Here is a 42749-nt window from a genome sequence, read left to right on the forward strand (position 1 = left end):
GAAGCAGGCAGACAAAAAGAAAGTGGACCGTTACAATTTGTAGTGGATATGGTACCACAAAACGCAATGGCTGCTATGAGTAATAATAAGCTGATGCTTCAGGTAATATTCTTTGCGATATTTCTAGGGATTTGTATGCTTTTGATCAAGGAAGAACAATCTGAGCCATTAAAAAAATTCTTTGATAGCCTCAATGAGGTTGTACTTAAAATGGTCGATCTCATCATGCTTACAGCTCCCTATGCCGTATTTGCCTTGTTAGCAAATGTAGTAGTTACTTCAGACGATCCTGATATCTTGCTAGCGTTATTGCGATATGCTGGTGTCGTAGTCTTTGGATTAGCTTTAATGATTTTGTTTTACTGTGTTTTGGTGTCTGTCATTACAAAAAAATCTCCATTATGGTTTTTAAAACAAATCAGCCCGGCCCAGTTATTGGCCTTTTCTACAAGTTCTAGTGCAGCAACACTTCCCGTTACTATGGAAAGAGTAGAAGAACATATTGGTGTAGATAAAGAAGTTTCTAGTTTTGTATTACCAGTAGGAGCTACTATTAATATGGATGGGACTAGTCTATATCAGGCCGTAGCTTCTGTTTTTATTATGCAGGTATTATGGCCGGAAGGATTAACTTTTAGTAATCAGCTCACTATTGTATTAACTGCATTACTGGCTTCAATTGGTTCTGCAGCCGTTCCCGGTGCCGGGATGGTGATGTTAGTAATTGTTTTAGAAGCTATTGGTTTTCCGTCTGATAAACTACCTATTGGATTAGCATTGATATTTGCTGTAGATAGACCATTAGATATGTTGCGTACTACTATTAATGTAACAGGAGATGCTACTGTTTCTATGATTGTTGCCAAATCTGTTGGGAAATTAGGAAATCCCAAAGTAAAGGATTGGGATGATAATTATACTGGCTGATTTTTGTTATAGGTCTAAAACGTCGTCAATGACCCTTCCAGTTTTTTAATAACTCAAAAAGAGCAGGGTATTCTTTCTCTCGTTCCTGATCCCACATCATGGTAAGTTTTGCTTTTTGTTTGATATTTTTTAATTCTATACTTTTTATCGGAAATTCATGATCCCGAAGAGAAGAAATTGGTTCCAGAGAAATACCAATACCAGCTTCTACCAATCTAAAACTTGTGCTGGCAGAATCTGTTTCATGAACTACTTTTGGTTTAAAACCAGCATCTGTGCATATTGATTCTACAATCTGTACATAGTTGGGACCATCAGTTCTAGAGGGAAAAATAAATTCTTCTTTAGAAAAAATAGAGAAATTCTGATAGTTTTCCTGATTCACAGGATGTTTTTTAGGTAATAAGATTACAAAATTATCAATATGAAGTACTTTGTGTTTTAAATTACCGGGAACCAGAGGATTTGTAGCAAAACTTATATCTAATTCACCTTGCTGTAATGCCCAATACTGATCATGATTATTCATCTCTTTTAAAATGGTTTTCAAACCGGGCATCTGTTGATGCATAGTTTTAAGAATTTTGGGTAAAATGGTTTGCATAATAGAATGAGTAAAACCGATTCTTATTTCACCAATTTGTCCATTGTGAATGTATGCTGTGTGTTTTGATATTCTTTCTATTTGTGTAATAAGCTTATCAGCTTCTTTTACAAAGTATTGACCAGCTTTGGTAAGTATTACATTCCGCTTATTTCTCTGAAACAATAATGCGCCTATTTCACGCTCTATTTGCTTTATCTGCCTGCTCAGAGCAGGCTGAACAATATTTAGTTCTTCGGCAGCCCGGGTGAAGTTTAGTTTATCTGCCAGAACCAATATATTTTTTAATTGTTGTATATTCATTTATGCATTTTTGTTATTAATATATCAAAATTAAGTATTTTTTATTATTAATAAAGCTGCTTAACTTTGATGAATTAGAAAAACTAAAGAGTAACAGATATGAAAGATGTAGTTGACAATTATGAGGTGTTAAAAAAGGTATACGATCCGTCTGATTTCAGGAAATTAGGACATCAGGTGATTGATTTATTAGCAGACCATTTGGAGAAGGTTCAATCGGATATAGAGCAACCAGTACTGAAATACAAAACACCTACTGATGAACTTAAATATTGGCAGGAAGACTTTTCTTCTTCTGATTCTGAAATGCTGGATTTTTTTAAGAATATAATAGCGCATTCTACTCATGTACACCATCCCAGATGTATGGGGCATCAACTGGCAGTTCCTTCTTTTATAGCAGCTTTATCCGGATTGGTATCTGATTTACTAAGTAATGGAACTGGAGTTTATGAAATGGGAATGGCATCAAACGCGCTAGAAAAGATTGTAACAGATTTTGTCGCCGGGTATATTGGTTATGATGAACACGCATCAGGGTTTCTGACCTCTGGCGGGACATTAGCAAATCTGACGGCGCTATTGGCTGCCCGAAAAGCAAAAGCGCCGAATGCTGTCTGGGAAAATGGTCATCAGGAAAAGTTAGCAGTCATGGTATCCGAAGAAGCACATTATTGCATTGATCGCGCCGCAAGAATATTAGGTTTTGGGAGTGAAGGTATTATAAAAGTACCCGTAAATAATTCTTTTCAGATAGAAACCACTCTTTTAGAAACATATTTACAAAAAGCAAAAGCAAAAGACATACGTGTGATAGCTGTTATTGGTTGTGCTTCATCTACTGCTACGGGTTCTTATGATGACTTAAATGCATTAGCAGATTTTGCAGATAAGAATGATTTGTGGTTTCACGTAGATGGCGCACACGGAGGAGGAGTTGCATTTTCTAAGCAGTATTCATACTTAGTCAAAGGTATTAATCGTGCCGATTCTGTAGTTATTGATTTTCATAAGATGTTAATGATTCCAGCACTAAACACTGCATTAGTTTTTAAGCATGGAGAGAATTCATATAAAACTTTTCAGCAAAAAGCTCAGTATTTATGGGATTCACAGCATTCTCAAGAGTGGTATAATTCAGGGAAGCGTACTTTTGAATGCACAAAATTGATGATGTCTGTCAAAGTCTATTCTGTTATAAAAATGTATGGAAAAGATATTTTTGAGAAAAATATTGACAGGCTTTATGGTTTGGCTAAAACCTTTGCTGCCATTCTCTTAGAACAAACTGATTTTGATCTGGCGATTACCCCTCAATCAAATATCATTAATTTTAGATTTATTGGTAGTAAAGCAGGTTTGGAAGAAATCAATCTTCTCAATGCTACCATACGCGATACTTTAATTGAATCAGGGGCATTTTATATTGTACAAACAATGATAGGAGGAAGGCGTTATCTCCGGACAACTATTATGAACCCAATGACTACCGAGACAGATTTTATTACACTTTTGGATAGAATAAAGGATATAGTTTCAGAATTAAAAAAGGGATATCGATAAGAATTAACATTTAATAACGCAACATGTAAAGATGATCGTCATCTAGTAGTATATACAAACTATTATATTTATTAAGATGAATCGTATTTATATTTTATTGCTTTCAATCATACTCGTAAGTTGTAGTAATGATGATGATAGTCAAAGTCAAACGAGTGCTCTAAACGGCGAATGGAATTTAGTAAATATCACCGGGGGATTTATAGGAATGGATCAGGATTTTGAGAAAGGAATCATCGTTTGGAATTTTAATGAGTCTACCCAAAAGGTAACTATTACTAATAATAGTACAATAGATGGAGTATATAATGGCTTGCCATCTGGAACTTATCCATATGCAATAAGTGCACCAGCAGATGCAGATGAACTTATTGTAAATGAAAATAGCTTAGGTTTTTTAGAATTAACTTCTAATAGTTTTTCTGTTAGCGAACAGTTCGGAGATGGGTTTACGATAAAATTTGAAAGATAATATACATTAGTATGATCATTTTTTCTTTAGGAGCTACTAGAGAAAAAAAGTTTAAAACAATTTCGCTAATACTCAATAGTGTTAGTATACGGATTTAATGTTAAACCTGGCTTGTCTCAATTTTTTTATAAACTAACTTCATTGAACAAGCCCAATCAGACAGTGATTGAGCTGTAAGAAAATAGGTATGCGCCAAAACGTACATACCTATTTATCTATCTATAAACAACTTTTCTCTCATTACTTTACAAATAAATCTTTCCTTACACTTCATTAATTCACTTATCTGATTAAAGTAAAATGGCTGCGATATTTTTCAGATCTGTCTTTTAGCTCTGCAGTAAACCAGTAATCTGTAGCAGGTAAGGGAACACCTTTATAAGTTCCATCCCATCCTTTTTCATTAGGATCTAATTGTTTTAATAATTTTCCATATCGATCAAAAATATAGATATCCATCGCAGGTATTTCAAAATCGCCAATTACATTCCAGAAATCGTTAAATCCATCATTATTAGGTGTGAAAAAATTAGGAAAACCTAAGACAAATATTATTTCCGTAATAGCACCACAGTCATTACCACCAGAGACCGTTACTTCATGGACACCCAGGGAAACATTATCAAACCTGTTACTTTCCTGAAAAGCACCTCCATCCAAAGAGAATTCAAAAGGTCCTTCTCCAGTTACATTTGCTAGAATTCCATTATTTTGAGAAAAGACACCTTCTGTTAATGATAATATTAAATTTTCGGGTCCACTATCAAATACTACAGTAACTGATGCTTCTTCCGTACAGCCAGAGGTTATATCCGTATATAATACATCATAGGTTCCGGGTTCTCTAGCAGTAATCAGAGGAGCCACTTCTCCTGTTATTGGGACACCTTCGAGCATCCAAACAAAAGTATACTGAGTAGCATCCAGTTCAGTAGTAATGATTGGGTACTCAAATCCTTCTACAGGAGCTCCATTTTGATCAACGCAGATAGTTTTTGGATTGTCTAATGTTATTTGAGGGCAGCTACAATCAGGTGTCATTACTGTTAATGTAGAAGAGCAGGAAGCAAGGTTGGTAGCATTTGCAGTAATTTCAATAGCGGTTCCTTGTGGGATGTTAAAAATTCTATTGCCATCAGAATCAACCTCTCCAGCAGTAGTTGTTATATTACTTTCAGTATCTACATCATAGATTACTTCATAAGTAGTATCAGTACAGTTCGTGCTGATGAGTGTTATTGTGGGCAATACTACCGTATTGACAGTTACAGTTGCCTGATCTGTTCCACAATCATTTTCTGATGTTACAGTATAAGTATATACTCCTGCGGTATCAGTTGCAGGATCAAAAACACCTGCTCCACTTGTTAGTAGTGGATCCCAGCTTCCTCCAGTATCTGGTGTGCCTTCTAATATGGTAAAAAGATCTATGGTCGTATCATTCGCACAAATATCTATAGTTCCAGGCTCTCCCGCATTTAGGATAGGGGTGACAGTTACTGTTACAGTTGTTTCATCTGTACCACAATTATTTTCTGATGTGACCGTATAGGTATATACTCCAGCGGTATCTGTTGCAGGATCAAAAACACCTGTTCCACTTGTTAGTGGCGGACTCCAGATTCCTCCAGTGTCTGGTGTGCCACCGATAATCGTAAAAAGATCTGTAGTTGTTGCATTCGCACAGATATCTACAGTTCCGGGTTCTCCAGCATTTTGGATGGGAGTAATGGTAACAGTTACAGTTGCCTGATCAGTATTACATTCTCCAGGCGTTGAATCGAATGAGTATGTATATACTCCTCCAAGGTCTACTGCAGGATCAAATACTCCGGTACCACTAGTTAAAGCTGGAGTCCAGCTTCCTCCGGTATCCGGTGTACCTCCTAATATTGTAAATAAGTCAATGCTGGTAGCAGATTCACATATATCTATAACACCATCAGTTCCGGCATCAGGAGCTGTTATATAGGTAACAACAACATCAGCAGAATCAGGATCAGGACACAAAGTGCCTATAACGGTGTAGGTATATGTGCCAGGAGGATCAATTGCAGGGTCAAAAACTCCAGTTCCGCTTGTCAATGTAGGACTCCAAGTTCCACCAGTTGATGGCATATCACCCAATAGTGTAAATAGATCGATGGTAGTGGTACTACCAGCACAGATATCCAGAGTTCCATCCGCTCCTGCATTAGGGGAATCAGTACCTGTAACATCTATATCATCGGTTAATGTAACAAGATCTCCATTACAATTAGTGTATATAATTTCGGCAGTATAGTTAGTATCTACTGTAGGACACACATTAATAGTTACAGTATTACCTATGTTATTTCCAGCATCATCAAACCAATTGATTTCATAGTTTGGGTCTCCATTAGGAGTAAACCTCCAGGCTTCATTAGTTGTTTCCCAGGGGCTGTCAGAAGTATTTCTTCCAGGAGGCACATATGCAATATCTCCGGGGTTATTCTGAATACCAATTACCGCATTACCCTGATTCCAGGTTGTACAAAAAGGTTTATCTTTTACATAAACTTCTATGACATTAGTAGTTTCATATAAAACAATTTGAGAGGTTGATTCAAATGCAACACAACTAGGGTCAAAATGAGTTAGATTGGCATAGGATACAACAAATGTTCTACAAGGAGAAGTACCTGTTAATTCCCAGGCAATTTCGGGATTCGAACCAAGAATTGAGGGGTCAATGTCATGACCTACCCCAAAAATGTTGGCTTCTCCAAGTGCAGGAATTACATTATTAGGTATATCTTCATCGAATTGCCATTCGTTTGTAAGGTCTACTGGTTCTATCTCTAATCTTAGTACACCATTGGATCCAACCTGAATTTGGTTATACGTATCTCCAAAAAAACAAAAATCAAATGGTAGGTCTATGACATCAGACCATATGTCATCAACGCCTATTCCTATAGGGTTGGCCAATCCTGTAAAAGGAAATGGAGGTGCATATGTAATTGAAGAAACCTGGTATGAATCGGTCAAACCTGTCTCTAAAAATGTGGCTGTTAAGTCAGCGCATTTATTATCACAGTCTGTTGTTGTATCACCATCAATATTTATATTAGGACAACCTGGAGCTTGAGAAAAACAATGAACCCCGGTAAAAATTAAAAAAAATAAAACGCTGTAATTTTTTAGAAATTTTTTCATCGGATATCTCTTATAAATTTTACAGGAATGACTGTTTTATTAAAGACTGAGGTCATAGGTTTTAAAGATGTCTTAGAGATGTTTTGTTTTAAAATGATTGGATTTTTCATAGGAATTAGTTTGGTGAAGTGTTGTTCTTTGTTTCAGAAAATGCTATTGGATAATAATCAAATTCATTGACTGATGAGATGGTGTTCTTAATCTCGAATAATGGTTAAATAAAGCTAAAATGGTTTAATATGAACTTACTATTTGTTCCTTGTTGATGTCAAACCTAAAAATATCAATGTTGACTATATTGCTATTGTAATAGATGACTTCGGGTTCAGTATTTCTACATTTGTAGTACTTAATAATTATTTTTATACCAGTTTGATTTTATAAGTATAAAAGTGATTCTAAGAATACCTGACTAGATTAACTTATGTAAGATTTTCGTGAAAAAGGTGGTTGAATTGTAGGCATAAAGAGATTTTTTAGAGATTTTTGTTTTAATTAATATTGGGTTGATTAAATTATTGGTATTATTAGGTTTATATGTGGTTTGTTATGATATTTTGGTTTGTTTCATAAAAAGTATTTCTGGTTATTTGATGATTCATTATCTTATTAATGTAAAATGGCTACGGTATTTTTCTGATTTATCTTTTAGTTCTGCCGTAAACCAATAGTCGGTAGCAGGTAGGGGGACACCATTATAGATCCCATCCCATCCCGTTTCATTAGGATCTAATTGTTTTAATAATTTACCATATCTATCAAAAATATAAATATCCATTGCAGGTATTTCGAAATCACCAATTACATTCCAAAAATCATTAAATCCATCATTATTAGGTGTGAAAAAATTAGGAAAGCCAAGGACAAGTATACTTTCTGTAATAGTGCCACAATTATTGCCACCAGCGACAGTTACTTCGTGGATACCCAGGGAAACACTATCAAACCTGTTACTTTCCTGAAAAGCACCTCCATCTAATGAGAATTCAAAAGGTCCTCCTCCGGTTACATTTGCTATAATTCCATTATTTTGAGAAAAAACACCTTCTGTTAGTGTCAATATTAGATTGTCAGGACTTTTATCGAATACTACAGTAACAGAAGCTTCTCTCATACAGCCAGAAATCGTATCATTATATGATACAGTATAGGTTCCGGGTTCTCTGGCAGTAATGAGAGGAGATGTTTCTCCTGTCATTGTAACTCCTTCAAACGTCCAGATGAATGTGTATTGGGAAGCGTCCAGTTCAGTAGTAATAATTGGGTACTCAAATCCTTCTATAGGAGTTCCATTTTGATCAACGCAGATAGCTTGTGGATTATCTAGTATTATTTGAGGACAATCACAATCGGGAGCCTGAACTGCTAAAATGGAGGAGCAGGAGGTAAGGTTGGTAGCATTTGCAGTAATTTCAATAGCAGCTCCTTGTGGGATATTAAAAATCCTATTACCATCAGGATCAACCTCTCCTGCAGTAGTTGTTATATTACTTTCTGTATCTACATCATAGATTACTTCATAAGTAGTATCTGTACAGTTCGTGCTGATTAATGTTATCGTTGGTACTTGTATTGTAGTAACGGTTACAGTCGCTTGATCTGTTCCACAATTATTTTCTGATGTTACTGTATATGTATATATTCCTGCAGCATCTGTTACAGGGTCAAAAACACCTGTTCCACTTGTTAGTAGTGGATCCCAGATTCCTCCAATATCCGGGGTGCCCCCCAAGATAGTAAAAAGGTCTATAGCGACATCATTCACACAGATATCTACAGTTCCGGGTTCCCCTGCATTGAGAACAGGAATTATAGTGACTTGTATAGAATCTTCAAACTCTCTGCCATCATCTCTTACAATAACACTATAAATACCACCTTGACTAACCGTGATAGTAGAAGAAACTTCACCTATGATAGGAACTCCATCCAATAGCCATTCATAAGTTTCCATACCAGAAAAAGGATCATCTACAGATTGCGCAGTAAGTATTTCCTCTTCTCCTTCGCACATAGAAAAATTTAACTCAGATCCTTCTTCATCAACAATAACCACATTGGAATTAGTAGCAAATCCTCTAATAAATACGGCTGAGTCTAATCTATTATCACCTCGATCTGCAATGATTATTTTGATTGTGTACGTTTCTCCTGCAATTACACTGGTTTCTGTAAGAAGAATATCTGTATATCCATCAAACTGTACAACACCAGTATTATTAGCATTTGAGTTACTAATGTAAAATTCTGGAAAAAAATTTGTTCCTGTTATCTCAGTACCGCAAGAAAAAGAATCGTCGTGGATGGATCCGGTATTTACAATAATATTATTCGAACTAGGAACGGCAGCAATGTTCTTTCCACCAAAAGCAGTACCAGAATCATTGTTTATTCCAGGGCCTTTGATTAAAAAAGCAAAACCATCTCTAAAATTATTATCACATTCAAAATCATTCTCATATTCTTCAGATCCAAAAATAAAATCAAACTTTAGCGTATTACCATCAGGAATAAAATCAAATTGAAATATAGTTGCATCAAATGTCTCTACGACATCTCCATTTACATCATTAAGAATAGTTTCCAGGTCATCATCACCAGGCCATTCTCCTTCTAGTATAGATGTAAAGCCAGCTTGATTATTAGGTCCTTCGGATCTTTTAGCACTTCCTGTAGATAGTAAAATACCTTCATCAAATGGGAATGTACTTGTTCCTTTCTGGAAATATCCCCAACTCCTCTTATCCAGATCTCCAACTCCGTCTGGACTTTCAGTTACGATAAGAGATGCAGGGTCAAAGGTTATTCCTCCATTCACTAATAAAACTTGTTGAATTAATTCTGCAGCACCCAGATTAGATGCGGGATTGCCCATAGGATTCACCTCAATTGATTGAGCATTAATACTGTGAAAACATATTAAAAAAAATAAAGATAGTATTTTTAGAGTAGTTTTTTGATTCACAATTGGTTAGGTGATGGTTGATTATAAAAGCTAACGTGTTTCCTTAATTATTTAGTATTCAAAATTTATAATAGATGATTATGTACGCTTGTAGTTATTTTCATATTAAAAGTTATTTATATATTGTATTTTTCTATTTAGATGCTTTTTGTAGATTAAAAATTACTTTTCATCTGTGGTTACAAAGGTGTATTATGAAGTTTAACTGTTAAGATTTTATGATTTATTTATGATATTTTAAATTTTCGTTTTATTTATGCATTTTTTTTGATAAAAAGAGAGTAGGCTTTAAAAGAATTAAGATAAAACGGATTTAATTTTTAGAATGTAATTTCTAGATTTTGGTTAATCATCATCACGCACTTTTTTAAGTACTACAGTACTTCGGTTTTTTCATTTCTTTCTGCATACAATATTTTAGTTAAATAATTATCATTTAAAAATTAACTATAATTTTTAAAAATAGGTTTATTATCAATTTCAGCACATAACTATTAAAATAGATAGATTATACTAGCATTCTTTGATTAAAAGATTGGTGCTAAAAAAATATGATACATTATTTTAGTCATTAAGCAAGTAATGTATACTATATTCTTGAATGGTCATCCCATATTTTTTATTTTGTTCTGGAGTTTTTTATCATTATTAATAAATTTTGTAAAGAAATAATAGCACATAAACAGATTAATGGTTTTAGTTTTTTTATGCAGCCGTACTGTGTGTAAATATAAATATAAAACCTATTCTTTCCATTGAAAAAAAAACAAAAAAAACCCTCTTTTTTGGGGAATTTAGAATATATTTAGTGTTTAACTCTACTAAAATAGGGGGAAAACCCCTGTATGATTTTTAGCTAAAGTACCCTTAATTTGTATGGAGTATATATATACTTTTGAACCACACAAGTTTGATAAAATTTAAAACAATAAATATATGAAACGGCTTTTTCTACCCTTAGCTTTAATTTCATTTTCAATAATATGTCTGAGTATTGTACATATTGATAATATGAATAAATTAGATATTGAATCTAAAAAATTAAAGAAAAATTATAAAACCAATTCTCTTACAGATGCTGAAATAGCAGAAAATCAATCTAATATTTAATAGTTAAAAGATAGTGGTAATATATACTCAATTAGTGATATAATATATTAGTGTATAGTTTCTGATTGTAGCCTTATGTAGCCTGATTATCATGTATTACTGTTTTGTCAATGTTATGAATTATTATCATTGAAGAAAGTTTTGGGGGAACAATAAAATAGTAAATACTTGGTAGGTTTTGTAAAGCCGTTTTGCATATTGCAAAACGGCTTTCTATTTTGAAATAAAAAAATATGTATACGATTCTATAAGTTAAATATATTGATTTTTAGTGTTTTAGGTTTATTGTGTATTTCTATTTCTTTTTATTTATCTACGAATTCTAAATAAACGTCTACGAATTCTAAAATCACTTTTTATTAACGTAAAAACAGGGCTACTTTTATACCGTAGTTTAATTACGGTTTTACTTACAATAACCCTCAAAATAAAGATTATGAAACGCTTGGTATTGCCTGTGGTATTAATTTCGTTTACAGTAATTTGTTTATGTTTTGTACACATTGATAACATAAATAAATTGGATAAAGAATTAAATACAATACAGAGCCAAAAAGAATTTAAGCTTGACTCTAGAAATGTCCAAAACCAGTAAATATAAATTTAACATAACTTAACTAATTTTGATTAAACCTCTAAATGACCTGAAAGATACACCGTTGTTTTTTTACATCACTATGAATTGTTTACATAGCCCCATGCTACGGAAATATTTAATAATGCAGTAAAATGTATAGGTATATTTCAGGAAATTTTAGGGGTTCAATCTACTTATATAGATTGAACATTTATCTAATAATTATTCGATAAAAAGAGATTTCAGTTCAGGAGTTGGAATCACACAACTTTCTCTTTTTCCAAACCATTTATATCTGTTTTTGGCTATTATATCATACACAAAATCTCTTAAGAATTTAGGGAAGAAGAGAAAAACAGAGAATAACGGATAACCACCAGACAGCTGTTTTGCAATATGCAAGGCAGCTGTTGATTTATGATAATAACCTACTTTGGGATCAATTAGAAGTATCGAATCTAGTTTTGAGGTATCAATGTTTAATTCTTTGGCTAGTTTAACACCCACTTCACTTTGCAAGGAAGCATACCTGAATACAGTATTCTTATCTCTTTTTATAATAAAATTAATAGCACCATTACATAGGTTGCAGACGCCATCAAATAATATAATCTTTTTCCCATTTTCTACCATAGTACAAAGATACTAAATAATGAAAAGTTTAGCGATACGATTCTTTTGGCTTTTCGATAGTAGCAGAATGCTATTTTTAGTTTTTCATTTGCCAGTTAGTCGTTATCAAAAATTAAACTATTTTTGGGCATAAACTCATTTCGATATAAAACTTAGTATACATGAAACAAAAGTTTTTAATTTTAGGTGTATTGCTATTCATTTCTAACTACGCAATGTCTCAAAAAATAGATGATCAAGAACCTTTGTATGCGCGTGCAGGTTTTAAAGGAGGTGCCAATTATACTAATATTACAGGAGATACAGATGGAGCAGAAGGAAGGGTAAGAGTGCATCTAGGTGTTGTGGTAGAATATCCGATTTCCAGAAATTTTTTATTACAAGCAGAGTTGTTATATACAGCGCAAGGATATAAAATCGAAGTAGAAGGTGAGGAACAGAAAATAAACCTAAATTATTTTACATTACCCCTGCTGGCAAAATTTCATATAACGAATCCTTTAAGTATAGAATCTGGACCGCAGGTAGGTTTATTAAACGGAGCTACAAATGATGCTGTAGAAAATACAGATGTTTTTTTTGATTCTTTTAATAGCTTAGAATTTAGTTGGGCTTTTGGAGCTGGTTATAAATTAAAAAGTGGTTTATTTTTTCAAGTACGTTATAATATCGGTTTGACCAATATCAATGATACCGCAGTGATAAATATTATTAATAATAATGCGGTGGCTCAGCTATCAATAGGATATCTTTTTAAAACCGAAAACAATCGACGAATTATACAAGAGTTCACAGAATAAAACTACGTTCTTTGGAGTAATTTATCATTAATATACTTTTAGATTTTTTGGTGTTAAAATGCTATTAATTACATTTGAACTTAATTAAAAAAATAAAAAACAGGTGAAGCTTCTGATACTTAATGGTCCAAATTTAAATCTACTGGGTAAACGAGAACCTGGTATTTATGGAAATCAAACTTTTGAAGAATTCTTTAATGAATTGAAAATGAGATTTAGCGATATTACCCTTGATTATTTTCAATCGAATATAGAAGGAGTATTGATCACTAAAATTCAGGAAGCTGATGATTTATACGATGGGGTTGTTCTTAATGCCGGTGCATATACGCATACATCAATAGGTATTGGCGACGCTATAAAATCAGTCTCGGTTCCTGTAGTAGAAGTACATATCTCTAATACCTTTGGAAGAGAAGCATTTAGACACCAATCATATATATCACCAAATGCAAAAGGTGTTATTCTGGGCTTTGGTATGGAGAGCTATGTATTAGGAATTCAAAGTTTTTTGTAAGATATATATGTTATAATTATAGTCAAAATTCTAGCATTTAGTGTTTTATGTTGGATTTGTTGACTATTCTATCCTTGTTGTTTATACCATTTTTGCTTTAAAATTACCCAAATAAAATACAGTTGCTTTTTCTTTAGGCAAAAAAGAAAAGTTCAGTATAGCCTAAGTGACAGTTAATTTTTATTTTGAAACATAAGGGGAAAAGAACAAATTTTAGTGGTTGATTTTAAGGTAGAAATGGTATTAGAACGATATATCTAAGAAATTTAAAAAAAATTGATACTCTTTAACAAGGCATCCTGAATTTTTTTTTTACTAGAATCTAAAAGTTTAAATTTTCTCAAACCATCTATTGTTTGAATTTACCGTAAGGAATATCAAAAATCTATTTTTATAGATGCATATTCAGAAATCATCATACGATTTTTCTTCAAAAAAAAAGGATAGTTAAAAAAGTGTGATGTTATTTTGACTCAAAATAATGAATACTTACTTCTACTATATCAAATCTGACAAAAATTTAATGCTTAGTATAAAATGATATTTGTCATTTGCTTTTATAGGTTTGGAGTTCCAAAATTTACATTCAGTAGAATTACGCTCAAATAATCAATATAACTGGTATATAAAGTATGCTGATTGCTCTCTTTTAACATCAGTGTTTATTTCTCTTTCCTTACAAAATAATGGTATTCCAGAATCATAGATGATAAAAGTAAGACCTGATAAAAGTCATCTTTTAAAAAGAAAACATATACTAATTTTGACTGTAGAAATTAGAAAAACATACTATTTCTCAAAGAGTTGTAATCCTTAAAATTAATAAAATGAAAACTGTATTAATTCTTGCGAATTTTTCTAGATACCCAATGCGTACAATTGCTAATACCTCTAAAACGAATAGAGCAGAACCCTATAAAATTGTGCAATAAATTTGTATAAATATTTTTTGGATACGTTCTGAAATTATTTTGAAAACTGACATTTCCTGGCTTACCATTCCTAAGCTTTTTAGTTCCCGCTTTTAATTCTAAAACTTTTATTATCAAGACCATGAATACTATTGAAAAAATATTAATTCCATTTGATTTATCTACTACCTCTGAGTATGCTTTACGATTTGCATTGAGTCTATTCTCAATAGATTATAAACCAGATATAGTTATAATACATTCGTATAACTCTTCAAATAGAGATAAAATTGTTATACAATTAGAGTCTAAGATTGAAAAAATTAAATCAGAATTTCAGTACGCAAAAGCATCTACTATTGAATTGGTTATAAAACCTGATTTTTTGATAGATACAATATTAGTAGAGCAACAAGAGCGAGAAGCAGATTTAATCATAATGGGCACCAAAGGGTGTGATATTGATGATGAAAGTATATTCTCAAATACCTCAGAACTAGTATTAGAAGCAGATTGTCCCGTTTTGGTAATTCCAGAGACTATCTTAAAAGATGGTATACATAAAATAGCTTTAGTTCTTGGAAAAGAAGAAATAGATGATCCATCTGTATTAATGACATTATTAATATTAGCAAGACATTTTAAAGCAAAAGTATATGTTCTAACCATTGTAAACAAAGATGATAGTTATGGTTATACAGCTGCAGATCAAAAGAATGAAAACACAGTAGAGTATTATTTAGAAAATTTTTATTCACAGCATGTATTTAGAGAAAGTGATGATGTAGAACAAGGAATTTTTGATTTTGTAGCAAATAATAAAATAGATATGGTTACTATTTTACCCTATAATCACGCAAAAAGACACGAGCCTTCAGAGGGTAGGTTAACAAAACTTCTGGCATTACATACCCAAGTGCCTTTACTAACTCTGGACTAATTTTAACAAATTAATGTATTAATTAAAACCTCCGAGAATGATATCTCTTATCGTTATTTTAAGCATTACAATAGGACTTTTTATTTGGGGAAAATTTACACCAGATATTGTTGCGCTATTGTCTATGCTCAGCCTTTTTTTAACAGGGGTTTTAGATCTTAATGAAACACTTAGTGGTTTTAGCAATCCGACTGTTATTATGATTGCCTCTCTTTTTATTATTGGAGAAGGTTTATCCCAAACAGGTTGGACAGCTCTTGCCGGTCAAAAATTTGTAAAATGGGCAGGAAAAAGTATCCCTAAGCTGTTGATTTTGGTAGTATTTGGATCCGGGATATTATCTGGTTTTGTAAGTAATACAGGAACTGTAGCAACTTTATTACCAGTAACCGTATCAGCAGCCTGGAATATTGGTACATTACCGTCAAAACTATTGATTCCAGTAGCATTCGGTTCTAATACGGGCGGTTTATTAACACTAACAGGTACACCCCCTAATATTATAGCCAGTAATGCACTTGTAGAGAATGGTTATCAAGCTTTTTCATTTTTTGAGTTTGCGATGATAGGGCTTCCATTATTGCTCATTACAATAGTGTACTTTAGATATGTAGGAACTAAGATTTTACCCAAAAATACGGCAGAAAACATACCTATAAACCTTGATTCAGAAATGCATCAATGGATAGAAAATTATAGTATTGATAAAGGTATATACCGCCTTCGCATAAGATCAATGTCTCCATTAATCAATACAACGATTGGAGTGTGGAATTTTGAAGATACGTATAATGTATCTATTATCAGGTTACGAAGAAGGCATCCTAACCTTTTTAAAGGAACCAAACATTTTGTAGAATTCCCAACACAAGATACAGAACTACGTTACCACGATATAATTACTGTAAAAGGTAAGACAGAAGATGTGGATAAAATGATTATCGAATTTAAATTAGGTATTATTCCTATGAAAAATTCTGATGATGAATTCAAAAATGAATTTATCAATCAAGAAGTGGGCATGGCAGAAATGATCATAACACCAAAATCATTTTTTTTAGGAACTAGTATTCCAATGGGAACTTATCTAAAACAAACAGGTATTCAGTTACTGGCAACATCAAGAAATAACAAACCGTTGATCGATAAAAATGTTGTAGTAAAAGCTGGAGATGCTTTTATAATAAGAGGTCCCTGGGAACGTATAGAAGCACTAAAAAATACCTATAAGAATTTGGTGATTTCAGGAAGTCCTGAAAAAATGGCAAAAGAAGTAGATGCCTTGACATATAAGTCTTTTATAGCGTTAGGAATGCTTTTATTAATGATCATATTACTTGTTTTTAAAATTGTACCGAGTGCCATTGCAGCATTAATCTGTGCAGGTGTTATACTAATCACAGGATGTGTACCCATTGCAAAAGCTTATAAAGGAATTAGCTGGGTAAGTGTTGTGATGATTGCGGCGATGATTCCAATGGGGATTGCATTACAAAAAACCGGAGCAGCGCAGCTAGCAGCAAATAGCTTAGTAGAATATTTGGGTAGTATCCATCCAACAGTTTTACTAGGAGGTATTTTTTTACTGACAACCAGTTTTAGTCAGACAATAAACAACTCGGCAACAGCCGTATTGATGGCACCAATTGCGATTATGGCAGCTACAGCATTACATATATCACCTAAACCATTTATGATTACTGTTGCTATAAGTGCATCAACAGCATTTTTAACACCAGTTGGGACTACAACAAATGCAATGGTAATGGCTGCGGGAGATTATAAATTTATGGATTATGTAAAGGTAGGAGCTCCATTATTATTAATTTTTTTTTGTATAACTCTCATATTAGTACCTATCATATGGCCCTTTTAAACCTATAGATAAGATAGTTTTTCAATAGATCAATATATCAAAAAATAGTAAACTTTAATCCAACTTGTAAATTTTTTAAATTATGGAAACAACAACAAGATCACCACAAAACAAAGACCTTAAAAAATATGGTTTAACACCAGATAAAGTATATTGGAATTTAGATCCGGAAACCCTGCAAAAATTTACAGTAGAAAAAAAAATGGGTACCGAAACTGCTAATGGAACACTAAATATCAATACTGGTAAGTTTACAGGACGTTCTCCAAAAGATCGTTTTTTAGTGCAAGATGCATATACAAAAGATAAAGTATGGTGGGGTAGAACAAATAAACCAGTTTCTCCAGAAAATTTTGATAAGCTTTATGACGAAGTAATAAATTATTTTTCTGGAAAAGAAGTGTATGTGAGAGATGCAGCAGTGTGTGCAGATCCAAAATATAAAATGAATGTAAGAACCATAACTGAGTATCCTTGGTCAAACTACTTTGTAAACAATATGTTTCTTCGTTTATCAGAAGAAGAATTAAAAGACTTTGAGGAAGAATGGTTGGTGCTTTGTGCACCGGGGTATGAAGCTCCGAATCCTAAAGAATTTGGTCTTCGTCAAGGAAATTTTTCAATATTGAATTTTACAAAAAAAATAGCACTCGTAGGAGGTTCTGCTTATACAGGAGAAATTAAGAAAGGAATATTTTCAGCCTTAAACCTGATTCTTCCAGTTGAGAAAGAAGTGTTACCGATGCATTGCTCTGCAAATGTAGGAGAAGATGGTGAGACGGCTATTTTCTTTGGACTTTCTGGTACAGGAAAAACAACATTGTCTGCCGACCCTAACCGAAAACTTATTGGAGATGATGAACACGGGTGGACAGCAGAAAATACAGTTTTTAATTTTGAAGGAGGATGTTATGCAAAAGTTATTGATTTAACAGAAGAAAAAGAACCGGATATTTATCGGGCAATTAAACCTGGCGCATTGTTAGAAAATATTGTTTTTAAAGAAGGAACAAAAGAAGTTAATTTTGAGGATAGTTCAATTACTCAAAATACAAGAGTAAGCTATCCATTAGATCACATAGATAAAATTCAACAACCATCGTATGCAAGCAACCCCAAAAATATATTTTTCCTTACCTGTGATGCTTTTGGAGTGTTACCTCCGATTTCAAAACTGACTCCCGGACAAGCTGCTTATCATTTTATTTCTGGATATACAGCCAAAGTAGCAGGTACTGAAGCAGGTATTACAGAACCAGTACCTTCATTCTCAGCTTGTTTTGGAGAACCATTTATGCCATTACACCCAACTGTATATGCAGAGATGTTAAGCAAAAAAATGACTGAAGCTGGAGTAGATGTATGGTTGGTTAATACAGGATGGTCAGGAGGACCATATGGCGTAGGATCCAGGATAAAACTGAAGTATACCAGAGCTATGATATCGGCTGCCCTTAGAGGAGAGCTTACTGATGTAGAATTTGAAGAGCACCCGATTTTTGGATTAAATATGCCAAAATATGTACCTGGTGTGCCTACAGAAATGCTAGACCCTATGAACACTTGGCTGCAAAAAGGAAGTTATATAAGTAAAGCTATTCAGCTAGCACATTCATTTCATATTAATTTTGATAAATTCGTAAATCAAGCTAATGATGAAACGTTGCATGGAGGTCCACTAATTGATGCACATCAGATTTTAGATCATATCTAAATTTTAACATTCTTAAATCATCAATTTTTGAAAATTATGAACTCATCTTGACTTTTTCTATTTCCTGAAAAAGTTAAGACGAGTCAATAGAAGGCTCCTATATATCTAGCAAGGTTTAATTATGTATGGGAGTTTTTTTTGATGGTATCTTCTATGAATTTTGGAGGATAGTTCAGCATAATTATTTTGATAACGTATAGCGCAACAGATGCTCTTTTTCTATTGACTGTAAAAATGCTTTTTATTTAGTTTTTACTTATCAGATAAAACAGCTCTAACGTGTAAAAAAGAATGGCAATAGATTAAAAAATCACTTCATTATCAAATCACTTAAAAATACTATTTTGACTCGATTTTTTTTAATCCTGTTTTTGTTTACTATACCGCTGAGCGGTCAGAAAAACAGAAATGATATTACCTTAGGATCATGGGTAATAGTATCAGGAACTAATAGACTCTCCAAACGTTGGAGTATACCCACTGTTGGAATTTTAAGGCATTATGATATTTTTAAATCTTATGAACTATCCTTTTTTAGATCCGGATTTACCTATGCTGTCAACCCTAAGTTAGATGTAACTTTGGGGTATGGTTATCTAGATTCAGATTCATATATTAATTACAAACCTGGAACCAGGCAACATTGGTTATATCAGGAGTTCTATATAAAGTCTCACGCTAATGGTTTTCCTGTATCTCATAGATATCGATGGGAAACACGTTGGATTGAAAAAGCAAATAATCAGGAAGTTAATCATAGAATACGGTATCGATTGAGGTGGATTCAATCTCTTAATTCATATTTTTATACCAACCTTTTTAATGAAATTTTTTTGAGTTTGCAAGATCCTGTTTTTAATCAAAATAGATTTCACGCTGGTGTCGGCTATGTTTTTAGTAAAAATTTAAAACTAGAGATGGGATATCTGAAAAATCATTTTTCAAAAGCGCACTATGATCGTCTTCGAATAGGGATTCTTTTTAAAACAAATTTTGCCTCAAAGCAGATAGTATCAACTGCAAGTGGTAGTAACTAATACAATTGTTTGAATTTACTATAGGAGAAAATATATAATTTACTTTATTTTAGAACACAAAAAATTGAAAACACATATTATGAAATCTAATCAGAACTTCGAAATTAAATTTATCGGAGAACCTACTTATAAATCACCACTAAGACTTAGTAAAACTAAAGGGGATGGGGTTTTTAACTTTATAAATGAAGAGGAAAGATTGATTCTTAATACATCTGTATCAGGATTTGAGCAATGTATTAGAGACAATAAAAAACCATTGAGTTTAGAAAAGGCTGGTCCGAGAGAAAAGATATACTTTGATATCAAAACCACAAAAGCAGCCATTGTAACTTGTGGTGGCTTATGTCCTGGAATCAATAATGTAATACAAGGCTTGGTTATGGGGCTTCATTATTTTTATGGCGTATCAGAAGTGATAGGGATTCGTTATGGTTATGAAGGATTAAATCCAAAAACAAAACATGAGTTTGTAACGCTAACTCCGGAGAAAGTAAAAAATATTCACGAATTTGGAGGTACTATTTTGGGATCATCCCGAGGAGCGCAGGATGTTGTCGAAATGGTTAACACATTAGAAAAAAATGAGATTAATATACTTTTTACTATTGGAGGAGATGGTACTTTAAAAGGCGCATATGAACTTACCAAAGAGATTGAAAAGAGAAATCTTGAGTGTGTAGTAGTAGGAATCCCAAAAACAATAGATAATGATATTGATTTAATTGATAAATCTTTTGGTTTTGAAACAGCATTTGATGTCGCTACTCCAATTATAAGAGATGCACATAATGAAGCGGTAGGAGCCTATAATGGTATTTCGATTGTCAAGCTTATGGGCAGAGATAGTGGTTTTATAGCTGCTTCTGCTGCACTTTCGATGCCAGTTGTTAATTTTGTTTTAGTACCAGAAATGGAATTCGAACTACGTGGCGAGAAAGGTTTTTTATCAGCACTTAAGGAGCGATTGGATTCTAGGAATCATATTGTTATTGTTGTAGCAGAAGGTGCCGGGCAACATTTGTTTGATACCGATGAATCCAATAAAACAGACGCTTCTGGTAACATACTGCATAAGGATATAGGTCTATTATTAAAAGATAAAATAAATGAATTTTTTCAGGAACATGATATTCCCACAACGATTAAATATATTGACCCAAGCTATATTATAAGAAGTGCACCGGCAAATGCAAATGATCGCATTTTTTGTAATCGACTGGCGCATCTGGCGGTTCATGGTGCTATGAATGGCAAAACTGGATTTGTAATAGGGATTGTTAATAATAGTTTTGTTCATATCCCTATTGCAGAAGTAATAAATAAAAGAAAAAAAATAGACTTAGAAGGAGAATTTTGGTATTCAGTTTGTGAGAGCACGGGACAGCTATCCTTGATGTAATCATTTAAAATGGGTTATATTATATAGATTTTAGTTGCTGGGTTAACTTCTTTATTTGCAAGTATTTATTCGTAAAAGAGATTTCTTATTGATAACTATAAATGTACAGTCAAGATAAGTATGAATTATAGTTTTATACTCGTATTAATAGAAATAGCAGTTTCTTTAAGACATTTAATTAAAAAATCTCCAGTTTTTTGTTTTTGATTTATAGATTCCAAACTGGAAATTGCAAGGACACTAAAAATTCCTGAATTGGTATGACCTATAGGAACAGCAATATCAGTTACTCCAATGGTTAGATCACTTTTTTTTAATTCGTAACCGTTTTTTTCTATACTTTTTAGATTGGTTCTAAAATTGACCTGCTCTTTTTTCGAAAGTGCATTAAACTCTGGATTCGTCTGGAGTATTTTTTCTAATTCATCTGTCTCCATAAAAGCTAATAAGACCCTTCCTGAGGTGGTTTTTGTTAAAGGAAAAAGGCTTCCTTCTTCTATGGATAAGGAAACAGGACCTGGACTTTGTACTTGTGATATGACCATAAGTTGGCCACTATATAATATTCCCATATGACAAGATTGTTTTGTTTTATTGGCAAGATCCTCCATGATGGGTTTGGCAACTTTTAATAATCCGTCAATAGGACTATGCCTATGAGATAAGTGGTATAATTTCAGTGATAGTGAGTACTTTCCAGATGTTGATTTTATAATGTAACCTCTATATTCCAGACAAGCTAGCATTCGATAAATCTCATTGGCAGATTTATTGAGCCCTTGAGCTATTTCTACCTGGGATTGTGGAACCCCTTTATTGGATAGATATTCTAAGATGTCTAAACCTTTTTCTAATGCAGGTGCAGGATATTTATTCATGCTGTTTTTTGTATAAACTTTTCAAATATAAATTTTTGTATTTATATTTGAATTATAAATTTAATTGAATTATGAGACCAAATTTTAAAAGAAAGTTAAAGAATATTTTAGGAACTTTCTTCATATTAATGTCATTAATTGGGTTTGCTCAACCCAACACAACCTTCAATGGTAACTTAGGTGATAAGTCTGAAAGAGATTTAAGTGGTATGATGTGGCGCATGAAAATGATGCTTCCAGGGGAAGGAGTAAAAAAAGGATTACATAAACTTCCTTCAGAAGATATCGAAACTTTAGTTTGGAACAATGCTAAAGTTCCGGGAGATGTCTATACCGATTTATGGAAAGCAGGTGTGATCGACGATCCTTACTTTGGTCGTAACAGTGTGAAAGCCCAATGGGTCCAACAATATGAGTGGTGGTATTCTCTGCAGTTCAGCGTTACAGAGGATACGGTAGATAAGATAATTGATATCGTTTTTGAAGGCGTTGATTATGCCTGTGAAGTATGGCTGAATGGTCATTATTTGGGAAAGCATGAAGGTGCTTTTTCTAAGTTTTCATTCACTGTAAATGATTATTTACGTGTTAGTAAAGATGATTTCCTTAAAGGACGCAATATGCTAATGGTAAAATTAGATTCCCCTCCACAAGTAAATGCCTTTGTAGCGGGTAAAAAAACGCCATGGTTTGGTGATTACTGGAGAGATTTGACGCCAATAGGGATATGGAGACCTGTAAAAATGATTACTACGGGAATGACTCGTTTTACAGATGTATATGCCAATAATAGTATTAATAAGGACGGTAGCGCTAATGTCAATTTAGAAATGATGATCGAAAACGTATCCAATAAATCAAAAGATATCACCATAATAACCACTGTAAAAGGTAAAAATTTTGATATGAAACCTTTGGATTTTAAATTTAACCAGCATTTAAAACCTGGAATAAACAAAATTACAAAGGAAGTTAAAATTGATGAAGCAAAATTATGGTGGCCTTGGGATCTCGGCGAGCCAAATTTATATGAAGCTAAGATTGTACTACAAAAAGATACATTTATTCATGATATTAATAAAACTGTGTTTGGTATTCGGGAAGTAACTTCCAAATGGAATCCTGGTTTTAAAAAAGGGGTAGACGTTAGTTTCCCTCGTTCTACATATATCAATGGGAAATTTCATTTTATCAGATCTGCCTGTTGGGGCGGTCCCCCAGATATTTTTACTGGTAGAACTTCTGTAGATGAATATAAGGAGCTTTTTCGTTTAGCAAAGGAAATGAATATGAACAATATCCGTATCTTTGGATGGCATCCGCCTGAGATTCCTGAGTTTTATCAACTTGCTGATGAAATGGGGATTACCATTTGGCAGGATATGATCCCTTTGGGAACAGGTAATATTCCGTCTGATGAAAATAATTTGGCTGAAATTTTTAATGAAGGAGTCCGTGTTATTAAGGAACGAAGAAACCATCCATCGCTAATAATGATGGAGGGAGGTGAAGAAATGATGTTCAGAACACGTGACCCAAAATTTGGACGCGAATTTCTAGAACGTTTGGGAGACTCTTTGCAGGCATATGCAAAATTACCCTATATTCCTGATTCTCCAATGACAGATCATGTAGCACAACAAGCAGGTTTCAAGCCAAAAGAGGCTGTACACGCATTACGTTACTTTTATGATATGGGCGATTGGCTGCATGAAGATTGGTATCAGACGAAAGCAAACGGCTATCCTATTGTACCTGAGTTTGCAATTACGTCAGTACCATCAGTAGAAAGTCTTAAAAAATTCATACCTGCAGAAGAATTGTGGCCTCCAGGGCTTAGTTGGGGACATCATTGGGCAGATCTGATACGATTGAGAATGCAAAATTGGGATGTATTTGGTAATGAGATGAAAGGATCACTCGAAGAATTTGTAAATGCTACTCAGGATGCGCAAGGAATTATTTTTCAAAATGGAATAGAACACTTTAGACGAGATAAGCCTGGTCTGAGCGCAATTGCACTTTGTCATTTTATAACCTATGGTCCGGATATGAAGTGGGCAATTATTGATAACTATCAGAAGCCAAAACGTTCTTTTAATTTTGTTAAAAAGGCGTATCAACCACTTCTGGTAAATTTTGAATTTAAAAAACGAAGATGGCGTATAGAAGAACCTTTTGTAGGGAACATATGGATAATTAATGATTTTTATAAATCATACAAGGATTGTAAGGTAAGTTTCAAAATAAAAAACGATACAGGAGAGGTACTTTACTCTCAGGAGTTTGACGTAGCAAGCATAGAAGGCAATAGTGCGAAATCCTTTTTTAAGATTAAAGAAAAAGTACTTAAAAAGGTTAAAGAAAAATTCTATGTAGATTTAGAACTAACAAATAAAAAGGGTACAGTTATTTCTGCAAATGATTATTTTTTTCTGATTGGAGACCAGGAAGCAGCTAGTAAGCGATTTAAAGATTGGAAAGAAGAACGCCTGGAACAGGAGAATAAACACGGTGCTTATGGTTCATACTACCATTTCTTTAAGGAGCTTACCGGTCAGGATGGTACTAAATATGAAAGCGGAAATGAAATTCCGAGAGCAATTGGGTATTAATCAGTAAGTATCAAAAAAGATGAAAAAAGATAGAAAAATACAACTGAAAGGAATTACCTGGAATCATAGTAGAGGATTTACCTCGGTCGTAGCAACCGCTCAACGATTTCATGAACTGAACCCAAATGTAGAAATTACCTGGGAAAAACGTTCGTTACAAGCATTTGCTGATGAGCCTATAAATGAATTGGCTAAGAGATATGATCTGCTAATTATAGATCATCCATGGGCAGGTTTTGCAGCTAGGACAGAAGTAATCATAGCTTTGGATAAATACATACCTTTAGATTTTATAGATCATTTAGAACAACATACCGTCGGGAAATCTCACAAAAGTTATTCTTTTAATGGACACCAATGGGCATTAGCTATAGATGCAGCTACTCCGGTTGCTGCCAGTAGGCAGGATTTATTATATAAATTAAATAAAAAACGTCCTGAAACCTGGAATGAACTTATTAAATTATCAGAAAATGGTTTGGTAGCCATTCCCGGTATTCCCCAGGATATATTGATGAGTTTTTATATGATTTGCAGTACTCTGGGAGAAGATGTTTGTACTGTAAAAGAGCAGGTAGTTTCAGAAAAAATAGGATTAAAAGCATTAGAGATACTTAGAGATTTAGGGCAAAATATTGATTATAAATGTTATCGTATGAATCCTATTCAGGTATATGAGGCAATGACAAGTACAGATCAATTTGCATATTCACCTTTTGCCTATGGGTATTCCAATTATTCTAAAAAAGGCTATGCAAAACATATCTTAAAATTTCACGATGTAGTTAACTTAGAAGAAAAGAAACTTGTCACGACCTTAGGTGGTACCGGACTGGCAATATCTAGCGAATGTGATTACAAGGACATAGCAGCAAAATACGTACAATATACAGCAAGTCCAGAAGTGCAAAAGACATTATTTTTTAATAATGGAGGACAACCAGGTCATCGATTAGCGTGGGAAGATACCTATACGAATTTTAATTCTATGGATTATTTTAAAGATACATTGCCTACCCTGGATAGGGCTTTTTTAAGACCACGTTATCATGGGCATATGTATTTTCAGGATAATTCTGGAGCTCCTGTTCGTGAATATATGATGAACGGGGGCAATGCTAAAAATGTATTAAGTGAGTTAAACAGATTATATATAGAGTCCCTAAAACTCTAAAAAAAACGTAACCATGTTACCATTAGAAGGAATTACAGTAGTAGAGTTTGCACAATTTATGGCAGGACCTTCTGCAGGTCTAAAACTTGCTGATTTAGGAGCGCGTGTCATAAAAATCGAACGCCCCAAAGTAGGAGAGTCTGGAAGACAAATAGCAATTAAAAATTTGTTTATCGACAATGACAGTTTGGTGTTTCATACTATTAATAGAAATAAAGAATCCTTTGCTGCAAACCTAAAAGACACTGATGATTTAGATAAAATCAAGAAGCTACTATGTCAGGTGGATGTAATGACACATAATTTTAGACCTGGAGTCATGGAAAAGATAGGTCTGGATTATAGATCTGTAAAAAAAATGAATTCTAAAATAATCTATGGCGATATCACCGGGTATGGTAAAAAAGGTCCCTGGGCAAAAAAACCAGGTCAGGATTTATTAATTCAATCATTATCTGGTGTTACGTATTTAACAGGAAATAAAGAGGATAACCCTACACCAATGGGTATCGCAGCATCAGATATGTTTACAGGAGGTCATTTAGCACAAGGAATTTTGGCAGCCTTATACCAACGAACAAAGACTGGCGAAGGAGCTATGATTTCTGTGAGTCTTCTGGAATCTACTTTGGACATGCAATTTGAAGGATTGACTACTTATTTAAACAATGATAATCAACTGCCAGTCAGAGCATATCAGGGAAACGCGCAACCGTTACTTGCAGCTCCATATGGGATTTATAAAACTTTTGATAGTAATATTGCAATCTCTATGGTTGATTTACCGGTACTGTTACAGGCTATGGATATAGAAACTCCATCAGAATTTTCAGAACCTGATTCCTGGTTTGAAAATCGCGATGAAATTATGAAATATCTGGCATTGGTATTCATAAAAAAAACAACAAAACACTGGCTTGCTATATTTGATGAAAAGAATATATGGTCTGCACCAATATATGATTACCATACACTACTGAATCATCCAGGTTTCACAGCATTAAAAATGATTCAAGAAGTAAAAACCTTGCACGGAGAAGTAATCAAAACTACAAGATGCCCATTTAGAATTGATGGCGAGCGTATTTTTTCTTGTAAATCAGCACCAACTGTAGGAGAAGATAATGAAAAAATCAATGAAGAATTTAATCTAAATTAAATCAGGATGAATAAACCTTTAGAAGATGTTTTAGTGATTGATTTTAGTCAGTTCTTATCAGGACCTTCTGCCAGTTTGCGATTGGCTGATTTGGGAGCGCGGGTTGTAAAAATTGAACAACCTGATACAGGTGATATATGTCGTTCTTTATATGTATCTAATATTGTATTGAATGGAGAATCAACCATTTTTCAAGCCATTAACAGAAATAAAGAAAGTTATCAGGCAGATTTAAAAGATACTGAAGAACAAAAAAAAATATATCAGCTAATAAAAAAAGCAGATGTTGTTATTCATAACTTCAGACCAGGAGTTGCAGAAAGATTAGGGATTGACTACAAAACAATTTCTAAATTAAATCCGGAAATTATTTATGGAGATATTACAGGCTATGGCAAAACAGGTGTCTGGAAAGATAAACCAGGGCAAGATTTGTTACTACAAGCTATTTCGGGATTGACAGGATTAAGTGGTAATGATGGAGCAGGTCCGGTACCAATGGGACTAGCTATTGTAGATATGCTGGCAGGAATTCATCTGACTCAGGGAATACTCGCTGGTTTATTTAAAAAAGCAAGACATAAAAAAGGGACGCTCATAGAAGTGAGTATGCTGGAATCTATTATAGAATTTCAATTTGAATCCATTACAACGTATTATCGTGATGGAGGAGAGCCTATACAACGCACCAAGACTAATAATGCTCACGCCTATTTGGGTGCGCCCTATGGAATATATGAAACCAAAGATGGTTTTATAGCACTAGCTATGGGACAAATTCCTGTATTAGGAGAATTACTTTCTTGTAGCGAATTATTGAATTATACTGAAATCAAGAGTTGGTATAATCAACGCGATGAGATTAAAGAAATTTTATCGAGTCACTTAAAAACGAAAATCACAGAATATTGGCTATCCATATTAGAGCCAGCTGATATTTGGTGTTCAGCCGTACTTAATTGGAGAGAGTTGTTTGATAGCGAGGGATTCAAAGTACTCAATATGATTTGTGAAGTAGTAATGACTGACGGTTTTAAATTAAAGACAACGCGATGCCCAATACAAATCAATGATCAGTATTTAGAATCTGATTTGGGAGCCCCTAAATTAGGAGAACACACAAAAAAAATTACAACTGAATTTTTATTAAATGGATGAAAGATGCAAGATTTAGATTCACAAATATTAGTAAGTAAAATAGATACGATTGTAATAATTAGCCTTAATCGACTACCAGTCAATGGTTATTATCTGGATTTCCTAGAACGATTGAGTAGTATAATAACAGAAGCTAGTCTTGATGATACTATTAAAGTTATTTTAATAAAAAGTACTTCTGAAAAGTTTTTTTGTGCAGGAGCAGATATCAAAATATTTGCGTCAAATACACAAATACAAAACAATGAAATGGTAAAGACAGCAAGAAAAGTAAGTGCTGCTATTTGCAACAGTAAAAAAATTGTAGTTGCTGCTATAAAAGGACATGTGTTGGGTGGCGGATTAGAAATATGTATGGCTTGTGACATCAGGCTCGCCGCCAAAGGAGATTATTTGATAGGACTCCCGGAAGTAAAATTGGGATTGATGCCGGGTAATGGAGGTACCCCGAGGTTAATAGACCTGATCGGAGCAAGTAGAGCTATGGAGTTGCTTGTCACTGGAAACACTATAACTCCTCAAAAAGCATATGATTATGGGCTGTTTAATCAATTGTACGAAGAAATAAGCTTTGAGAATGAGGTGGAAATTTATGTAGATAAAATAGCAAAGGGAGCAGGAAAGGCTATGAGTGCCATAAAAGAATATGTAGGACGACATAAAGGAATGAGTCTGCAGGAATCTTTAATTTTTGAAACAGAATGTGTGGATATTTTGTATAATACACCAGATGCAAAAGAAGGATTTAATGCTTTTGTAGAAAAACGTACTCCAGAATTTGAATAATACGATTTACGGGTGAGAATTTCGTAAAAATAATGGCAAGGATTTTTCGCTAGATTGATGAATCAAATTAAAGAATAGCCATAGCTATTGTTTCATTTTATGAAGAAAATATAGTAGAAAAAGAATGTCATTAGATGCGAAATTTTTATTCGTAAATCGTATAATAACGTAAAACTTTAACAAAATGGATCAAACTATAAAACACTACCAATGTTATATTAATGGAGAATGGTTAGACACTTCCGGCAGAGAAGTAATTGAAGTGGAAAATCCGGCAACAAACGAAGTTTTTTCGACGGTGACAGCCTGTACAGTTAGCGACGTACAGTATGCACTGGAAACTTCTGAACAAGCACAAAAAAGCTGGGGATTATTACCCGCACAAACCAGAGCCAACTATATTTATGCTATTTGTGACAAGCTAAAATCGGAACGGGAACATTTTGCCGAATTATTAGTAATGGAACAAGGTAAAACATATGCTGAAGCTCTGGGAGAAGTAACTGATACTATTCGTTATATGTCGTATTCAGCAGAAGCTGCGAGGCGTATACAGGGAGCAGTATTTCCTTCTGAAAATCCAAATGAACGATTGACAATATATAAAGTTCCATACGGTGTAACAGTTGCTTTGTGTGCTTTTAATTATCCGCTGGCTCTAATTGGAAGGAAATTAGGCCCAGCATTAGTGACCGGAAATACTATTATTTTGAAACCTCATGAATTAACACCAATCACAACTGCAGAATTTTGCAGACTTGTGCATGATGCAGGTGTTCCCAAAGGGGTCATAAATATGGTGTCTGCAAAAAATGCTCAAGCAGCCTCTCTTTTGGTTGAAAGTCCAATAACTAAGCTAATTAGCTTAACAGGAAGTACTAATGCAGGTCGTGCTATGTATCGTGCTGCAGCCGATAATATTACCGGTATGATATTAGAATTGGGAGGAAAAGCACCATTTATTGTATGTCGGGATGCCGATATTGACAGAGCCGTAGAAGCTGCTGCTATTTCGAGATATGCCAATTGTGGTCAGGTTTGTATCTGTAATGAAATGGTCATGGTGGATGAGCGTATCGCTGATGAATTTACCGAGAAGTTAATACAACGAGTAAAACAAATTAGGGTAGGAAATCCATTTGATACAAAAAATCATATGGGACCTAATGTTAGTAAGATTGGATTGGATAGAGTTCGTAAATTAGTCCAGGAGAATATTGCTGAAGGAGCCGAATTGGTACTAGGAGGAGGAAGGCCAGAAGGGAAAGTTTTTGAAAAAGGAAATTGGTTTGCTCCCACTATTTTAACCAATGTGAAAAATGGAGATGCAACTACAAAACACGAATTATTTGCTCCGATATTACCCATTATAAAGGTATCAGGTTTTGAAGAGGCAATGGCTATGAGTAATGCTCGTGAAGAAGGGCTATCGGCATACTTATATACTAATGATTATAGAATACATCAAAAAGCAATAGATTCTCTAGAAGTAGGAACAATATTTATAAACAAAGGGATTGTTGGTTATATTCAAGGATATCATTCGGGTCATAAAACATCTGGTTTGGGTGGTGAAGATGGCATTTATGGAATTGAAGAATACCTTCAAAAGAGAACCATTTATATGGATTATTCTAATTAATAACCAAGTAGTGTTGAATTGGTTTCTATATATTTTGGCAAATAAAAACACAGCCTTGTTGTAAGAAAATAACAGCATATCTCAAATTTTTGAATGTTTTACACCATTTCTGTCTTAGAACTCATCTTGAGTAATGGTTTTTAACCGAAAAGTTAGGCTTTGGCACTACAATGAAGTAGTTTTTTTAGCATAACCATACGGTTAAAAAAACCAACAAATTAGCGTGCAAAATGTAAATTTTGTAGGTCAAAGCAATACTCAATATGAGTTCATGAAATTATATCTGTTATTTACGATGTTTACTCGATAATCGAGATTTAAATGCTCCGGGGCTTGCCTCGAAATCAAAATGTTTTTTTCAATAAATGCTCGGCTTGCCCCGAGGTAGTTTATTTTAAAAATTCACAGCCTGTAATCTGTCTTTCACAACATTTTTGATTTTTGGGACTACTTCTTTCATAATAAATGGAGATGATCGTATACAAAGTATTTTGAATTATATCGCTGAGAATTTTGATAAAAAAATATCGAATAAAACAATGGCTGATTTAGTTTTCTTAACTGAAATTTCTTTTTGTAAATTTTTCAAACGTAATTTTAATAAATCATTTACTAATTATTTAAACGAGTTTCGTATCAGAAAATCCTGTCAGTTATTGCGACAAACAAATAAGAAGTTATTAGATATTGCAGAGGAATGTGGTTATGAAAACATGTCTTTTTTTCATCGGCAGTTCAAAAAGTATATCAAGAAAACTCCTTCAGAGTATAGGATAAGTTTTTTATAATTCTGGATTTCTATTCTTAAAACGAAGTCATCTCATCTCATCTCAATTTTAGTTAAACGAGTCATAAAACTCTAATGATATATACTTTTGGTTTTGAGGTTTGTTTTTATAGTACTTCTGATTTAAATACGTGTCTCGAAATCGAAATGGCTTTCTTGAGAAATGCTTTGTGGGCTTGCAACGAGGTCGTTTATCTTTTTTTTGCTGATACTTCAAAATAGAAAGAAGCCCTAGATTGAATTTTCTTTTTTGTCAAAACAAGAATTACTAGCTTTTATTTGAGTATTTTCAGCATAGGATTGGGATTAATCTTGATACTATTACTAATTTAGATCTTTTAAGGTTACAACTAAAATTGTCAAGATTTTTTCCATTGAACTCATCTTGATTTTTCTATTTCATAAAAAATGGCTAAAATTCGTCCATATTTCATTACTTTTTTGGTCTGTAGTGCCGCTATAGACTATACAAAGTGCATTATCTGTTCATATTTCACTTCATTTTCGGTTAAAAATGAAAAGTCAAGATGAGTTCATTAAAAAAGAGAAGTTTTAAGATACTTTAAGCAAATTATTTTTCTTGGAAAAGGATGATTACTAATAATTTTAATTTTTTAATCAGGATTTGTAGATTACTACAAAAAAGAATACAAATTAGTTGTTAAAACGTTTCGTTGTGTTTGTAATTATGCAATAAAATCTTACCAAAAACCTTACATTTGCCAAGCAAAAAAAAATAGTATGCAAAAGAAGTTGATGAGTATTTTATTTTCTACAAGATTGATGGCAATTTTATTTCTCGTTTTTGCAACTTCTATGGGGATAGGTACTTTTTTAGAAGATGCGCACGGCACTACAGCTGCGAGAATATGGATTTATAATACCTGGTGGTTTGAGGCAATTATGGCATTTTTTATGGTTAATTTCTGTGGTAATATTGTTAGATACAGACTTTACAAAAAAGACAAATGGGCTACCTTATTGTTACACCTCTCCTTTATATTAATTCTTTTGGGAGCATTTGTTACCAGATATATTAGTTATGAAGGAGTCATGCCTATACGTGAAGGTGAAACTACAGCTACCTTTCTTTCAGAAAAAACATACATGACTATTTTTTTAGATGGTGAAATTGATGGGCAACCTCGCAGAAGAATCGTCTCAGAAGCTCTAGAATTGGCAGAAAATACAGCTAATGATTTTACAATAAATACGGATTATAACAAGCAGGAAGTAATCATTGAGTATAAAGATTATATTCAAGGTGCAGAAATGGGGTTGGTAGAAACTGAAAATGGAGAAAATTATCTTAAAATTGTAGAAGCAGGTGATGGTAATAGACACGATCATTATCTGAAAGAAGGGGAAATATCCAACATTCACAATATTCTGGTAAGTTTTAATTCACCAACCAAAGGAGCAATTAATATTACTTATAAAAAAGGTGAGTATTATATAGAATCCCCTTTTGAAGGTTCTTTCTTGAGAATGGCAGATCAATTACAAGGTGTTGTGATTAAAGATAGTATCCAACCATTAATGTTGCGATCCTTATACCAGACTGCAGGCATGCAATTTGTTATTCCTGATCCAGTCACTCGGGGTGTTTATGATATAAAACCAATCGAAATTAAAGCTAAAGGGCAGCAAGATGCCCTGATAGTAGAGGTTTCTACATCTGGAGAAACTAAGGAAGTGAAATTATTAGGAGGAAAAGGTTTTGCTAATGATATGCAGAAAATTTCTATTGGCGGATTAGATATGTATTTTAATTATGGGTCGAAACGATTAGAGCTACCTTTTTCATTAAAACTGAATGATTTTATAGCAGAAAAACAGCCGGGAACAGCTAAAGTCTATAAATCATATATGAGTAAAGTTGATATTATAGAGGATGCTAAAACACCAAAACCTTATGATATTTATATGAATCATGTACTGGATCATAAGGGATATAGGTTTTTTCAGGCGTCTTTTGATCCAGATGAAAAAGGAACAGTACTATCTGTAAGCCATGATTATTGGGGAACAACAATAACATATGCAGGGTATATGTTACTGTATTTGGGATTGATGCTTATTTTGTTTACCAAAGGATCGAGGTTTAAGGATCTTGAGCAAATGCTGAATAAAGTAAAAGTTAAAAAGAAAGCATTAACAACGGCAGTAATACTTTGTATTTCTACAATTTCCTTAGCTCAGCAGCAGCCATCTCACGTAAATCATTTACAAACATTACCAAGCAAAGCACAATTAGATTCTATTATAATAGCTAATGCAGTATCCGAAGCACATGCAGAAAAGTTTGGTAGTATTGTAATTCAGGATGAACGTGGTCGAATGAAGCCTGTTAATACTTTTTCTTCAGAATTACTGCGTAAATTGAGTAAAAAAGATACATATGAGGGATTAACAGCTGATCAGGTATTTGTATCTATGGTAGAAAATCCATTTGTTTGGTACAGTGTACCGATTATCGAAATAGAGCGTAAGAATGATAGTATTCGTAAAATATTAGGAGTGCCCAAAACAGAACGAAGGGTTTCTCTTATCGATCTTGTAGAACCGGATGGTACTTATAAGCTGACTCCATATTTAGAAGAGGCGAGTAGTACCAGCACCCCAAGTAAGTTTGAAAAAGATTTTTTGAAAACTCATGAAAAGTTTTACCTGTTAAACCAGGCTTTGGGAGGAGGAATTCTGCGAATTTTTCCAGTTCCTGAGGATGAAAATAATATCTGGGTTTCTGTACCGCAACTCAATGAATATAAATTTACAGGCATGGATTCTGTATATACCAGACAAATCATACCGATCTATCGACAAGCATTACAAGAAGCCAGAAAATCCGGAGATTATAGTAAACCTGATCAATATATAGAAAGTATTAAAAGTTTTCAGAAAAAATTCGGTAATGAAGTGTTGCCAACGGATAAAAAGATTAAAGCGGAAATTGCTTTAAATAAATATGATATTTTTAAGACACTGTTTGGATACTATTTTTTATTCGGTATTTTTCTAATGGTATTTGTTGTCTTTAGAATATTTAAAGAATCTAAAATAATCATATGGTTGATTAATGGTACCATTGGATCGGTTATTTTGCTTTTTATGGTTCATACAGCTGGTTTGATTATTCGCTGGTATGTATCTGGTCACGCACCCTGGAGCGATGCTTATGAATCTATGATATATGTCGCCTGGGCAACTATGGCATTAGGATTAGCTTTTGGTAGAAAAAGTAATCTTTCTATTGCTGCTACTGCTTTTGTAGCCGGAATCATATTAGCTTTTGCGCATGAAAACTGGACTGATCCTGCAATTGCCAATCTACAACCCGTATTGGATTCTTATTGGGTATTGATACATGTATCTATCATTGTGGGAAGTTATGGTCCTTTCTTTATGGGGGCTATACTGGGAGTTCTTTCATTAGTGCTAATGATTTTGACCACAAAGTCTAATAAGAAACGAATGGATCTCAATATAAGGGAAATTACTATTATTAATGAGATGGCATTAACCATTGGTTTGGTTATGTTAACTATTGGTAATTTTTTGGGAGGAATGTGGGCAAACGAAAGTTGGGGTCGTTATTGGGGATGGGATCCAAAAGAGACCTGGGCTTTAGTGAGTATTATGGTCTATGCTTTTGTCATACATATGAGACTGGTTCCTGGTCTGAGAAGTAGGTGGTTTTTTAATTTGATGTCAATTTTGGCAGTTGGATCTATACTAATGACCTATTTTGGAGTAAATTTCTATCTCAAAGGATTACACTCGTATGCAAGTGGTGATCAGGTGGTAACTCCATCATCCGTTTATTATAGTATATTGGTATTGGTACTCCTTGGATCTTTTTCTTATTGGAGATATACAATTCATTATAAAAAATGAAAATTTTATAGTTGATTGTTTGTGATTACTTTATTATCAAAAATACCTATACAAAAACTATACAATGCTATTAAAATGATCATTTGTAGTATATTTTTATAATCTAATAGACTTTTGAAGTAAATAATATTCATACTTTTAACAATTAATATAAAACTGTTTAAATCTTAAATATGGGCATTATTTCTTTTGTAGCGTTTACACTTTTGGTAGCGGTTGTATCGTATCTGGCTACCCGAAAAACAGACGAAAATTCATCAGATGGTTATTTTCTTGGCGGTCGAAGTCTCACCGCAGTAGTAATCGCAGGATCATTATTATTAACAAATCTTTCTACTGAGCAAATAGTAGGCCTCAATGGTTCTGCATATACAGATGGTATATTGGTGATGGCATGGGAAACTCTTGCTGCAATTGCTATGGTTATTACGGCCGTATATTTATTGCCAAAATACCTTAAAGGAGGTATTAGTACGATCCCTACATATCTGGAAAGAAGATTTGATGCTTCTACAAAAGCGATGATTTCTGGATTATTTCTTACGGGATATGCCGTAGTATTATTACCTATTGTACTATACTCAGGTTCTCTTGCGATTAGTACAATGTTTAATATACCAGAAATGTTGGGCGTATCCGAATGGACTTCTTTATGGATATGTATATGGGGTATCGGTATTATTGGATCGATCTATGCCATTTTTGGAGGCCTGAAAGCGGTGGCGGTTTCTGATACTATTAATGCTGTTGGGTTATTGGTAGGAGGATTATTGATACCTGTGTTTGGTTTAATGGCGATTGGAGATGGTAGTGTATTAACCGGTCTTAATACTTTAACGACAGAACATCCAGAAAAATTCAATGCAATAGGAGGTGAGGATTCTTCTATACCATTTGCGACAATATTTACAGGGATGATGCTAGTACAGCTGTTTTATTGGGGTACTAATCAGGCTATAATACAGAGAGCATTGGGAGCAAAAAACCTGGTAGAAGGGCAAAAAGGACTTTTGATAGCTGCTTTTATTAAAATCCTGGGACCTATTATAGTCGTATTGCCTGGAATAATAGCTTATCATATGTTTAAAGGAGAATTAGAAGTTCCGGATCAGTCATATCCAAGACTTGTAAGTGAAGTATTACCAACGCCATTAGTCGGTTTTTTTGCTGCTGTTTTATTTGGTGCTATTTTGAGTTCTTTCAATAGTGCTTTGAATAGTTCAGTGACGTTGTTTGGTATTGATATATATAAACAATTCTTTAATACCGAAGCACCAGAAAGAAAAGTAGTATCTGTCGGGAAAAAGTTTGGTATCATCCTTGCAATTTTTTCAATGACAATTGCTCCGTTTTTATATTTTGCATCAGACGGTCTTTTTGGATACCTGCAGACGGTAAACGGATGTTATAGTATTCCTATTTTATCTATTATTGTGGTAGGTTTTCTTACCAAAAGAGTACCTGCTATTGCGGCAAAAGCAGGAGTTATTTTTGGTTTTGTAATTTATGTAATCTATGTGTTGATGGAAAAAACATTTGAAGTAGAAGGATTACCTCATTTCTTACATGTACAGGCAATTACTTTTGTTCTTTCTATAACGATTATGTTGGTTATAGGTAAGTTAAAGCCAAGAGAAACAGATTATGTGCAAGCATATACTAAAGAAGTAGATGTAACCCCCTGGAAATATACAAAGATAGTGGGTGCGGCTATATGTTTAATTGTAGTTTCTACATATCTCTACTTTAATTAAGATAGAATAAAAATGAACTCATCTTGAGTAGTGGTTTTCAACCGAAAAGTTTGGCTTTTGTGCTATAATGAAGTAGGTTTTTTTCAGCATAGTCATAGCTATGGTTTAAAAACCAACAAAATTAGCGTTGAAAATGTAAATTTGATAGATCAAAGCATGACTCAAGATGAGTTCAATATAAATAAAATTGTAAAAAAAGAAACCCGAGATTATCCTCGGGTTTTATAGTATAATATGTTGTTAGGTGTTTAAAAATTATAAGTGAATAACTTCGTCATAAGCATCAGCTACAGCTTCCATTACAGCTTCACTCATGGTAGGGTGAGGGTGAACGGCTTTTAATACTTCATGCCCGGTTGTTTCTAATTTTCTTCCTAAAACAGCTTCTGCAATCATATCGGTCACTCCGGCACCAATCATATGGCATCCAAGCCATTCGCCATATTTAGCATCAAAAATCACTTTGACAAAACCATCTTTGGTTCCGGCAGCACTGGCTTTACCAGATGCAGAAAAAGGAAATTTTCCTACTTTGATATCGTAACCAGCTTCTTTGGCTTGTTTTTCGCTCATACCCACGCTAGCAATCTCAGGAGATGCATAGGTACATCCAGGAATGTTACCATAGTCTATAGCTTCTATATGCATTCCAGCAATTTTTTCTACACAAGTAATCCCTTCTGCAGATGCTACATGAGCCAAAGCGGGACCTGGTACTACGTCTCCTATGGCATAGATACCAGGAATATTGGTTTGATACCAGTCATTCACAACAATTTTATCTCTATCAGTTGCAATACCAAGTTCTTCTAATCCAATATTTTCAATATTTGTTTTGATACCTACTGCTGATAAAACAATATCAGCTTCGAGAATTTCTTCGCCCTTTTTTGTTTTTACAGTCGCTTTTATTCCATCCCCGCTAGTATCTACACCTTCTACAGAAGAATTGGTCATTACTTTTATACCAGCTTTCTTAAAACTACGTCCAAATTGTTTAGATACTTCTTCGTCTTCCAGTGGTACCAGATTAGGTAAAAATTCTACGATCGTAACTTCTGTACCCATCGCATTATAAAAATGAGCAAATTCTACACCAATAGCACCAGAACCAACCACAATCATCTTTTTAGGCTGAGATTCTAATGTCATGGCTTCTCTGTATCCAATTACTTTTTTACCATCTTGGGGTAAATTTGGTAATTCTCTAGATCTTGCTCCTGTCGCTATAATAATATGTTTGCCTTCATAATCAGCGATTTTTCCATCTTTGTCTGTAACAGATACTTTATTATTAGCTTTTAATTTTCCAAAACCTTCTATTACATCAATTTTATTTTTCTTCATTAAGAACTGTACACCTTTGCTCATTCCATCTGCAACACCACGACTTCTTTTTACAACGGCATCAAAATCTTTGTCGAATTTCTCTACAGTTAATCCATAATCTGAAGCATGTTTCAGATAATCAAAAACCTGTGCACTTTTTAATAATGCTTTAGTAGGTATACATCCCCAATTAAGGCATACACCTCCAAGGCTTTCTTTCTCAATAATTGCAGTTTTAAATCCTAATTGAGAAGCTCTAATTGCTGTAACATAACCACCAGGTCCACTTCCTAATACAATAATATCATATGCGCTCATAAATGTCAATTTTTTGAAGACACGAATTTACGGATAATTCGGCTAATCATAAAAGGAAATGAATGATCACTTTTGGTACTACCGTTTAATAAGTAAAGACATAAAAAAAACACTATTTTCTTAATAGTGTTTTTTTAGTAATAATTATATTTTTTTGAGATTTTAGAAGAATATATAATTTATTCTGTTGAAATTTTGATAATATCTTTTTTACTCAATTTTAATGATGACATCACACTATTAAGATCATTAAGATTAATATTCTTTGCCTGTACAAATGCTGCAGGTACTACAACAATTCTAAAAACTTGATTAGTAGTAAATTCTGCGCCTAGGGTTGTAGGGTCATCACTTTCTAATATGATATCAACATCTCCGATTGTAAAATTAAATCTGTACTGTAAAAACCCACCATCTTCAAAAAATATGGTTGCAGTAGGCAATGGCTCCCAAACATCTAAATCTTCAACCACATCCTCTAATCGATATACAAGTACAACATCAGAATCAAAAATATTCTGAGGAAAGGTAAATCGGGTTGCAAAATCAGGAGCAACAAAATTTACATTTTCTATTTCAAAAACATCTGCGACTATATCCTCTCCCTGAGGACCTGGCGGGCCATCTGCTCCATCTCGTCCATCAAATCCCGGTGGTCCCTGATCTCCTTCGCAGGAAATGAATAAAATTGTTGATAGAAATAAAAGTGTGAATATCTTCTTCATAATTTGTAAAATATTTTATGTTATACTGTTGTTATGTATTGTAAGATATCAATAAGTGTTCCAAAAAATAATTTTCCTAAATCATTTCACATCTTATCAAAATCTATACTAACAGAATTCACACAATAACGCTGTCCTGTCTCAGTAGGACCATCATTAAATACATGACCAATGTGACTGCCACAATTAGCACATAAAATTTCTGTTCTTATCATTCCGTGTGAAGAATCTCTAATATACTCAATACTTCCTTCTATAGATTTATCAAAACTTGGCCACCCACAGCCAGAATCAAATTTTGTAGTACTGTCAAATAAAGGAGTGTGACAAGCCATGCATGCATAGGTTCCATTTTCTGAATGCATATTATACGTTCCTGTAAAAGGGCGTTCAGTGCCTTTTTGTCTTAAAATTCTATATTGATCTTCAGAAAGTATTTCTTTCCATTCTTTTTCTGTTTTATGATAAGGATATTTACTCATTATTTGACTTCTTTTTCTTTGGGTATAAAAATTAGTGCATCTCCATTAATGCAATGTCTTTTGCCTGTGGTCTCTCTTGGCCCATCATTAAACACATGTCCTAGATGTCCTCCACAAGTGGCACATAGTAATTCTGTTCTGGAATATCCTAGTTTATGATCTACATCATAGTCTACATTACCTTTTACGGCTCTGTCAAAACTAGGCCAACCTGTACCACTATCAAATTTATGTTTGCTTTCATACAAGGGAGTTTTACAAGCTGCACATTGAAAAGTGCCGGCAGTATACACTTTATTTAACAAGCTGGAGAAAGGTCTTTCTGTGCCAGCTTGCCTCAAAATATAATACTGATCAGCGGTCAGAATTTCTTTCCATTCCTTTTGTGTTTTAGATACTTTGTATTCTTTTTTTTCCTTTTTGACCTCTTTTTGTGCTACACTGGTGCAACTAAAGGCTAAAAAGCTAATAAATACTATAATGAATTTTTGCATAACAATTTTATTAATTTAAACAAAGTATACTCATAGTCGTATAAAGCATACTAGGATAACAAAATATTACAAATGTATAGTTAGAGAATAGATATAACTAGAAAATAGTTTCTAATAAGCGTATTCTCAGTATTATATTAATAGTTTAAAAGTAAAAGAACTTTAGAAGGTGTGAGAAATTTTATATATAATTAACATTTTTAACAAAAAAGAAATATATAAACAAAATATATTCCTCGAATTCTTTTTTAGAACTTCACAAAGTCCTTAATTTTGTCCCTTATTTTTAACAAATAAAAAATGCGGGTGGATCCCAGAGATATACACAAAAAGAAGCAAAAAGTACTGTATGATTATCAAGCGAGAGATATTGATAAGATATTTGGGCGTTTAAAAGAATTTTCTGAAAAATATAATTTATTATATCAGCTGCCTACTGGAGGTGGTAAAACAGTTATTTTTTCTGAGATCGTTCGCAGATATATAGAGACTACCCAAAAAAAGGTAGTTGTTCTTACACATCGTATTGAACTCTGTGCACAAACCTCTAATATGCTTACAGAGTTTGATGTTAAGAATAAGATCATCAACAGTACTGTAAAAAAGCTCGAAGATCAGGAAGAGTATATGTGTTTTGTCGCTATGGTAGAAACACTAAACAATAGACTTAATGATGATCAATTAGAACTCAATAATGTTGGGATGGTTATTATTGATGAAGCTCATTATAACTCATTCAGAAAATTATTTAAGTTTTTTAGTGATTGTTTTATCCTGGGAGTTACGGCAACACCTCTAAGTTCTAATATGAAACTTCCTATGAAGGATCATTATCAGGAGTTAATTGTTGGAGATACGATTTCTTCACTCATAAATAAAGGTTTTTTAGCAAAACCTATTACTTATACATATGACGTAGGTCTTGGTTCTCTTAAAATAGGTATGAATGGTGACTATACTGTAAAATCATCAGAAGATTTATATACCAATGCGTTAATGCAGGATAAATTGTTAAAAGCTTATGAAGAAAGATCCAAAGGAACAAAAACGCTAGTTTTTAATAATGGTATCAATACCTCTATACAGGTATATGATACTTTTCATAGAGCCGGATATCCAATTAGGCATTTGGATAATACTAATAGTAAACAAGATAGGATAGATATACTAAAATGGTTTAAAACAACAGATAATGCTATATTAACTTCTGTAAGTATTCTCACAACAGGTTTTGATGAACCAACGGTAGAAACAATAATCCTTAATCGCGCTACAAAATCTCTTACTTTATATTTTCAGATGATCGGAAGAGGGTCTAGAATATTGCCTAATAAACCTGAGTTTTCTATTATTGATATGGGAAATAATACAGCTAGATTTGGTTTATGGAGTGGTGATGTAGACTGGCAAGCTATTTTTAAGTCTCCAGATTTTTATTATGATAATCTGGTAAGTGATGATGAAATAGAACGTAACTTTAGATATGTAATGTCTGAAGAAATACGAAAAGAGTTTAAGAATTCTGATGATATTGATTTTGATGTAGAGTTAGAGTATGTTAAAACAAAAAGAAACGGTTTACGTAGTAAAAGTGTTCTGGATAGATCCATTGCACAACATGCAAAGATGTGTGTAGAAAATAGCGAAGATGTATTTGATGCACGAATTCTTAGTAAATTGTTAGATCAGGATATAGAATATAGAGTACGCAGATATTCATATTGTATCAGTAAGAGTACAAAAAATTATAGGGATTGGTTGCAAGAAGATTATAATAGAAAATTAAGATCCAAAATCAATCAAATGTTCTTGTAGAGATTTTTTAAAAAAATTAATAAGTATGGCTTTTCTACTCAATACAAATCAGGATTATGATACTTTTTCATTTTTTAGGGAAGTGTAATTATAACCCTGTCTCAGGGTTAAGCCCCAGGAGGGCTCTGGGAGCTAGCTCCCAGAGCCCTCCTGGGGCTTGGTCGCTAAATCAAGTGCCACTCGATCTTCAAATCTAATATATAAT

30 protein-coding genes (1 of these 30 only partly in view) are annotated in these 42749 nt (G+C 33.5%); 21 read left to right on the forward strand and 9 right to left on the reverse strand.

Annotation, left to right across the window (positions count from 1 at the left end; genetic code table 11):
- A protein-coding gene (locus F0000_RS08035; protein ID WP_149624198.1) for a dicarboxylate/amino acid:cation symporter crosses the window boundary here: on the forward strand, positions 1 to 927 show its 3' portion. It extends 396 nt beyond the left edge of the window; 927 of the gene's 1323 nt are visible here — the last part of the coding sequence; its start codon lies off the left edge, out of view; the stop codon is at positions 925 to 927.
- Between the two features lie 25 nt (positions 928 to 952).
- On the opposite strand, the gene F0000_RS08040 is transcribed toward F0000_RS08035, so the two are convergent.
- Positions 953 to 1834 (reverse strand): LysR family transcriptional regulator, encoded by an 882-nt coding sequence (locus F0000_RS08040; RefSeq protein WP_149624199.1) that lies wholly within the window; start codon positions 1832 to 1834, stop codon positions 953 to 955.
- Between the two features lie 99 nt (positions 1835 to 1933).
- On the opposite strand from F0000_RS08040, the gene F0000_RS08045 reads away from it, so the two are divergent.
- Both F0000_RS08045 and F0000_RS08050 read left to right on the forward strand, forming a co-directional pair.
- Entirely contained in the window at positions 1934 to 3397 is a 1464-nt protein-coding gene (locus F0000_RS08045) for an aminotransferase class I/II-fold pyridoxal phosphate-dependent enzyme (protein ID WP_149624200.1), read from the forward strand.
- Between the two features lie 76 nt (positions 3398 to 3473).
- Positions 3474 to 3869 (forward strand): hypothetical protein, encoded by a 396-nt coding sequence (locus F0000_RS08050; RefSeq protein WP_149624201.1) that lies wholly within the window; start codon positions 3474 to 3476, stop codon positions 3867 to 3869.
- Between the two features lie 282 nt (positions 3870 to 4151).
- On the opposite strand, the gene F0000_RS08055 is transcribed toward F0000_RS08050, so the two are convergent.
- The gene (locus tag F0000_RS08055; protein WP_149624202.1) at positions 4152 to 7049 is read right to left on the reverse strand and encodes a T9SS type B sorting domain-containing protein; all 2898 of its coding nucleotides are present in this window, start codon (positions 7047 to 7049) and stop codon (positions 4152 to 4154) included.
- Positions 7050 to 7650: 601 nt separating this feature from the next.
- Positions 7651 to 9924 carry a choice-of-anchor L domain-containing protein gene (locus F0000_RS08060; RefSeq protein WP_149624203.1) on the reverse strand — a complete coding sequence of 758 codons (2274 nt, stop codon included), beginning with the start codon at positions 9922 to 9924 and terminating at the stop codon, positions 7651 to 7653.
- A 1026-nt stretch (positions 9925 to 10950) separates the two neighbouring features.
- On the opposite strand from F0000_RS08060, the gene F0000_RS27655 reads away from it, so the two are divergent.
- Positions 10951 to 11124 carry a hypothetical protein gene (locus F0000_RS27655; RefSeq protein WP_188112052.1) on the forward strand — a complete coding sequence of 58 codons (174 nt, stop codon included), beginning with the start codon at positions 10951 to 10953 and terminating at the stop codon, positions 11122 to 11124.
- A gap of 799 nt (positions 11125 to 11923) precedes the next feature.
- Here the strand turns inward: F0000_RS27655 and F0000_RS08065 are convergent.
- A complete protein-coding gene (locus tag F0000_RS08065; protein ID WP_149624204.1) occupies positions 11924 to 12334 on the reverse strand; it encodes a thiol-disulfide oxidoreductase DCC family protein in 411 nt (136 codons plus the stop codon).
- A gap of 161 nt (positions 12335 to 12495) precedes the next feature.
- Here F0000_RS08065 and F0000_RS08070 point away from each other — a divergent pair, with 161 nt between their 5' ends.
- The 7 genes from F0000_RS08070 to F0000_RS08100 all read left to right on the forward strand — a co-directional run bounded on the left by F0000_RS08070 (position 12496) and on the right by F0000_RS08100 (position 21531).
- Entirely contained in the window at positions 12496 to 13134 is a 639-nt protein-coding gene (locus tag F0000_RS08070) for a porin family protein (RefSeq protein WP_149624205.1), read from the forward strand.
- A 103-nt stretch (positions 13135 to 13237) separates the two neighbouring features.
- A complete protein-coding gene (gene aroQ, locus F0000_RS08075) occupies positions 13238 to 13651 on the forward strand; it encodes a type II 3-dehydroquinate dehydratase (RefSeq protein ID WP_149624206.1) in 414 nt (137 codons plus the stop codon).
- 1053 nt (positions 13652 to 14704) lie between these two features.
- Complete coding sequence (locus tag F0000_RS08080; RefSeq protein WP_149624207.1) at positions 14705 to 15502, forward strand: universal stress protein; 798 nt, start codon at positions 14705 to 14707, stop codon at positions 15500 to 15502.
- A 37-nt stretch (positions 15503 to 15539) separates the two neighbouring features.
- The gene (locus F0000_RS08085; protein ID WP_149624208.1) at positions 15540 to 17378 is read left to right on the forward strand and encodes an SLC13 family permease; all 1839 of its coding nucleotides are present in this window, start codon (positions 15540 to 15542) and stop codon (positions 17376 to 17378) included.
- An 82-nt stretch (positions 17379 to 17460) separates the two neighbouring features.
- A complete protein-coding gene (pckA, locus tag F0000_RS08090) occupies positions 17461 to 19092 on the forward strand; it encodes a phosphoenolpyruvate carboxykinase (ATP) (protein ID WP_149624209.1) in 1632 nt (543 codons plus the stop codon).
- Between the two features lie 344 nt (positions 19093 to 19436).
- Positions 19437 to 20129 carry a DUF2490 domain-containing protein gene (locus F0000_RS08095; protein ID WP_188112053.1) on the forward strand — a complete coding sequence of 231 codons (693 nt, stop codon included), beginning with the start codon at positions 19437 to 19439 and terminating at the stop codon, positions 20127 to 20129.
- A gap of 79 nt (positions 20130 to 20208) precedes the next feature.
- Complete coding sequence (locus tag F0000_RS08100) at positions 20209 to 21531, forward strand: ATP-dependent 6-phosphofructokinase (RefSeq protein ID WP_149624211.1); 1323 nt, start codon at positions 20209 to 20211, stop codon at positions 21529 to 21531.
- A gap of 125 nt (positions 21532 to 21656) precedes the next feature.
- Here F0000_RS08100 and F0000_RS08105 read toward each other — a convergent pair whose 3' ends face one another.
- Positions 21657 to 22409, reverse strand: a complete 753-nt coding sequence (locus F0000_RS08105) for an IclR family transcriptional regulator (RefSeq protein ID WP_149624212.1) — start codon at positions 22407 to 22409, stop codon at positions 21657 to 21659.
- A gap of 71 nt (positions 22410 to 22480) precedes the next feature.
- Here F0000_RS08105 and F0000_RS08110 point away from each other — a divergent pair, with 71 nt between their 5' ends.
- From F0000_RS08110 to F0000_RS08150, 9 genes are all read left to right on the forward strand, one after another.
- The gene (locus tag F0000_RS08110) at positions 22481 to 25024 is read left to right on the forward strand and encodes a sugar-binding domain-containing protein (protein WP_149624213.1); all 2544 of its coding nucleotides are present in this window, start codon (positions 22481 to 22483) and stop codon (positions 25022 to 25024) included.
- Between the two features lie 19 nt (positions 25025 to 25043).
- Positions 25044 to 26198 carry an ABC transporter substrate-binding protein gene (locus F0000_RS08115; RefSeq protein ID WP_149624214.1) on the forward strand — a complete coding sequence of 385 codons (1155 nt, stop codon included), beginning with the start codon at positions 25044 to 25046 and terminating at the stop codon, positions 26196 to 26198.
- A gap of 13 nt (positions 26199 to 26211) precedes the next feature.
- Positions 26212 to 27357 carry a CaiB/BaiF CoA-transferase family protein gene (locus tag F0000_RS08120; protein WP_149624215.1) on the forward strand — a complete coding sequence of 382 codons (1146 nt, stop codon included), beginning with the start codon at positions 26212 to 26214 and terminating at the stop codon, positions 27355 to 27357.
- A gap of 6 nt (positions 27358 to 27363) precedes the next feature.
- Positions 27364 to 28515: a CaiB/BaiF CoA-transferase family protein gene (locus F0000_RS08125; protein ID WP_149624216.1), complete on the forward strand. Its 1152-nt coding sequence runs from the start codon at positions 27364 to 27366 to the stop codon at positions 28513 to 28515.
- Positions 28516 to 28518: 3 nt separating this feature from the next.
- On the forward strand, positions 28519 to 29301 hold the full coding sequence (locus F0000_RS08130) for an enoyl-CoA hydratase/isomerase family protein (protein WP_149624217.1): 783 nt from the start codon (positions 28519 to 28521) through the stop codon (positions 29299 to 29301).
- Positions 29302 to 29485: 184 nt separating this feature from the next.
- Complete coding sequence (locus F0000_RS08135) at positions 29486 to 30943, forward strand: aldehyde dehydrogenase family protein (RefSeq protein ID WP_149624218.1); 1458 nt, start codon at positions 29486 to 29488, stop codon at positions 30941 to 30943.
- A 539-nt stretch (positions 30944 to 31482) separates the two neighbouring features.
- Positions 31483 to 31731 (forward strand): AraC family transcriptional regulator, encoded by a 249-nt coding sequence (locus tag F0000_RS28575; RefSeq protein WP_149624219.1) that lies wholly within the window; start codon positions 31483 to 31485, stop codon positions 31729 to 31731.
- A gap of 740 nt (positions 31732 to 32471) precedes the next feature.
- A complete protein-coding gene (gene ccsA, locus F0000_RS08145) occupies positions 32472 to 35627 on the forward strand; it encodes a cytochrome c biogenesis protein CcsA (RefSeq protein WP_149624220.1) in 3156 nt (1051 codons plus the stop codon).
- A gap of 173 nt (positions 35628 to 35800) precedes the next feature.
- On the forward strand, positions 35801 to 37381 hold the full coding sequence (locus F0000_RS08150; RefSeq protein ID WP_149624221.1) for a solute:sodium symporter family transporter: 1581 nt from the start codon (positions 35801 to 35803) through the stop codon (positions 37379 to 37381).
- Positions 37382 to 37636: 255 nt separating this feature from the next.
- Here the strand turns inward: F0000_RS08150 and lpdA are convergent, their stop codons facing one another.
- The 4 genes from lpdA to msrB (F0000_RS08170) all read right to left on the reverse strand — a co-directional run bounded on the left by lpdA (position 37637) and on the right by msrB (F0000_RS08170) (position 40729).
- Positions 37637 to 39028 (reverse strand): dihydrolipoyl dehydrogenase, encoded by a 1392-nt coding sequence (lpdA, locus tag F0000_RS08155; protein ID WP_149624222.1) that lies wholly within the window; start codon positions 39026 to 39028, stop codon positions 37637 to 37639.
- A gap of 179 nt (positions 39029 to 39207) precedes the next feature.
- Positions 39208 to 39753, reverse strand: coding sequence for a collagen-like protein (locus F0000_RS08160; RefSeq protein WP_149624223.1), 546 nt, complete (start codon positions 39751 to 39753; stop codon positions 39208 to 39210).
- A gap of 86 nt (positions 39754 to 39839) precedes the next feature.
- Positions 39840 to 40235 carry a peptide-methionine (R)-S-oxide reductase MsrB gene (msrB, locus tag F0000_RS08165; RefSeq protein ID WP_149624224.1) on the reverse strand — a complete coding sequence of 132 codons (396 nt, stop codon included), beginning with the start codon at positions 40233 to 40235 and terminating at the stop codon, positions 39840 to 39842.
- Positions 40235 to 40729, reverse strand: coding sequence for a peptide-methionine (R)-S-oxide reductase MsrB (msrB, locus tag F0000_RS08170; protein ID WP_149624225.1), 495 nt, complete (start codon positions 40727 to 40729; stop codon positions 40235 to 40237). The genes msrB (F0000_RS08165) and msrB (F0000_RS08170) overlap by 1 nt, the downstream gene beginning before the upstream one ends.
- 300 nt (positions 40730 to 41029) lie before the next feature.
- On the opposite strand from msrB (F0000_RS08170), the gene F0000_RS08175 reads away from it, so the two are divergent.
- On the forward strand, positions 41030 to 42544 hold the full coding sequence (locus F0000_RS08175; RefSeq protein ID WP_149624226.1) for a DEAD/DEAH box helicase: 1515 nt from the start codon (positions 41030 to 41032) through the stop codon (positions 42542 to 42544).
- Positions 42545 to 42749: the final 205 nt, after the last annotated feature.

This window comes from Aquimarina sp. RZ0, assembly GCF_008370685.1.
Lineage (GTDB): Bacteria > Bacteroidota > Bacteroidia > Flavobacteriales > Flavobacteriaceae > Aquimarina.

Coding starts and splice junctions, on each gene's coding strand:
- F0000_RS08040 (WP_149624199.1), bottom strand. CDS start 1,834: ATGAATATACAACAATTAAAAAATATATTGGTTCTGGCAGATAAACTA.
- F0000_RS08045 (WP_149624200.1), top strand. CDS start 1,934: ATGAAAGATGTAGTTGACAATTATGAGGTGTTAAAAAAGGTATACGAT.
- F0000_RS08050 (WP_149624201.1), top strand. CDS start 3,474: ATGAATCGTATTTATATTTTATTGCTTTCAATCATACTCGTAAGTTGT.
- F0000_RS08055 (WP_149624202.1), bottom strand. CDS start 7,049: ATGAAAAAATTTCTAAAAAATTACAGCGTTTTATTTTTTTTAATTTTT.
- F0000_RS08060 (WP_149624203.1), bottom strand. CDS start 9,924: ATGGGCAATCCCGCATCTAATCTGGGTGCTGCAGAATTAATTCAACAA.
- F0000_RS27655 (WP_188112052.1), top strand. CDS start 10,951: ATGAAACGGCTTTTTCTACCCTTAGCTTTAATTTCATTTTCAATAATA.
- F0000_RS08065 (WP_149624204.1), bottom strand. CDS start 12,334: ATGGTAGAAAATGGGAAAAAGATTATATTATTTGATGGCGTCTGCAAC.
- F0000_RS08070 (WP_149624205.1), top strand. CDS start 12,496: ATGAAACAAAAGTTTTTAATTTTAGGTGTATTGCTATTCATTTCTAAC.
- F0000_RS08080 (WP_149624207.1), top strand. CDS start 14,705: ATGAATACTATTGAAAAAATATTAATTCCATTTGATTTATCTACTACC.
- F0000_RS08085 (WP_149624208.1), top strand. CDS start 15,540: ATGATATCTCTTATCGTTATTTTAAGCATTACAATAGGACTTTTTATT.
- pckA (WP_149624209.1), top strand. CDS start 17,461: ATGGAAACAACAACAAGATCACCACAAAACAAAGACCTTAAAAAATAT.
- F0000_RS08100 (WP_149624211.1), top strand. CDS start 20,209: ATGAAATCTAATCAGAACTTCGAAATTAAATTTATCGGAGAACCTACT.
- F0000_RS08105 (WP_149624212.1), bottom strand. CDS start 22,409: ATGAATAAATATCCTGCACCTGCATTAGAAAAAGGTTTAGACATCTTA.
- F0000_RS08110 (WP_149624213.1), top strand. CDS start 22,481: ATGAGACCAAATTTTAAAAGAAAGTTAAAGAATATTTTAGGAACTTTC.
- F0000_RS08115 (WP_149624214.1), top strand. CDS start 25,044: ATGAAAAAAGATAGAAAAATACAACTGAAAGGAATTACCTGGAATCAT.
- F0000_RS08120 (WP_149624215.1), top strand. CDS start 26,212: ATGTTACCATTAGAAGGAATTACAGTAGTAGAGTTTGCACAATTTATG.
- F0000_RS08125 (WP_149624216.1), top strand. CDS start 27,364: ATGAATAAACCTTTAGAAGATGTTTTAGTGATTGATTTTAGTCAGTTC.
- F0000_RS08130 (WP_149624217.1), top strand. CDS start 28,519: ATGCAAGATTTAGATTCACAAATATTAGTAAGTAAAATAGATACGATT.
- F0000_RS08135 (WP_149624218.1), top strand. CDS start 29,486: ATGGATCAAACTATAAAACACTACCAATGTTATATTAATGGAGAATGG.
- F0000_RS28575 (WP_149624219.1), top strand. CDS start 31,483: ATGGCTGATTTAGTTTTCTTAACTGAAATTTCTTTTTGTAAATTTTTC.
- ccsA (WP_149624220.1), top strand. CDS start 32,472: ATGCAAAAGAAGTTGATGAGTATTTTATTTTCTACAAGATTGATGGCA.
- F0000_RS08150 (WP_149624221.1), top strand. CDS start 35,801: ATGGGCATTATTTCTTTTGTAGCGTTTACACTTTTGGTAGCGGTTGTA.
- lpdA (WP_149624222.1), bottom strand. CDS start 39,028: ATGAGCGCATATGATATTATTGTATTAGGAAGTGGACCTGGTGGTTAT.
- F0000_RS08160 (WP_149624223.1), bottom strand. CDS start 39,753: ATGAAGAAGATATTCACACTTTTATTTCTATCAACAATTTTATTCATT.
- msrB (WP_149624224.1), bottom strand. CDS start 40,235: ATGAGTAAATATCCTTATCATAAAACAGAAAAAGAATGGAAAGAAATA.
- msrB (WP_149624225.1), bottom strand. CDS start 40,729: ATGCAAAAATTCATTATAGTATTTATTAGCTTTTTAGCCTTTAGTTGC.
- F0000_RS08175 (WP_149624226.1), top strand. CDS start 41,030: ATGCGGGTGGATCCCAGAGATATACACAAAAAGAAGCAAAAAGTACTG.